This window comes from Enterococcus sp. AMC1157, from assembly GCF_058216555.1.
Map to the genome: position 1 here is coordinate 1,062,843 of NZ_CM177099.1, position 57,671 is coordinate 1,120,513.

The 57,671-nt window shown below is 35.9% G+C and carries 60 protein-coding genes, 1 tRNA gene, 2 pseudogenes and 2 other annotated features (2 of these 65 cut by a window edge); of the genes and pseudogenes, 9 read left to right on the top strand and 54 right to left on the bottom strand.

Features of this window, described 5'->3' with window-relative positions; all coding sequences use genetic code 11:
* Window positions 1–155, bottom strand: partial view of a M24 family metallopeptidase gene (locus AC4BBX_RS05210; protein WP_490455388.1) — the 5' end (the start) only. Its footprint begins 910 nt before the window's first position; only the first 155 of its 1,065 coding nucleotides appear in the window; its start codon is at window positions 153–155; the stop codon falls past the left edge of the window.
* A gap of 817 nt (window positions 156–972) precedes the next feature.
* Here AC4BBX_RS05210 and AC4BBX_RS05215 point away from each other — a divergent pair.
* Window positions 973–1,716, top strand: coding sequence for a hypothetical protein (locus AC4BBX_RS05215; protein ID WP_490455389.1), 744 nt, complete (start codon window positions 973–975; stop codon window positions 1,714–1,716).
* Between the two features lie 137 nt (window positions 1,717–1,853).
* Here the strand turns inward: AC4BBX_RS05215 and AC4BBX_RS05220 are convergent, their stop codons facing one another.
* From AC4BBX_RS05220 to AC4BBX_RS05310, 19 genes are all read right to left on the bottom strand, one after another.
* Window positions 1,854–2,093: a GlsB/YeaQ/YmgE family stress response membrane protein gene (locus AC4BBX_RS05220; RefSeq protein ID WP_490455390.1), complete on the bottom strand. Its 240-nt coding sequence runs from the start codon at window positions 2,091–2,093 to the stop codon at window positions 1,854–1,856.
* Window positions 2,094–2,177: 84 nt separating this feature from the next.
* Complete coding sequence (locus tag AC4BBX_RS05225; RefSeq protein WP_490455391.1) at window positions 2,178–2,549, bottom strand: DUF956 family protein; 372 nt, start codon at window positions 2,547–2,549, stop codon at window positions 2,178–2,180.
* 119 nt (window positions 2,550–2,668) lie between these two features.
* A complete protein-coding gene (locus tag AC4BBX_RS05230) occupies window positions 2,669–3,583 on the bottom strand; it encodes a PTS system mannose/fructose/sorbose family transporter subunit IID (RefSeq protein WP_490455392.1) in 915 nt (304 codons plus the stop codon).
* A 23-nt stretch (window positions 3,584–3,606) separates the two neighbouring features.
* Complete coding sequence (locus AC4BBX_RS05235; protein ID WP_490455393.1) at window positions 3,607–4,416, bottom strand: PTS mannose/fructose/sorbose transporter subunit IIC; 810 nt, start codon at window positions 4,414–4,416, stop codon at window positions 3,607–3,609.
* A 33-nt stretch (window positions 4,417–4,449) separates the two neighbouring features.
* On the bottom strand, window positions 4,450–5,430 hold the full coding sequence (locus AC4BBX_RS05240; protein ID WP_490455394.1) for a mannose/fructose/sorbose PTS transporter subunit IIA: 981 nt from the start codon (window positions 5,428–5,430) through the stop codon (window positions 4,450–4,452).
* 48 nt (window positions 5,431–5,478) lie between these two features.
* The gene (locus AC4BBX_RS05245; RefSeq protein WP_490455395.1) at window positions 5,479–5,958 is read right to left on the bottom strand and encodes a mannose/fructose/sorbose PTS transporter subunit IIB; all 480 of its coding nucleotides are present in this window, start codon (window positions 5,956–5,958) and stop codon (window positions 5,479–5,481) included.
* A 201-nt stretch (window positions 5,959–6,159) separates the two neighbouring features.
* On the bottom strand, window positions 6,160–8,970 hold the full coding sequence (locus tag AC4BBX_RS05250) for a sigma-54-dependent transcriptional regulator (RefSeq protein ID WP_490455396.1): 2,811 nt from the start codon (window positions 8,968–8,970) through the stop codon (window positions 6,160–6,162).
* Between the two features lie 127 nt (window positions 8,971–9,097).
* Window positions 9,098–9,994 carry a diacylglycerol/lipid kinase family protein gene (locus AC4BBX_RS05255; RefSeq protein WP_490455397.1) on the bottom strand — a complete coding sequence of 299 codons (897 nt, stop codon included), beginning with the start codon at window positions 9,992–9,994 and terminating at the stop codon, window positions 9,098–9,100.
* Between the two features lie 14 nt (window positions 9,995–10,008).
* Window positions 10,009–10,647, bottom strand: a complete 639-nt coding sequence (locus AC4BBX_RS05260; RefSeq protein ID WP_490455398.1) for an SIMPL domain-containing protein — start codon at window positions 10,645–10,647, stop codon at window positions 10,009–10,011.
* A gap of 138 nt (window positions 10,648–10,785) precedes the next feature.
* Window positions 10,786–11,079, bottom strand: coding sequence for a 50S ribosomal protein L27 (gene rpmA, locus AC4BBX_RS05265; protein WP_490455399.1), 294 nt, complete (start codon window positions 11,077–11,079; stop codon window positions 10,786–10,788).
* 12 nt (window positions 11,080–11,091) lie between these two features.
* On the bottom strand, window positions 11,092–11,436 hold the full coding sequence (locus AC4BBX_RS05270; protein WP_490455400.1) for a ribosomal-processing cysteine protease Prp: 345 nt from the start codon (window positions 11,434–11,436) through the stop codon (window positions 11,092–11,094).
* Window positions 11,437–11,459: 23 nt separating this feature from the next.
* Window positions 11,460–11,768, bottom strand: a complete 309-nt coding sequence (gene rplU, locus AC4BBX_RS05275) for a 50S ribosomal protein L21 (RefSeq protein ID WP_490455401.1) — start codon at window positions 11,766–11,768, stop codon at window positions 11,460–11,462.
* A gap of 19 nt (window positions 11,769–11,787) precedes the next feature.
* Window positions 11,788–11,860 (bottom strand) — a sequence feature (ribosomal protein L21 leader region).
* 28 nt (window positions 11,861–11,888) lie between these two features.
* Window positions 11,889–12,230, bottom strand: a complete 342-nt coding sequence (locus AC4BBX_RS05280; protein ID WP_490455402.1) for a hypothetical protein — start codon at window positions 12,228–12,230, stop codon at window positions 11,889–11,891.
* Between the two features lie 29 nt (window positions 12,231–12,259).
* A complete protein-coding gene (locus AC4BBX_RS05285; RefSeq protein WP_490455403.1) occupies window positions 12,260–13,255 on the bottom strand; it encodes a nuclease-related domain-containing protein in 996 nt (331 codons plus the stop codon).
* A gap of 106 nt (window positions 13,256–13,361) precedes the next feature.
* Window positions 13,362–13,949: a 3-isopropylmalate dehydratase small subunit gene (gene leuD, locus AC4BBX_RS05290; RefSeq protein WP_490455404.1), complete on the bottom strand. Its 588-nt coding sequence runs from the start codon at window positions 13,947–13,949 to the stop codon at window positions 13,362–13,364.
* Complete coding sequence (gene leuC, locus AC4BBX_RS05295) at window positions 13,949–15,337, bottom strand: 3-isopropylmalate dehydratase large subunit (protein ID WP_490455405.1); 1,389 nt, start codon at window positions 15,335–15,337, stop codon at window positions 13,949–13,951. The genes leuD and leuC overlap by 1 nt, the downstream gene beginning before the upstream one ends.
* A gap of 15 nt (window positions 15,338–15,352) precedes the next feature.
* The gene (gene leuB / locus AC4BBX_RS05300; RefSeq protein WP_490455406.1) at window positions 15,353–16,396 is read right to left on the bottom strand and encodes a 3-isopropylmalate dehydrogenase; all 1,044 of its coding nucleotides are present in this window, start codon (window positions 16,394–16,396) and stop codon (window positions 15,353–15,355) included.
* Entirely contained in the window at window positions 16,397–17,917 is a 1,521-nt protein-coding gene (locus AC4BBX_RS05305) for a 2-isopropylmalate synthase (RefSeq protein ID WP_490455407.1), read from the bottom strand. It lies immediately after the preceding gene.
* A 433-nt stretch (window positions 17,918–18,350) separates the two neighbouring features.
* Window positions 18,351–18,635 (bottom strand): hypothetical protein, encoded by a 285-nt coding sequence (locus tag AC4BBX_RS05310; protein ID WP_490455408.1) that lies wholly within the window; start codon window positions 18,633–18,635, stop codon window positions 18,351–18,353.
* A 547-nt stretch (window positions 18,636–19,182) separates the two neighbouring features.
* Here AC4BBX_RS05310 and AC4BBX_RS05315 point away from each other — a divergent pair.
* On the top strand, window positions 19,183–19,434 hold the full coding sequence (locus AC4BBX_RS05315; RefSeq protein WP_490455409.1) for a hypothetical protein: 252 nt from the start codon (window positions 19,183–19,185) through the stop codon (window positions 19,432–19,434).
* Between the two features lie 36 nt (window positions 19,435–19,470).
* Here the strand turns inward: AC4BBX_RS05315 and AC4BBX_RS05320 are convergent, their stop codons facing one another.
* From AC4BBX_RS05320 to AC4BBX_RS05385, 14 genes and pseudogenes are all read right to left on the bottom strand, one after another.
* Window positions 19,471–19,878: a GFA family protein gene (locus AC4BBX_RS05320; protein WP_490455410.1), complete on the bottom strand. Its 408-nt coding sequence runs from the start codon at window positions 19,876–19,878 to the stop codon at window positions 19,471–19,473.
* Between the two features lie 21 nt (window positions 19,879–19,899).
* Window positions 19,900–20,390, bottom strand: a pseudogene (locus AC4BBX_RS05325) (isochorismatase family protein).
* Between the two features lie 113 nt (window positions 20,391–20,503).
* Window positions 20,504–20,938 (bottom strand): VOC family protein, encoded by a 435-nt coding sequence (locus tag AC4BBX_RS05330; protein ID WP_490455767.1) that lies wholly within the window; start codon window positions 20,936–20,938, stop codon window positions 20,504–20,506.
* A gap of 144 nt (window positions 20,939–21,082) precedes the next feature.
* A pseudogene (locus AC4BBX_RS05335) lies at window positions 21,083–21,283 on the bottom strand (MerR family transcriptional regulator); the annotation flags it as partial.
* A gap of 195 nt (window positions 21,284–21,478) precedes the next feature.
* Window positions 21,479–21,775 carry a hypothetical protein gene (locus tag AC4BBX_RS05340; protein WP_490455411.1) on the bottom strand — a complete coding sequence of 99 codons (297 nt, stop codon included), beginning with the start codon at window positions 21,773–21,775 and terminating at the stop codon, window positions 21,479–21,481.
* 248 nt (window positions 21,776–22,023) lie between these two features.
* Window positions 22,024–22,383 carry a DUF1304 domain-containing protein gene (locus AC4BBX_RS05345; RefSeq protein ID WP_490455412.1) on the bottom strand — a complete coding sequence of 120 codons (360 nt, stop codon included), beginning with the start codon at window positions 22,381–22,383 and terminating at the stop codon, window positions 22,024–22,026.
* 2 nt (window positions 22,384–22,385) lie between these two features.
* Complete coding sequence (locus AC4BBX_RS05350) at window positions 22,386–22,673, bottom strand: putative quinol monooxygenase (protein ID WP_490455413.1); 288 nt, start codon at window positions 22,671–22,673, stop codon at window positions 22,386–22,388.
* A 12-nt stretch (window positions 22,674–22,685) separates the two neighbouring features.
* Window positions 22,686–23,324, bottom strand: coding sequence for a nitroreductase family protein (locus tag AC4BBX_RS05355; RefSeq protein WP_490455414.1), 639 nt, complete (start codon window positions 23,322–23,324; stop codon window positions 22,686–22,688).
* A 77-nt stretch (window positions 23,325–23,401) separates the two neighbouring features.
* Window positions 23,402–24,415, bottom strand: coding sequence for an NADP-dependent oxidoreductase (locus AC4BBX_RS05360; RefSeq protein ID WP_490455415.1), 1,014 nt, complete (start codon window positions 24,413–24,415; stop codon window positions 23,402–23,404).
* 38 nt (window positions 24,416–24,453) lie between these two features.
* Entirely contained in the window at window positions 24,454–24,861 is a 408-nt protein-coding gene (locus AC4BBX_RS05365) for a MarR family winged helix-turn-helix transcriptional regulator (protein WP_490455416.1), read from the bottom strand.
* Between the two features lie 425 nt (window positions 24,862–25,286).
* Entirely contained in the window at window positions 25,287–25,796 is a 510-nt protein-coding gene (locus tag AC4BBX_RS05370; RefSeq protein WP_490455417.1) for a hypothetical protein, read from the bottom strand.
* Between the two features lie 218 nt (window positions 25,797–26,014).
* Window positions 26,015–26,088 (bottom strand) — tRNA-Arg (locus AC4BBX_RS05375).
* 169 nt (window positions 26,089–26,257) lie between these two features.
* On the bottom strand, window positions 26,258–26,509 hold the full coding sequence (locus AC4BBX_RS05380) for a hypothetical protein (RefSeq protein ID WP_490455418.1): 252 nt from the start codon (window positions 26,507–26,509) through the stop codon (window positions 26,258–26,260).
* Between the two features lie 145 nt (window positions 26,510–26,654).
* Window positions 26,655–27,350, bottom strand: a complete 696-nt coding sequence (locus AC4BBX_RS05385) for an O-methyltransferase (RefSeq protein WP_490455419.1) — start codon at window positions 27,348–27,350, stop codon at window positions 26,655–26,657.
* A 121-nt stretch (window positions 27,351–27,471) separates the two neighbouring features.
* Window positions 27,472–27,681, top strand: a binding site (T-box leader).
* 21 nt (window positions 27,682–27,702) lie between these two features.
* On the opposite strand from AC4BBX_RS05385, the gene AC4BBX_RS05390 reads away from it, so the two are divergent.
* The 3 genes from AC4BBX_RS05390 (at window position 27,703) to AC4BBX_RS05400 (ending at window position 31,043) form a co-directional block, all read left to right on the top strand.
* Window positions 27,703–27,960: a helix-hairpin-helix domain-containing protein gene (locus AC4BBX_RS05390; protein WP_490455420.1), complete on the top strand. Its 258-nt coding sequence runs from the start codon at window positions 27,703–27,705 to the stop codon at window positions 27,958–27,960.
* A 12-nt stretch (window positions 27,961–27,972) separates the two neighbouring features.
* Window positions 27,973–29,406, top strand: coding sequence for a proline--tRNA ligase (gene proS, locus AC4BBX_RS05395; protein WP_490455421.1), 1,434 nt, complete (start codon window positions 27,973–27,975; stop codon window positions 29,404–29,406).
* Window positions 29,407–30,263: 857 nt separating this feature from the next.
* Window positions 30,264–31,043, top strand: a complete 780-nt coding sequence (locus AC4BBX_RS05400; protein WP_490455422.1) for an L-threonylcarbamoyladenylate synthase — start codon at window positions 30,264–30,266, stop codon at window positions 31,041–31,043.
* A gap of 41 nt (window positions 31,044–31,084) precedes the next feature.
* Here the strand turns inward: AC4BBX_RS05400 and AC4BBX_RS05405 are convergent, their stop codons facing one another.
* Window positions 31,085–31,318 (bottom strand): hypothetical protein, encoded by a 234-nt coding sequence (locus AC4BBX_RS05405; protein WP_490455423.1) that lies wholly within the window; start codon window positions 31,316–31,318, stop codon window positions 31,085–31,087.
* An 81-nt stretch (window positions 31,319–31,399) separates the two neighbouring features.
* The gene (locus tag AC4BBX_RS05410; protein WP_490455424.1) at window positions 31,400–32,239 is read right to left on the bottom strand and encodes an aldo/keto reductase; all 840 of its coding nucleotides are present in this window, start codon (window positions 32,237–32,239) and stop codon (window positions 31,400–31,402) included.
* A 146-nt stretch (window positions 32,240–32,385) separates the two neighbouring features.
* On the opposite strand from AC4BBX_RS05410, the gene AC4BBX_RS05415 reads away from it, so the two are divergent.
* Both AC4BBX_RS05415 and AC4BBX_RS05420 read left to right on the top strand, forming a co-directional pair.
* Window positions 32,386–32,889, top strand: coding sequence for a sigma-70 family RNA polymerase sigma factor (locus AC4BBX_RS05415; RefSeq protein ID WP_490455425.1), 504 nt, complete (start codon window positions 32,386–32,388; stop codon window positions 32,887–32,889).
* Window positions 32,889–33,950: a DUF4349 domain-containing protein gene (locus AC4BBX_RS05420; protein WP_490455426.1), complete on the top strand. Its 1,062-nt coding sequence runs from the start codon at window positions 32,889–32,891 to the stop codon at window positions 33,948–33,950. Before AC4BBX_RS05415 ends, AC4BBX_RS05420 begins: the two co-directional genes overlap by 1 nt.
* Before the next feature lie 54 nt (window positions 33,951–34,004).
* Here the strand turns inward: AC4BBX_RS05420 and lplA are convergent, their stop codons facing one another.
* The 8 genes from lplA to AC4BBX_RS05460 form a co-directional block, all read right to left on the bottom strand.
* A complete protein-coding gene (gene lplA / locus AC4BBX_RS05425) occupies window positions 34,005–35,009 on the bottom strand; it encodes a lipoate--protein ligase (RefSeq protein WP_490455427.1) in 1,005 nt (334 codons plus the stop codon).
* A gap of 45 nt (window positions 35,010–35,054) precedes the next feature.
* The gene (locus tag AC4BBX_RS05430; protein WP_490455428.1) at window positions 35,055–35,795 is read right to left on the bottom strand and encodes an MBL fold metallo-hydrolase; all 741 of its coding nucleotides are present in this window, start codon (window positions 35,793–35,795) and stop codon (window positions 35,055–35,057) included.
* A 370-nt stretch (window positions 35,796–36,165) separates the two neighbouring features.
* Complete coding sequence (gene ppk1 / locus AC4BBX_RS05435; protein WP_490455429.1) at window positions 36,166–38,283, bottom strand: polyphosphate kinase 1; 2,118 nt, start codon at window positions 38,281–38,283, stop codon at window positions 36,166–36,168.
* Between the two features lie 20 nt (window positions 38,284–38,303).
* Complete coding sequence (locus tag AC4BBX_RS05440; protein ID WP_490455430.1) at window positions 38,304–39,845, bottom strand: Ppx/GppA phosphatase family protein; 1,542 nt, start codon at window positions 39,843–39,845, stop codon at window positions 38,304–38,306.
* Window positions 39,846–40,470: 625 nt separating this feature from the next.
* Window positions 40,471–41,553, bottom strand: a complete 1,083-nt coding sequence (locus AC4BBX_RS05445; RefSeq protein WP_490455431.1) for a M42 family metallopeptidase — start codon at window positions 41,551–41,553, stop codon at window positions 40,471–40,473.
* A gap of 313 nt (window positions 41,554–41,866) precedes the next feature.
* A complete protein-coding gene (locus tag AC4BBX_RS05450) occupies window positions 41,867–43,291 on the bottom strand; it encodes an ISLre2 family transposase (RefSeq protein WP_490453691.1) in 1,425 nt (474 codons plus the stop codon).
* Between the two features lie 113 nt (window positions 43,292–43,404).
* Entirely contained in the window at window positions 43,405–45,462 is a 2,058-nt protein-coding gene (locus AC4BBX_RS05455; protein ID WP_490455432.1) for an FtsX-like permease family protein, read from the bottom strand.
* Window positions 45,452–46,219 (bottom strand): ABC transporter ATP-binding protein, encoded by a 768-nt coding sequence (locus tag AC4BBX_RS05460; protein WP_490455433.1) that lies wholly within the window; start codon window positions 46,217–46,219, stop codon window positions 45,452–45,454. The genes AC4BBX_RS05455 and AC4BBX_RS05460 overlap by 11 nt, the downstream gene beginning before the upstream one ends.
* A 316-nt stretch (window positions 46,220–46,535) precedes the next feature.
* Here AC4BBX_RS05460 and nrdD point away from each other — a divergent pair, with 316 nt between their 5' ends.
* Together nrdD and nrdG are read left to right on the top strand one after the other, a co-directional pair.
* Window positions 46,536–48,725, top strand: a complete 2,190-nt coding sequence (gene nrdD / locus AC4BBX_RS05465; protein WP_490455434.1) for an anaerobic ribonucleoside-triphosphate reductase — start codon at window positions 46,536–46,538, stop codon at window positions 48,723–48,725.
* A gap of 19 nt (window positions 48,726–48,744) precedes the next feature.
* Window positions 48,745–49,347 carry an anaerobic ribonucleoside-triphosphate reductase activating protein gene (gene nrdG, locus AC4BBX_RS05470; RefSeq protein WP_490455435.1) on the top strand — a complete coding sequence of 201 codons (603 nt, stop codon included), beginning with the start codon at window positions 48,745–48,747 and terminating at the stop codon, window positions 49,345–49,347.
* A 207-nt stretch (window positions 49,348–49,554) separates the two neighbouring features.
* Here the strand turns inward: nrdG and dinB are convergent, their stop codons facing one another.
* The 10 genes from dinB to dnaX form a co-directional block, all read right to left on the bottom strand.
* Window positions 49,555–50,688 (bottom strand): DNA polymerase IV, encoded by a 1,134-nt coding sequence (gene dinB / locus AC4BBX_RS05475; protein ID WP_490455436.1) that lies wholly within the window; start codon window positions 50,686–50,688, stop codon window positions 49,555–49,557.
* Between the two features lie 1,316 nt (window positions 50,689–52,004).
* Entirely contained in the window at window positions 52,005–52,868 is an 864-nt protein-coding gene (gene rsmI / locus AC4BBX_RS05480) for a 16S rRNA (cytidine(1402)-2'-O)-methyltransferase (protein ID WP_490455437.1), read from the bottom strand.
* 299 nt (window positions 52,869–53,167) lie between these two features.
* The gene (locus tag AC4BBX_RS05485; RefSeq protein ID WP_490455768.1) at window positions 53,168–53,512 is read right to left on the bottom strand and encodes a DNA replication initiation control protein YabA; all 345 of its coding nucleotides are present in this window, start codon (window positions 53,510–53,512) and stop codon (window positions 53,168–53,170) included.
* A complete protein-coding gene (locus tag AC4BBX_RS05490) occupies window positions 53,505–54,335 on the bottom strand; it encodes a PSP1 domain-containing protein (RefSeq protein WP_490455438.1) in 831 nt (276 codons plus the stop codon). Before AC4BBX_RS05490 ends, AC4BBX_RS05485 begins: the two co-directional genes overlap by 8 nt.
* Window positions 54,336–54,359: 24 nt before the next feature.
* Complete coding sequence (holB, locus tag AC4BBX_RS05495) at window positions 54,360–55,295, bottom strand: DNA polymerase III subunit delta' (protein WP_490455439.1); 936 nt, start codon at window positions 55,293–55,295, stop codon at window positions 54,360–54,362.
* 319 nt (window positions 55,296–55,614) lie between these two features.
* Window positions 55,615–55,944, bottom strand: a complete 330-nt coding sequence (gene darA, locus AC4BBX_RS05500; protein WP_490455440.1) for a cyclic di-AMP receptor DarA — start codon at window positions 55,942–55,944, stop codon at window positions 55,615–55,617.
* A gap of 39 nt (window positions 55,945–55,983) precedes the next feature.
* Window positions 55,984–56,622 carry a dTMP kinase gene (tmk, locus tag AC4BBX_RS05505; RefSeq protein WP_490455441.1) on the bottom strand — a complete coding sequence of 213 codons (639 nt, stop codon included), beginning with the start codon at window positions 56,620–56,622 and terminating at the stop codon, window positions 55,984–55,986.
* A gap of 28 nt (window positions 56,623–56,650) precedes the next feature.
* Entirely contained in the window at window positions 56,651–57,247 is a 597-nt protein-coding gene (recR, locus tag AC4BBX_RS05510) for a recombination mediator RecR (RefSeq protein ID WP_490455442.1), read from the bottom strand.
* A 51-nt stretch (window positions 57,248–57,298) separates the two neighbouring features.
* Complete coding sequence (locus tag AC4BBX_RS05515; RefSeq protein ID WP_490455769.1) at window positions 57,299–57,613, bottom strand: YbaB/EbfC family nucleoid-associated protein; 315 nt, start codon at window positions 57,611–57,613, stop codon at window positions 57,299–57,301.
* 16 nt (window positions 57,614–57,629) lie between these two features.
* Window positions 57,630–57,671, bottom strand: the 3' end of a protein-coding gene (gene dnaX / locus AC4BBX_RS05520) for a DNA polymerase III subunit gamma/tau (RefSeq protein WP_490455443.1). 1,692 nt of this gene lie beyond the right edge of the window; only the last 42 of its 1,734 coding nucleotides appear in the window; its start codon lies off the right edge, out of view; the stop codon is at window positions 57,630–57,632.

Genomic DNA, 57,671 nt, shown 5'->3' on the forward strand with positions numbered 1-57,671 from the left:
TCCGTAACAAAGAAGGCTTTATTTAGTGTAATAATTGCTAATCCAGAAGTTCCAGTGAAGTTCGTTAAGTAACGCAGGTTATAAGAACTAGTTACTAAAAAACCATCAACTGTTTCTTTTTCCATTAATTCTCTTAGTTTCTCTACTCGTAACATATAATAGATTCCTTCTTTCGATTTAATTTCACTTTCTATTATAACAAACTTCTAGTTTAAGCGAAAAGAGAACAAACTAAAATGTTTTTTTCTTTTCATTAAATCTTTATTTACATTAAATTAGATGGATATGGATGTTGAAACTCCTTTAATATAAATTTCAAAAAGCTGGAAGTTTTCATGTTAGATGGTAAACAAAAGGATTGAAAAAACTAGTACTATTCACATTAAACTTGACGTTTCACTACGAGAAAGGCTTGCTTAAGTCAGCCTGGAACCGCTCCAAGCCTGTAGTCTCGGAGCTTTCAAGCTTCACACGCACGGTAAGCCAATCAATTGGCAACTGTGCGTTGTTCACATTGAATTCTTAACGCGGCTACAACGCAAGCCTCTCTCTTCGTTACGCTGAAAGATGATTGATTAGTGTGATACCTAACGAACTCATTTTTACAATTATTCTGTACTTAATTGCTTCATTGTTTAACTTGCAGAAATTTGAAATCTATCTAGCGTAATGGAATAACGAAAACCTGCGCTGTTCCCCTGAAAATAAGCCACTATGAACTATTGTCATTTAGCATAGTGATTAGTTACAGTTAAAAACTTGGCAGGCTTTAGACTACAGATTTCAGTTGGTTCTAAGATCGACAAAAGCAGACTTCGTTGTGTACTCAAGTGAATGTATTCAAAAGATAACTGTGAACAATAACAAAACTAGCCCTACGCAAAAGAACCTCTCTAGAAACTTGACAGAATTAAAAGAGTTTTAGAAAATATAATAGATTGTCCCCTAAAACGAAAGGAGTGTCTACCTAATATGTCTATTTTACAAGATCAATTATTCCATTTTTTGATAGTGATTGGTTTTATGCTTATATACTTTTTTTCAAAATATCTTGAATTAGCAAAATTAAACACTCGGAAAATGATGTCATTTGCAGCAGGCGTGGGAATATCTTATGTCATCATTCATATGCTGCCTCTACTTGAATATTCACAGAAACAACTAAACAAGTATTTTGATTGGCAATCAGGAATACACTCTACTCACTTAGTATATGGAATGGTATTGATAGGATTAATAATGACATACGTTGTATACAAAATTGATCAAGACTCATACGAAGAAACGGCAAAAGAAAATCCAGTCGAAGCAAAAGCTATCGTATTCTGGTCAGATATCTATTTCTTTGCTGTATATAACGCCATGATAGGCTACCTAGTAATGGCAAAAGCCTTCTCAGGCAATATTCATATGATTACCTATTTTATTGCTTTCGGTCTACACTTTTTGATGAATGATTGGGGCTTGCGACATCATCACAATGAAAAATATGATAGCATCGGAAGAAAAGTTTTGGCAATCAGTATATTGTTCGGAGGCGTAGTCTCTCTGTTTTTAAGTCTCCCCTACTATGTCGTAGTTGCATTTGAAGCATTCATAACTGGAGGATTACTTTTAAACGGAATCAAGTTCGAGCTCCCTAACGACAATAACGGAGATTTGAAAAGCTTTGTTTTAGGAGCTGTTGGATCAGGTATCTTATTCTTGTTTGTTTAAACTATAGAAAAAAGACACATAAGGCTGGGCAAAAATATCTAATCAAACATAAAAAAACCCGGTAAGTAAAGCACGAGCATTCGCGATTTACTTACCGGATTTTCTTTATCTAGAGACTTTTTCCAGTCTCTTTTTTGTTATTTACTTTTACCGAAAAAGAATGATACAACTGCCACGAAAATGACCCCACCTAAAATGGATGGTAGGATGTGCATATCCGCCACAACTGGTCCCCAATTGCCAAATAAACTTTCACCAATTGATGAACCAATAATTCCTGCAATAATATTAAAAATACAGCCACGCTTTTCGCCAGTAATCGCGCCAGCAATTGAACCAATAACGGCTCCCACAATAATTACCCATAACCAATGCATATGAAGCACCTCCTTGTACTTGTTAATATTATTTTATCATAAGTACAAAACTCCACAAAACAATAGCCATCGATTAAATAACGTTTACTTTTTACCGATTGACCGAACACCACGTTTGATTACATCAAAGAAACTTAATGAGTGTACCATTCTCTCTGGATCAACATGTTTTTTCATTTCTTTTAAAACAACTTTTGGTTTTCTCGAAGAAAAAGTAAACGTCCCATTACGTTTTGTTTGAATCGCATAACGAGGAATCCATTTACCTTTGAAAAAGACAGAAGCTAACACATAATCTACTTCTTCCCACGGTATTTGAATATATTTACGTTTATCTCGAGCATGATAAAATTCAAAGCCTTTATCACCAATCATAATTTCTCCATAATCAGTTAAGCCCATGAATGAGGTACCATCTATTACCAAATCTACTTGTGTATTTAATGATTGAACCATATGAATCTCCCATCTCTTTTCTTTAAGTATAACGTTTATTGATCAAACAATAAAGCTATGTAAAAAGGTTGCGGTAGAAGTGTTAGCTTCTTCCACAACCTCAATAGTTGATTCTAAAATTAGAATACTCCAACAACGTGGCCGACAACACCGACAACGAATAGACCTAAAATAATTACGATTGGAGAAACTTTTTTGTTTAATAACCACATACATAAGAAAGTTAATAACAATCCAGCTAAACCAGGAATTAATTGATCTAAGTTTTGTTGTAACGTAGTGACATTAAATTCAGTTAAAGATTTTCCAGAAGCAACTTCTTGGAAGACGTTTTGTAAGCCTTGACCTGTCATTTCAACTTGATCCCACTCAATATAAGCGCCCTCTTGTAACTCAACTGTCGATACAACTGGAGCAAAACTAATATTTACCCATCGTTGAACCAGAGCTGCCAGTACAAACATCCCTAAGATAGATGCACCTTTAGTAATATCTTGTAACAAACCACCTGTTAAATCATCTGTAATTGCAGAACCCGCACGGTAACCAAATTCTTGTGTATACCACATGAAGCCCCAACGGATTAAGTTCCATAAAACGAAGAACAAGATTGGACCTAAGATGTTGCCACCCATTGCAAGTGAAGCACCTAAAGCTCCTAACATCGGACGAACTGTGAACCAGAAAACTGGATCTCCGATACCAGCTAAAGGTCCCATCATTCCGACTTTAACCCCTTGAATTGCTACATCATCAACTGCTGAACCATTTGCACGTTCTTCTTCTAGCGCTAAGGTTACCCCTAGAATTGGTGAAGCAATATATGGATGTGTATTAAAGAATTCCAAATGACGTTTTAGTGCTAAACTACGGTCTTCTTTATTTGGATATAATTTCTTAATTGCAGGAATCATTGAAAATGCGAAACCGCCATTTTGCATACGTTCATAGTTCCAAGAACCTTGAATAAATGTTGAACGCCAAGCAACAGCTAGTCGGTCTCTTTTCGTTAATTGAATTTTTTCTTCAGCCATTTTTTCTTTTCCTCCTTTGATTATTAATAGTCGTCCAGAATTTCGCCTAGAGGATCACCTGAGGTACCTCCGCCGCCTGTAGCAGAACCACCCATTTTAGATAAACGCAAGTAGATTAAGGCTAATGCCACACCAATTGCACCTAAACCGATTAGCGTAATTTCTGAAATAGCAGCTACAACGAATCCAAGGATAAAGAACGGCCATACTTCTCTACTTGCCATCATATTGATAACTAGTGCATAACCTACGGCAACTACCATTCCACCACCGATAGCCATACCATTTGTTAACCATTCTGGCATAGATTCTAAGGCACCTTGAACAGTAGAAGCTGGGATAAATAGTAACAAACCAGCTGGAATAGCAATACGGATACCTTGCATCGCAATTGCTAAAACTTGTACAACTTCAATTTTTCTAATGTTACCTTCTTCTGCAGCGGCATCCATCACGTGAACCAATGGTACTGCTAATGTACGAACGATCATTGTTAAGAACAAACCAGCTACCGCTAAAGGAATCGCAACAGCGATTGCTGTAGGAATACCTGCTGAACCTTGTCCACCTAAAACTAAAATAATTGCTGCGGCTACTGATGCTAACGCTGCATCGGGTGCTACGGCAGCTCCGATATTCGCCCATCCAAGAGCCAACATTTGTAGAGAACCACCTAACATAATTCCAACACTTAAGTTACCAGTAACTAACCCAATCAAGGTACATGCCACTAGTGGTTGATGGAATTGGAATTCATCTAAGATACCTTCCATACCAGCTAAAAAGGCTACTAAAATAACCAATATGATTTGGATAAAATTTAAATCTGTCATGATAAACCTCCTAGTTCATTTTTTAGTCAATTGTTACTTCAATCCTGCTTTGGCTTTTCGTAATAATTCGTCCATGTTTCCACGAGAATCATTTGGTACTTTACGTACATCAAATTTTAAGCCTAATTGTTTTAATTTTTCATAAGCAGCAACATCTTCTGTTCCCATTGACAACACATTATTTACTACTACTTTTCCAGTTGAATGGGCCATTGATCCCACGTTTACTTCTGAAAGTTCAACGCCACCTTCTACTGCACGCACAACATCTTGTGGGTTTTCAAATAGCAATAAGGCTTTTGTATCTCCGAAGCGAGGATCTTTGGCAACTTCGATAATTTTATCAATTGGTACAACATGAGCTTTTACTCCAGGAGGAGATGCTTGTTGAATCAAGTTTTTACGAAGTTCATCTTTCGCTACGGCATCAGATACAACTATAATTCGACTTGGTTGTGTTGCTTTCGTCCAAGCTGTTGCAACTTGACCATGCAATAAACGAGAGTCAATACGTGCTAACACATATTTAATTTTGCCATCACCAAGAACTGTTCCTGGAGGAATCGCCCCTTGTGGTGTAGTCACTTCTGCAACTGTAGTAGTCACTTCTGGTTCTAATTCTTCTGGTTTCACTTTCACTCCATCGCGTGCAGTGTTCAAAATCGCTGTCGCAATTTCTTGTGCAGTGTTCATAGAAAAACGAGAAGCATACGCTTCAATTACCATTGGTAAATTCATACCTGAAACAATCGCCCATTTGTCCTTGTGATCTTCAAGAAGACTGTTGGCTTGGTTGAAAGGTGTGCCACCCCATAGGTCAACTAAGAAAAGCACTTCTTCTTGATCATCAAATGAATTGACTGCTTCTTGCATTTTTGCTTTGATATCATCCGGACCTTCGCTTGGCTCTAATACACAAGCAGCAACATTCTCTTGTTCTCCAAAAATCATTGCTCCTGATTGTAAAATACCTTTGGCGAAATCTCCATGACTTGCTAGGATAATTCCTACCATCTTCTTACCTCCTATTTACTAAATTTTCTTCCATTTCCTTAAAAGTAATCATTTTTCTAATAAATCCATTAAGTGGACTTTACGATCTGTAGGGACTTTTCGTACTTCCAATTCAATCCCTTGACTATGGATATACCTGAAAGCTTCTACATCTTTATCGTCAATCGAAACAAAATTTGTAATCATTCGTTTTCCCGCTGTAAAACGCATACCACCAATGTTTAATGAGTGTAACTTCAATCCGCCTCGAAGTAAAATTTCTACATCTTGAGGATTTGTGAATAAGAGCATAATTTTTTGATTTTGTAACAATCCTTGATCAAACACTTCCAAAAATTTGGCTGTAGGAATGACATTAGATATGATACCTGGTGGAGCGGCTTCAAGCAGTAAAAATTTTCTTAATTGATCTCTCGCTGCTTCATCACTGACAACAATAATTCGGTTAATACCAGTTTGCTTGGCCCACGTTGTTGCCACTTGCCCGTGAATTAGGCGATCGTCAATTCGAGCTAATCGAATGTCCAATTTTCTCTCGCCTCCTATCTTAATCGCTTTATTAGGACACACTCCCCCTTTCACTATAATAAAAGCAAGAAGCGTGCCAACTTAAAATCAATACACTAGTGATTTTTAAAGTTTTTCTTAAATAAAACACAATACACTAAAACGATACACTAAAACGATACACTGCTTTGTGCATCGTTTTAGTGTATTTATTCAACTTTATTAGTGTATTTTTTCTACTTTGCGATGAATCATCGCCCATAAGTAATATTCTTCAATCACAGGAATAGTTAAATTCAAAGTTCTTCCTAAAGACAACACATGAACATGCAATTGTTCGTATAATTCATCCGTCATCATATCTGCTTCTTCAGTTCCAGTTAACGGCTGTTGCAACAAGATTCGTTCCAACATACCTGCTGAATGAAGTAAAAAATTAATTCTAAATCCTGCTTCTTTTTGAGGAATTTGCCAAGTCGTCATAACATCTTCAGTAAACTGCCAAAGTGGTTCAATCATTTTCTTAGGATTTAAGAAAGTGAAATTCGTTTCTAAATAATCTAAACAAATTTCTTTAGTTTCCTGTAGATTTAACTCTTTCGCATCAAAGACAATTTGGGAATTTTTTAATAGTTTATCCAGTAAATCATCTGTATCTTGCGTAATAAAAGCTTCCAAAGAAACAAACGGCACTGGCAATTTTGGATCAAGCACACCTGTTGCTGCAATTAATTCATAGCTTTTTTGAATTTTAGGAAGTCTTTCTTGTAAATTCACAATAGATAAAGTTAAAATTTCAATATCTTCCACATTTTTTCTAATCAATCCCTGTTGAATCGTTTCTTTGATTTGTTGTGCAGTTCCTTCTCCTGAGGCACATATTGCTAGGATCGCCTTTGGTAAATGACGATGATCAAAACCACGAGGGAATTCTTCCATTCGACTGTATCCTCTAAAGTTTTCTAGAGATTCATAAATTTCATCCAAACTTGTCCCTAATACAGACGCTTTACGAACAGCCTCCAGAACAATAGGTGTTGTAACCATATCAATTGTGCGAACAAAGACACCCGTCTCTTGTTGTATTTCACCATTAAAAGTAACTAGCGAACCCATATCTACCAACAACAAGACACCCGAACCTTCATCCACAGCTAATACAGCTTGTTTCATTTTTTCTAAAGCAATTTTAGGAGGCATATCTAATGGCATATCAACTGCTGCGACTTGTTCTACTCCAAGTAATTGTTTGACTACATCCACCATACTTGTCGCCGTGCTATTTCCATGAGCTGCAACTACAACACCAATTTTCCCTTCTGATGTGCTATTTTTAAGAGAAATCAACAATACTGCTAAATAAAACTCTTCACTCTTGGGAATCTCTACATTAAACCAGTCACCAATAAACTGACGAACCTCTTGAGCAACGGCAAACTCTTCTGGAAAAGCAGTCACCATTTCTTTGATATTGTCATTAATTTCACGGGTTTCCCCTAGTTGAATTTTTTTTAGAAAAGAACTGATATGTAAGCTCATTGCATAAACAAAATTCTGTTGAAACTCATAGTTAAGCTGCTCTTGTACCATTGTGTAAATGCGATTTGTTAGTTCAATAATTTTCTGATCAACAAACTCACTCAACTTATTATCCGCTTGGAAAGAGAAACCATGATCTTTATAAAAAGATTTCAAATGAACATTAATATCTGTAGAAATAAAACGATTAATCGCTTCTTGGTCCACTCCATCAGCTTTCAATAAAGCCGCTTTGTCTCCAATGATGTCATATAAATTGTAAGGAAGTTCATAAGAATCTGTTTGGATTTCCAGTAGACTCTCATTCGGCTGAATAACCAATTTTGATTCTAAATTTTGAGAAAGTTCCATTAACGTTGCCCGTTTATTAGCCAGCATTACTAAGCCAGAACGAATTCCTTCAGGTAAATCATCTAGAGTAATATCAATCTGAGCTTGGTGCATATGATTTAAAAACCCTCTCGCACAAACTAATTGAACGTTTGATTTCAACTGGCCGATATTCCCAAAACTAACACTACCAATTAAGGCTTTTACCACATCTTCCGTTAAAGAAATGGTTCGTTGAATTCTTTGCGCTTCCCTAGATACCATAATTTTGACTAAATCTAATTTTTCAATCGCTGGACGTTTCTCAAAGGATGGCATCTGAATATTAATCGGAATTCGTCTTAAGAAAGTATCCAATAATGCTGAGTTAGGATCTTCTGTCGTAGCTCCTACAATTCGAACATCCGCAAAATGATGCTTGCCAGTTTCTCCCAAACGACTATAAGAACCATGATCCATAAAATAGAAAATCATTTCTTGACCCTCTGGCGGTAAACGATGAATTTCATCTAGAAAAAGCATGCTGCCATCTGCTTGGTCAATCACACCTAATTTTTCATTATCCGCACCGGTAAACGCTCCTTTTGCATAACCAAACAAATGGCTCATTAATAATTCTGGATTGTTCGCATAATCCGCACAATTAAAAACAATCAATTCTTTTTCAGCTTCAATTGCTTTATTTTCCTTAGCGAATTGAAACATCGCATGGGCAAAAAAGGTTTTTCCCGAACCTGTAGGACCTGTAATCAAACAGTTTAATCCTTTAGGTGGATACAAAATAGCTGCTTTTGCTTGTTCTCCTGCATTTTTCATACTGCCATTGATACCAACGATACTAGAAAAAATATCCTGACTTCCACTCAAATGCGCCACACGTTGAGGTTTCCTTTTTTCTCTAGGCTGACGATTTTCCATATAACTTGGCACATATTTTTCTTGAACATTACGAATATCGGCTGCCAACATATACCCCACTGGTCGGCCATCTGTTTTGATTAATCGCCCTTCACGAACAAGTTGATTCAAATCCTTACTCGCATTACTTCGCTGAATTTGAAGGTTGTCTGCAATTTCTTTTGTCGTAAAAATATTGGTATCCTTTGGTGAAAGATTTTCTCGGTCGATAATATACTGATAAATTCTTTCCATACGCTTACTCAAAACTCTCACCTCTTCATCAAACTATTACATTTATTATAAACGCTCTCAACAGTAATTACCAACTACTTTACAGACAAAAAAGCTAAAGAAGTTAAATAACCTCTCTAGCTTTTTATAAAATGACCAATTATTTGTCAGGAGTTCCTTGATAGACTTCCAAGTGGGCCGGTAAAATTTCCAATTGTATCGGTAGCTCTGGCCCTTCATCTCCATCAACGTTTGTTCCTAACGAACCTTCAATTAATGCAATATTTCCTTTTGTAAATGTTATATACTCAACATTTTCTGTTGATTTATCCATTCCTGTAAGTAAATCCGGTAAACTTTTGACAGTATCTAACAACGTTTCGTCTTTTAAATACAGTAAATGCATTTTACCATCATTGACTTCTGCCTTGTTTAATAACTCTTCAAAGCCACCAATCGAACGAGTCATACCAACAATAATCGTACTACTTGTAATTAACCTTTTTTCGCCTTCGATTGTTAGTTCAAATTTATAGGACTCATTTCCAACAACATTTTTAATACCGGAAATAAAATAGGCTAATTTTCCAAGTCGGGTCTTTTCTTCGACTTCCACATCATTAATTGATTCAGGAATGGTTCCAATCGCTACTACATTCATAAAGTATTGATCATTAATTTTCCCAACATCTAAGGTTGTCGTATTGTTAACGTCCAGTTGTTTAATCGCTTCTTTGGGATCCATTGGTAAGTTTAGTGAACGAGCCAAATCATTAACCGTACCTAAAGGAAAAAAACCGAATTTCGGACGAAACACTTCTTCTGCAAGACCACTAATTGCTTCATTAACCGTACCGTCTCCACCCATAGCAAATACGCTGTCAATTTTTTCTCTAGCAGCCTCTTGAGCAAATTTTTCGGCATCGCCACCTTTTTCGGTGTGTTTCACGATGACCTCATCAAAAAGTTCATTTAGCTTAGAGGTCGCATCATGTTCATAATCTTTTGCTTCTTCCCCACCCGCACTGGGATTTACTATTAATAAAACTTTTGCCATTTTCTTCTCGCCTCCTATTTAATTTTCCAAACAACAGTTATTGTTGTACTTTCCTCAATTAATTTAGGGTACATCACAGGTGTTTGTTGAAAAACATTTGATCTTGCTTGAAAATTCATCGGTGCAATCCAGGAACCGTTTGATACTTCATTCTTCAATTCCACAATTTCGCCAAGGTCAACTCCACTTACTGTAGCCAGAGCCTCTGCTTGAAAACGAGCATCTTCAAAAGCTTTTTGAAGTAATTCCTTTTCATGTTTTTCTGGATTACCAATAGTGAACTCCAGTGCAATCGTCGGTGAAATTTTTGATTCCGCCACTGCTTTTAAAATACTTGCCAAACGATTTTGCTCCAAGGGGAATTGGATTTCCAGCGACTGAACCACTTCATAACCAAGTAATTCAGCTTCCCAAACATCGTCAATCATTTCTGTTTTCTCTTTCGTTTCAACAGAAAAATGCTGCGTTTTTAAGTCTTCTTCAGAAAAATCATAATTCTTCAATAAATCATGTAAGTGACTTATCTTTTTTTCGGATTCTAATAACACTTGTCCGTAATCTTGATTAAATGTAACCAGTCGAAAACCAACCATCACTTGATCTGGTTGAACAAAAATTTTGCCTATACCCTTGATTGTCATTATTTTTTCCATCGACTCATTCCCTTCTTAATTTTATTTTACATGAGGGAACAGTCTTTTGTCATTTTTGAAGGGAGCATACTTAGAAAATTTGAGTAAACAAAAAGCCCTACCTCTTTAAAAAGAGATAGAGCTATATGTTTATCATTATTAAGCTTCAACAGCCACAGGATAGACAGATACTTGTTTTTTGTCGCGACCTTTACGTTCGAAACGTACCACGCCGTCAACTTTAGCAAATAAAGTATCATCTCCACCGATACCTACGTTTACTCCAGGGTAAATTTTAGTACCACGTTGGCGATAAAGGATAGAACCACCTGTAACAGCTTGACCGTCAGCACGTTTAGCGCCTAAACGTTTAGATTCAGAATCACGTCCGTTAGATGTAGAACCTCCACCTTTTTTGTGGGCGAATAATTGTAAATTCATATTCAACAACATGAGATGCACCTCCTAAGATTTTTGTCGTGTTTCAATTTGGATATACTCGCTATTTTCTTCTTGAACTGCTTGGAGTCCTAGCAATAAGTTTTCTAATAAAACTTGTATGATATTCATTTGTTCTTGCGTCGTCTCATTAGGTATCGCTACATATAAGTAGCCACCTTCTTCTTGATTCACATCGATAATCGGTTGGATACCCGCTAAGGCATCAATTCCGTTAACCGTGCTAATCGCCAAAGCTGAAACTGCGGCACAAACAATATCGCGACCATATTCTCCAGCATTTGCATGTCCTGTCAGTTCGTAAGATACGATTCTTCCAGAGGCATTGCGTGTAAATGTTCCTTTAATCATAGCTCATCACTCTTTTACAAGAATTATGCGTTAATTGCATCGATAACAACTTTAGTGTAAGGTTGACGATGACCTTGTTTACGGTGAGTGTGTTTTTTAGGTTTGTATTTATAAGTAACAACTTTCTTTTGTTTTCCGTGTTTTTCAACAGTTCCTTCAACAGTTGCACCTGCTACAGTCGGAGTACCAACTTTTGTTGATTCGCCACCTACTAAGATTACTTCACCAAAAGTTACTTTTTGTCCAGCTTCAACGTCTAATTTTTCAATGTAGACTGCTTGACCAACCTCAACTTTTACTTGTTTACCACCAGTTTTGATAATTGCGTACATGCTATAAAGCACCTCCTTAAAATATACTTAGACTCGCCATCCCAAGTGACATTACGTACTTAAAAACTTGTTCTGTGCGGTTGTAGCTGTGGAGCCCACAATTACAACACTATTACTTTATCAGAAAGTAAATGCTTCGTCAATGAAAAGTTGTTGAAAATTTTTCTTTTTTTCGAAATAGGGCTTTATCGAGTACGGAATGATTATTTGATTTCCTTTTGGAGCCGTATTTCGATTGTTTTTACTTTTTTCTGGATTTTGATGCATTCTTTTCGGTTTTTGCACCTTTTTCCTTGGATTTTGGTGCATACTTTCCAACTTTGCACTTTTTTCCACGCATTTTGGTGCATACTTTCCAACTTTGCACTTTTTTCCACGCATTTTGGTGCATACTTTCCAACTTTGCACTTTTTTCCACGCATTTTGGTGCATACTTTCTAACTTTGTACCTTTTCGCTCCAATTTTGGTGCAAAACTTCTTCAACGGTCACTTACTTCAACTCAGGGTAATCATCTACACTAAATGAGATTTTTTTATTAAGATAATTGGTGCTTCTCCCATTACCTACCTTGTCGAAATATTTAGTCAAGATCCTTCTCAAAACGTTACGATGAATTTGATGATTAAAAAATTCTAGCAGTGCTCCCATAGTCAGATGTTGGTTATGTGTTAAAACGCCGTACTCGTGAATAGTTCTCAAGACTGTTTTCTCTTTTGTTTCTATAAAACCGCAATGACGACAGCTTACTGTATGTGTTTGAATAACTAAATCAAAACTCTGACAAGAGTCACAACACATACCTCTCCTCAACTGATTGATTTCTTTTGGATTCAGCGGCTGTGGGGTAAACGGATTTTCAATGTTATATTGTTGGCAAGCGTACAATAACGACGATATTATATTTCGTTGACCTAAAGCTGCTTTATTATTCTTAACGATATCCTTCAGAAAAATTTGGAATTGGTTTCTCATCAAAATCTGTAAATTTTTCACTTCAGAATTAATTTCTATCCAATTGTCGGCACTAATAAAAACTAATACACCAGTTACTCGAATATCCGGAGAAATTTTACGACAGATAGCTTGTAAATAGACTTGGGCTTTTTTTGCTTGTTCAACACAATTACTGGTAATAACTCGACCGTTTACTTTACACTCTCCTTCTTCATAAGAAAATGTCCCAGAGTAATTTTTCACTTCAAAAACATAGATTTGATTACCTTCTGTGACTAAAATCAAATCGAACTCGCATAGTCCCTGATAATTCACCCACAAATTTCTAATGATACTCCATTCCTCAGGTACATTGCGTTTGATATAATCCAGAGCCATATTTTCACCCGTTACTCCATTTTCTAGCGATTTTAGTTTCAATTCTCTTTGATGATTGCTTTCCCCAGTCGTCATACGACTACAAAACAGTTTTTCGAATTCGTATAATGTTGGAATTCTACTTTCTCCCAAATTCCCCTCATAGATCTTCATAAATTTTCCTCGCTTTCTATACTCAGTTTCATTACTAAATACGCAATTTTTTGGAAAATCCATAAAAAAACATCAAACCAAGAAGAGTTTGATGTTCTTTACTATTTTATTGCCAATAAGATGGAATGGTTTTTTCGTAGGCTTCAATGGCATCGATTTCTTTTAAGGTAATGCCAATTTCATCTAAACCGTTAACTAGTTTGTGTTTCCAAGAAGCTTCAATCTCAAAAGGATAGCTCTGATTGCCAGAAACAACAACCTGATTGGGTAAATCAATCGTGATTTCTGCTTGAGGATCTAGTTTTGCTAACTCGTCTAAGGCTTCTCGTGGTAAAGAAATCGGTAATAAACCGTTTTTTAAGGCATTCATATAAAAGATATCCCCAAAGCCACCTGCAATTACTGCTTTAAAACCATAGTTAGCAATTGCCCAGACGGCATGCTCTCGTGAGGAACCTAAACCAAAGTTGTCTCCAGAAACTAATACACTGGCATCTTGATATTGTGGAAAATTTAGGACAAAATCTGGATTGGGTTTACGACCTTTAATGTAGCGCCAATCATCAAATAAAAACTCGCCGAATCCAGTTTTTTCAATCAATTTTAAATAGGTTTTTGGTAAAATTTGATCGGTATCAATATTGTCATTCATAAAAGGAACAGTTTTTCCTGTGTAGACGGTAAATGGCTCCATTAGCTAACCCCTCCTATCACTTCTCGTACATCAACAAAACGTCCGTAAACTGCCGCTGCTGCTGCCATCGCAGGACTACACAAATGAGTGCGAGAATTCTTTCCTTGGCGACCGACAAAGTTTCGATTAGATGTTGATGCACAATGAACAAACTCAGGAACCTTATCAGGATTCATTCCTAAACACATCGAACATCCAGGTTCACGCCATTCAAAACCAGCTTCAATAAATATTTGGTCTAAACCAAGATTTTCAGCTGCTTTGCGGACAGGTCTAGAACCAGGCACTACAATCCCAGTTACACCTTCTTTAATTTTTTTCCCTTTGATAAATCTAGCGGCTTCTTGTAAATCTGACAAACGACCATTCGTACAAGAACCAATAAAGACATACTCAATTTGAATATCTGAAGCTGTTTGACCTGGATGCAAATCCATATATTCATAGGCTTGTTGATCATTGTGGTCGCTAATTTCAGGGAATGGCTCATTAAAGGACACTGACATTTCAGGATTTGTTCCCCAAGTCACATAAGGTTCCAAAGTCGCCGCATCTAGTTCTAACACTAAATCATATTCTGCATCCTCATCCGTATAAAGATTTTTCCAATCAGCAATGGCTTCTTCAAAAGCTTCTCCTTGAGGGGCGTATTCTTTGCCACGAACAAATTCAAAGGTTTTTTCATCCGGAGCCATCATACTCATTTTAGTACCGCCCTCAACTGACATGTTACAAATCGTCATACGTTCTTCCATCGAAAGATTACGAATTGTATCTCCGTAAAATTCAGCTGCATAACCCACAGCAAAATCTACACCAAATTGAGCAATTAACGCCATAATAATATCTTTGGCATACACACCTGGCTGTAATTCTCCAGTCACATGAATCCCCAAGCTTTTTGGTTTCTTTTGCCAAATTGTCTGAGTGGCCAAAACATGTTCTACTTCACTGGTTCCAATCCCAAAAGCAATCGCTCCAAAAGCACCATGTGTTGCCGTATGAGAATCACCACAAACAATTGTTTTACCTGGTTGTGTCAATCCCACTTCCGGTCCAATAACATGAACGATTCCTTGACGGTCTGAGCCATTGTCACATAGAGTCACGCCAAAATCTTCGCAATTTTTACGCAAAGTATCCATTTGTTTTTTTGAAATCAAATCAGAAATATTATGAATATCTTTCGTAGGTACATTATGATCCATCGTTCCAAAGGTTTTTTCAGGGCAACGGACAGGCCGACCTGCTTCTCTTAGCCCTTCAAAGGCTTGCGGAGTGGTTACTTCATGTATCATATGCAAGTCGATGTATAGTAGTTGAGCTTCTCCTTCTTCTCCACTAATCACATGTCGTTCCCATAATTTATCAAATAATGTTTTTCCCATATGAATGTCCCCTTTTTAATCCAATTTACCTAAAACTGCCGCTGTAAATTCTGTTGTTGAAGCACTGCCACCTAAATCCATTGTTAATACGCCTTCAGCCATCACATCAAAACAGGATTGCTCGATTCTATCCGCTATTTCATCTAATTCAAAAGATTCTCGTAACATCAAACTAGCAGAAAGAATCATCGAAACTGGATTGGCGATATTTTTTCCTGCAATATCTGGAGCCGAACCGTGAATTGGTTCATACAAGGAAACTCCCTCTTCACCATAACTAGCACTTGGTAAAACGCCTAAACTACCTGGCAAAACTGAAGCTTCATCGCTTAAAATATCACCAAATAAATTCTCGGTCACAAGGACATCAAATTCTGTCGGGTGTTGCACAATACGCATCGCTGCTGAATCAACATATTGATGTTCCAAAGTACAATCAGCAAATTCTTGTGCTACCTCTTCAGCCACTCTCCGCCACAATTGACTACTAGCTAAAACATTTGCTTTGTCTACTGATAATACATGTTTTCGTCTAGTCTGGGCAATTTCAAAAGCTTTTCTAACGATTCGACGAATTTCTTCTGCATGATAGCGATTGGTATCATATGCTTCTTCTTCTCCCAAATAACGAGGTTCTCCAAAATAAATACCACTGGTTAATTCTCGTACCACAACCAAATCTGTTCCGCGTACAATTTCTTCTTTAATAGGAGACAAAGGTAGCAAAGCATCTGGAACAGTAATTGGTCGAATATTAGCAAATAGATTCAAAGCTTTGCGCAAAGCTAACAATCCTTTTTCTGGAGTGACAAGGGCATGTTGCCATTTAGGTCCTCCAATGGCTCCTAATAAAATGGCATCTGCAGATTGACAAGCACTCAACGTTTCTTCTGGTAAAGGACTGCCTGTTGCATCAATACCAGCACCACCGAAAGGATGCTCTTCAAAAGTAAATTGAATGTCTGAATCTTTCATTGCTTTTTCTAAGACGGCGATTCCGCTCGTCATAATCTCAGGTCCAATTCCATCACCTGCTAACACAACAATTTTTTTCTTCATTCATTTTTCTCCCTTTTCTTTCAATATAGCACTCGCTTGCGTGTAAGCTTTGGCTGATGCTTGTAACACATCAAAATCAACCCCAATACCATTGATTAGATTTTTAGTCGTTTCACATTCAATCGAAACATGAACTTCTGCCTGGGCATCTTCTCCGCTTGTTAATGCGGTAATGTCATAATTAACTAGGCGAGGATGCTGATCAAAAATTTGATCAATAGAATTGTAAATCGCTTGAATACTTCCTGAACCAATCGCAGAAGCTGTGTGCACTTCTTCCGTTTCATCAGCAATTGAAACAATCGCTCCTTGATAACCGTTTGAGACATATTGTAGTTGCACTGTTTTTAGCTTGTATTTTTCTTCGCTACGACGAACTACATCAGCTTGCAAAGCGATTAAATCTTCATCGGTAATTTGTTTTTTCTTATCCGCCAACTCTTTAAATTTCTTGAAGAGTTTTTTGACTTCGTCGTCGCTCAGCGTATAACCTAGCTCTGCCATTTTGGTTGTAAAAGCATGGCGACCAGAGAGTTTTCCTAGTGGCAAAGAATTGGTGTGAACACCAACTAATTGTGGAGTAATAATTTCATAGGTTTCTGGATTTTTTAACACACCATCTTGATGAATTCCTGACTCATGTGCGTATGCATTGCCACCAACAACCGCTTTATTCTTCGGTACAGCATAGCCTGAAAGTCTAGCAACAATATCACTAGTGCGTTTAGTTTCATTTAGAACAATATTGGCTTCACATTGATAATGGTCTTTACGAATATGCAGTGCTACTGCCACTTCTTCTAGGGCTGTATTTCCTGCACGTTCACCGATTCCGTTGACCGCACCTTCCACACGATTAGCACCGTTCTCAATGGCTGCCAATGAATTAGCTGTAGCCATCCCCAAATCATCATGGCAATGAGAAGAATAGATAATTTCTTCTTCACTTTGAATATTTTCAATTAGATAGGCAAACAAAGCACCATATTCTTGTGGATTAGAATAACCAACCGTATCTGGTACGTTAATGATAGTTGCTCCAGCATCTACCGCTGTTTGGACTGCTTCCAAAAGAAAGGCTTTTTCTGTTCGAGTTGCATCTTCTGGTGAAAATTGAACAACTTCAAATTTTTCTTTTGCATAAGAGACATGCTCCTTAATTGAAGCCAAAACTTCTTCTCGAGTCATTTTTAATTTGAATTTCATATGAACATCACTAGTTGCCAAAAATACATGGATTTGTGGGAACTTTGCTGGCTTCAATGCATCATAGGCACGATCGATATCTTTTTTCTGGCAACGAGCCAAAGCCGCCACCGTCATTGTTGTCATTTTTTCAGCAATTGCTTCCACCGCCTCAAAATCACCTTGAGAAGCGATTGGGAAACCCGCTTCAATCGTATCTACGCCCCATTTTTCTAATTGCAAGGCAATTTGAACTTTTTCATTGGTATTAAAATTTACTCCGGGTGTTTGTTCTCCATCTCTAAGTGTGGTGTCAAAAAATTGAATTTTTCTCATTTTATTCTTACCTCTCTTTTTTTCAGATGATTAATAAGTATAAAAAAAGCACTCCACGAAGTTTTTACTTCATGCAATGCGAATAGGACTCCTCTTGTTATTTCTTTAAGAGAGTCCTCGGCTATAATAATAAAAATGTAAATGTCGTAAATATTGAGTTTGTCATAATAATCACCTGATTTATAAGTCTTGCTAAAAAGATACCGAAATTTGACGGTTAAGTCAATAGTTTTATTTAAATTTTCTGAATATTCGGTCATAATTAGTCATTATTTCTTGTTACGATTAAAAGAAGGTCGAAATTTCCATAACAAAGCTCCGAAATCTGCTGATCAAGCATCTCTTTTCAAGCAAAGACGGTTCTAGACTATTTTGTATTTAAGATACAAAAAAACAGGGTTCTCCATTTCCTAATGAGAATCCCTGGTTCCACTTATTTTTCAACAATGCCTTCTTTAGTCCACTCATACTCAGTTGTTAAACCAAAATATTGAACAAAAGTTGTTACTGCGTTTGCTTCAAATCGATTGCTAATATCTATAGACTCTACATAACCTTGTTGGTACCATGTGATGACTAACTTACAAATTTCTTTTCCTTTTGAATAAAGTGAGACAATATTGTCTTCCCGCTTCAATTCATAATTTTTATTTTTTGCATAACCACTTTCATAACCATCTAAACAAAGTGTCTCAATTGCTTTAACCTTTTTAAACAATTCAATACCCCCTTTTTGTAAAATTATACACAAAATCAATTATTTAGCAAATTCTCAGAGAAATCCCTTTCTTAAAAGCTCAACAAAAATTTTTTACTCAAAAGAAATCTGTGTTAACCTATATATAGCAGGAATGTAAAGTGAAGCATTGGTATCTTTCATTGTCCGAAAAATATAAAGCGCTGGTTCAACAACTATGTTTTCTTTTGCTTATCTGGGGATTTTTCTTCCTTACATATGTTTTTAAAGGCTCTCTTCCCGAGGCACTATTTTATTTGATTATAACAACGATAATTGGCTTAGTTACATGGTTGCTAAAATATCAGTTTAAAACTATTTTTTTATTCGATTCCTTAGTTATTTTGTTTTGATTTCCCTGTTTTTTATCATCGGTACTTGGGGAGCTATGCTTGATTGGACTTTCTTTATATTATTTGGAGCTATTAGCGTAGCAATTGGTTTGGCACTTACCGCCATTTCCTATGTCGACTAAAAATAGTCAAACGGTGTCACTCTTGTTTTATTCCTACACAAAGGAGTGGATAAAATGTTAGGCAATTTTAAATACATACCAAAAAAATTCAGAGTCGTCTATGGATTTTTTTTAGCAGGTTTATTTGCAACTTTTATTACCTTAGTCATTACGCGACCTTCGAAAATTCTATCGATTGGTATCTTACTAGTGCTATATCTAGTAGATATCTTTTTTCTTACTCGTTCAAAAGAAAAAATCTATCTTCCTCTACTAGGAGATAGTTTACTTTTCTTCTCATGGATGCTCTTATTATATGTGTATTGATAACCAAAAGAGTGACTGAAAGTGTAGAGCTTTCAGTCACTCTTTTTCTGATTGCATTTGTTTTTCTGTAATTTTTAGCGTGTCTTCCTGATAATTTAAGTAGCTTGGCTTGTATTCAGTGTAGAATTCTGTCGTCAGTTGAACATTTTCCAAATCATCAAACAACCCAACTGGGAAACAGACATGATGACTTTTTTTATCCCAATAAAAAAGGCTTGACCCACAATTTTTACAAAACCCACGTTCAATATTCTCCGATGATGCATATCTTTTTATCCATTGTTCACCGGTTATTTCAAAATTACCGATCTTTTTTCCAATAAAAATAAAGGAACTACTAAAAAATTTTTGACACATCTGACAATGACAAATCGCTACTTCTGAGGAAACATTTGGTAAATCGATTTTTACCTTTCCGCAAAGACAAGAACCATGAATATTCATAAAACCCTCCATTATTTACCATCAATCTAAAAAAGTAACAAAGCGATTACTCCAAATCATTTCATAAAAGGCAATTAACTCTTTTGCCGTTAGAAACTGATTGTCATGAGTCGTAGTAGAATCATGGAACATATTGATTGTGTATCCAAAACTATGAACAACTTTGATCGTTGTATATGCACAAAATTCAGTTTGTGCACCACAAATTTCAAGCGTTTTGACATTTAAAGAGTCTAGAAGTTCCTTCAAGTTTGTTTGTAAAAAGAACTCGCATACTCTTTTGAGACATAGTAGCCATTTTTCGGTTGTGTTAATTCAGAGACAATTTGCCATAATTCTTGATTAGGAATCAATTCTTCATCCGAATGTTGAACAAAAATAACAGGTAAATCTTGGTATGCAGCTACTCGCTGATTGACATGCCTCATTACTTCGTCAAAATTATCTGTCTTAGGTTGTTTACAAACGCCATTTTGTAAATCAATAATCAATAACGCCTCACTCATAATCATGGGCTCTTCCTACTTTCTTGTTTATCTCATCATATCAGAAAGTCTTTCATTAAAGTATGATTCCGAAAAAAACTCTCTGACGATTCACTTCATCAGAGAGTTTGTCTTTATCTTTACATCATTTCATCTTCAATAATTTGAATACGTTCTTCGAAACTTAATTCTTTATACACTTGATGCAACATCCACATATAACCAAAGGGATCTACAAACAATGAGTTACTGATGGAATTCTCCATCATTTTAGTCACTCCTTGAATTTCAGTACAGCCATTGTCTAGAGCTATTTGATGTGTTTTTTCAATATCTTCTACCGTAACATTGAACCAGATTGTGTTAGGATGTTCTGGATCAGGAGCGTTTAATTGGTATTCTGGGTTGGCATCTAACATATGAAATCTTGTGCCATATAAATTAAATACCGCTTCATTTAATCCTTCCGAATAATTGGTCGCTTCTACCACTTCAACATCAAAAATTTCTTTATATAAATCCAAAGCCTGTAAACTATTTTTTACTACAAAATCAATTTCTGTTCCTTTAATCATTTGTTGCTCCTCCTTTAGCGAACGTAATTGCTCTTCTATTCGAGTCACACGTTCTTTTTCAACTTCTATTATTTGTTTCGATTGCTCCAATTTTCTTTCAAGAATAGCTGCTAAATATTCAGAGTCCTGCACTTGAGCCAATGTGTCATTAATTTCCTCCACTTTAAATCCAGAATCTCTTAACTTTATAATTTGATTCAAGTGAGGAATTTGATGGGGGCTATACATCCGATAGCCACTCTCATCATCCACATAAGCCGGCTTAAAAACTCCAGTTTGGTCATAATAACGTAACATACGAGTGGAAACTTTTACTAATTTAGAAAATTGGCCAATTCTGTACATCACAAGTCCCCATTTCTTTTTCAGTTACAACCTTATCATAAACGTTGACACAGTGTGAAGGTCAATCAAATAGCTTAATATTGATTAATTATTTGACTAGTCACTTATAATTCTATTCATAGAATCCTCTGTAATTTCATATAGTTCAATCTCTTCTCCAAATAAATAACTGTAATGTCTAAAGTATTCTTGTGCTTAAGTTAATCCTAAATTATTTAGTTCCTCTGTTTTATTTATACAAATAATTTTTCTTTTATCTTTATCCAATAACATTAGGTGAAGGATATCTTCATTTATCGATTTTCTTGAGCCGCTACTAACTTTTTTTATTTCCCCACCACTCCAAGAGCGATATTTACACTCAATAAATACTGTTTCATCCACACTAACTAGATCAAATGAATGATTTTTCTTTGGATTTCCAACTAGATACTTGTATTCGGGAACTAATGTTATATTCAAATTTTTTTCCAATATTGCTTTGGCTTTCATTTGATGATTCTTACCTATTTTGGTATTCATCAAAGAAAATGGATTGAAGTAAATTCTTTTTCATGTCTCTATTTTACCGAGATTTTGGACAAATGATAGGGGATAGAAAATCTATCCTACTAGGCTTTTTATCCCTTTGAAAACTTAAACTTCCATTAACGTTAAATAAGGAAAAGTATAATACTGTTCACTTAAAGAGAGACAAACAAAAACCACAATCTTAATCGACTGTGGTTTTGCTTTTCTCTTTAAAAAAAGGTTGAAATTAGTGCTAAAATAGCTAAACCACCTTGTGTAAAAATAATCTTTTTATTACTCGTTAAACTACCATATAAAGCAACTAAAATGATATATACTAGCAATAATCGACTAATTTCAAGTGAAGCCGTTGATAAAAATACACTATACAGCAATCCTACACCAATTAAACCATTATATATCCCTTGATTTTTAAATAATGTACTTACAGAACTTCTTTTCAATTCTTCTTTTGCCATATTGAACACTCTACTCGTTGCATCTGATGTATTTGCAAAAGTCTCTAAGTACATGATGTAAAAGAATTCCAAAGCAACTAATACGATTAAAACAGTTGAAATTATAGACATCTCTATTCCTCCTTTTCTGTGATAATTAATTCTGTTTTCTTTTCAGCATATTCGGACATTTTTCCAAATAAATTTATTAATAGTGGATTTTGATTATGTTTATCAATTGATTCTTGGTTTTTCCAATGCTCAATCATCACAAATTGACTTTTCTTTTCCACAGATTCGTATAAATCATACCGCAAACAGCCTTCTTCTAATCGTGCAGAAGCGATTAGCGGAACTATCTCCGCTAAAAACTCTTCTCTTTTATCATTTTTTATATAAAAATTTGCTTGTATAATTTTCATCTTTCTACCCCATCATTTAAATTCAGTGATTTTTTCAGCAGGTAATCGAACAGAAGTATAGCCAGCTTCTTTCTCTTTTCCGATAGATAAAATCATTACTGGTACATATCTCTCTTTATCTAACCCGAAAGCTTCCGCTAACTGGTCAGCTTCAAAGCCTCCAATTGGATTTGTTTCATATCCATGAGCCCGAGCAATGAGCATGAATTGCATCGCAGCTAAACTTGAATCAATTTTTACTACATCATTCATTTGATCTTTAGAGAAATTCTTGTAATATGGAATAATTGCAGCCAATTGTTGGTCTCTTACTTCAGCTGGCATTTTCCCTTCTTCAACTGCTTGGTTGTAAATATCTTCCCCTAATTCATAGCATTGCATATCACCAAAAATCAAAACCATTGCTGAGGAAGTATCGTTTTGCTTTGTATTGAAACGAATTAATGGTTTTAGTTTTGCCTTTTGTTCGTCACTTTCTACGACCACAAAACGCCATGGTTGCATATTTACTGAAGATGGTGCAGTCGTTGCTTCTTGAATCATTTCAAGCATTTCTTCATGAGAGATTTTATATGTTTCGTCATATCCACGAACAGACTTTCTACCGAATGTAATTTCTGAAAAATCATTGTTTACTAAATGTTTTGACATGTTCTTTCCTCTTCCATTTCATATTTATAATTTTTAAAAACCAATTTATACTATTACGCTTTTAATAAGTCTTCACTCTACTCAATTTTCTCTTTATTCATAAAATCAACTACAATTTTCCCTTTCACACGTCCGCTACTTATTTCTTTCATAGCAGTATTAATCTCTGAACTAGGGTAAATCTTTTGAATAGAAATAGTCAATTTTTCCGACTCGACAAGCTCTGTAATTTTTTCAAGTTCTTGTCGATTAGACTGCGTTAAAAAAGAATGAAAAACAATATTCTTTTTTCTTGATAAATGACGCATTTTTGCAGTGAATAGTCGCAAAATCATTTGATAAAACCAATTCATGTTTGCTGATTTGGCATACGATGGCGTAGGAATACTCGTGATAGAGGCAATTTTTCCTCCAGTTTTCACAATATCAAATGAATGTGTTAGTTCATATCCGCCTCTCATGTCAAACACAGCATCTACTTGAGGCAACACTTCATAAAATTTTTCTTTATGATAGTCAATAAATTCAATATGTCCAAATTGTTGCAAAAACGCTTTTCCTTCTTTACTTGCCGTGGTATAAACCTTTGCATTAGCTAGAAGAGCGAGTTGAATAGCAATGTGCCCAACACCACCTGAACCGCCAAGAATTAAAATAGATTGTTTTTCCTTTAGTTGAAGCCAATCAAACAATCCTTGGTAGGCAGTTAATCCCGCAAGTGGAACTGAAGCTGATTCAACAAGAGTAAGGTTTTTCGGTGTTTTTGCTATATCATTTTCACCGACAACAACGTATTCTTGGAACGACCCTGTCATCGGTGTTCTTCCATATACAGAATCACCTACTCTAAACCGTGTGATTTTTGAACCAACAGCTTCAATAACGCCTGAAAAGTCATGACCTAGTGTCAAGGGCATTGAATAACGCAAAACATATTTTGCATCACCATTGCGAATTCTGTAATCAACTGGATTCAAACTTGCTGCATGGACTTTGATTATTATACTATTATCAGACAATACATTTTTTTGTATTTCATTCAAAAAAAGTTGTTCTTGCTTTCCGTATTGCTTTATTTGATACGCAAACATCTGCCCTCTCCTCTATTCGCCAATCTAATTTTTTGTGTTTATTTCACTAATTTTGTTAATAAATTTAGAAGAGTATTTTCTTCTTCCTCATTCAATGGCGATATCATCGGTTTATTTGAATGCTCAAATTCTCTCTCACAATGTTCCAGTTCTTTTGTTGCATTCTCTGTAATTCTAACAACAACTTCTCGGTTATTATTCTTGTTTCTTTCACGTATAACGTAATTTTTTTCTTCTAAAATCTTTAAGTGTCTAGTGACCGCAGCACTATCTATTTTCAACTCATTTTGCAAAATTGTTTGCGAACACTGTCCATTCTCTTTCAGAAACAACATTAATTCATAACGTGTGATACTAAATCCTGTTTCTTTTTCAAATTTAGTGGTCATTTCTTGATTGGCAAGTTTAAGTTGATAAAATAGTTTGCTAAGTTGTCTCAAATTCATCTATTATTCCTTTCATATTTGATTAATCAATAGTTGACTAATCAAATATAACTCATTTCTAATACTTTGAAAAGTAGTTTGCTTCAATTAATTCTAAAAATTTATTCGTATTATCAAATAACACCGCTAGTAAAATTAAGGTAGACAACTAAATAAGTCATTTGTGCTACACTCAAAATAGTTCCTACCAAAGTATTAGGTGAATTAAAAGGCAATAATAAAAATAGCATAATCTGTGTAAGCACATTTGACTACTTGCCTAATCTAAAAAATTATGGACATTATTTTTCTCCTATAGTTAGAATTAAAATGAATGAAAAATCTCTTGATTCCTCAGAATATAGGTCTCGTTTAGAAATAAAAGAATATTCTTTTGATTCATTCAAAACCTAATCTATCAAATTCATAACAGCCACCTAGAAAAACTAAGTGGCTGTTTCAGATAGATCGATACCTTTTGTTCCAAAATCAATTATATTGTCTATTTTACTCCCTATTTGATTCAAACATTTTCTTAAATCCGCATTAACAATATATGGACTATCCATCACAATATAGATTTGTTTTCTTAATTGAGATATTTTTTCATCTGACAAGTCTAAATTATCTAGATGAGATAAGAACTCACCTTCTTTTTTCTCTCTTCTTAATCTTACTTTTCTACCAGATAAATAACTAGGTTCTTTTTCATATAGATGAATAATCAGTTTTTTATTTTTAGCTTTTAACAAAACATCAGCAATCTTTTCCCACCAATGTTTATCTATTGAACCCATCGACATTCCAAAAATTACAATAATATCACTATTCTCAATAGTATTTTCAGCATTTCTACGTCTATACTCTCTGCTATTCGCAAGTGAGTCAGGTTTAAGTAAATCAATTAAATCATCTTTATCAAAAAAATCTGATGCTAATTGTGTCTCATCATTCAATCATAATGTTAAAAATCGGTCAATTACTCCATGAACATTGATTACTTCTTTATTAAGGATTTGTTGTAAGTTTGAACTATTAAAACTATTATTTTTTGTGGAATACTTTTGCCAGTTCGAATCTCAGTTCGTCTACGTCATAACAAAAAAATATAAAAAAACCTGATGAAATGCTTATTTAAAAGCTTTTCCATCAGGAATAAATAACTTAACTTTTACGTCACAGGAGGGATTCGAACCCCCGACCGTCCGCTTAGAAGGCGGATGCTCTATCCAGCTGAGCTACTATGACAAATTATCATATGTGGCGATTGCTGTAAATCACCAACGAAAATGAGTTTATCATATTTAAAAAAACAATACAATAGTTTTGAGTAAAATAGTCCAAATGTATGTTTTTTTAGTATCATTAATAATTTTCATTACTATCCATTTGCTATACTAGTTAGATTTCAAAATTTCTATAAGCTATCGGTAATTGGCAAGTCTTTTAAGCGATTCATATTCCCTAAATATTGTGTACTTTCATCAATCAGCTCTTTATCTTTGATCGGTATCGTACCATCCGCCAAAATTCTTCTATCTTCCAACATATCATTTTCTAGAACTTGTTCTAAGCGAGTGATTTGACTATTGATTCCTATCGTCGGTGCATCAATAAAGGGTATAATCGAAATAGCTGATTGGTCTTGAGTTTGCGAAATAAATTTCATTGATACTCCCTCCAATTTTCAGATTTTTCTTTATTTTACCATATTCCCTAAGAAGAACTGATTTTCAACATTGATTCAATCCTGCTATCAAAAAAAAATCCTCATTTTTCACCTATTTCTATCAGGTAAAAAACAAGGATTATTTCTATACTTCTGTGTCGATGACTACTTCATCAGCTTCTTTCGTAATTAAGGCAATTCCATCTCCTAAAGGAACTAGACTTGTCGTCAAGTCTGGATGACTATTAATTACATCCAAGAAACGTTTTAATTTACGGTGAATTGTACGACGATTACGAGGAACTTCTTCAATTGGATCTAAGACTGTTCCTCCTTGAAATACATCATCCACCATCAAAACGCCCCCTTTTTTTAGCAGACGTAAACATTCAGGTAAAAATTCAATATATTTTGATTTCGCACTGTCCATAAAAATAAAATCATACGGACCTGTTAATTCTGGTAAAATATCTGCTGCTTGTCCCTCTAGTAAAGTTACTTTATCTTCCAAACCCAGACGTTCATAAGTTGCTTTGGCTTTACGAATCATAACATCAAAACGATCGATTGTCGTAACATGACCTTCATCACCTACGTATTGAGCCATTAAACTTGAAGAAAAACCAAGTGCTGTCCCAATCTCTAAAACTTCTTTCGGTTTAATTTGTCCTAATAAGAATTGCATGAAGACGACTGTCTCATGGGGAATAATCGGCACTTCATTTTCATTGGCTTCCTTTTCGACTTTCCCTAACTCACCGGATAATTGTTTTTGCTCTGTTCGTAAAAAATCGACAAGCTCTGGTTGGACAACAGGTCGATACATCATTTCATTTCTCATTTTTTTGCTCCTTATATAATAGTCATAGTTTCCTTATCGTGTTCACTGTTGTTCATTATACTAAAGTTTAAAGCCAATTCACAAGTAAAAATAGCTTGCCTTTTTTTGAATTTCAGATTAGTATAGAAGCAAGATTTGGATTAGTAGCGAAAATATGATTCGAGAGAGTGAAACCTTGGCTGGAAGTTTTATATCCCCTATTTTTGTGAACCTACCAATAAATTAGATTGTGAAAACAATCGGGTTAGAACCCTTATCTTCGTTGCGAGTGGAATAGAGACCTCTATTCAATAAAGGTGGTACCGCGAATGTTCAGCATTTCGTCCTTTTTAATGGGATGAGAATGCTTTTTTTGTTGCTAAAAATCGGCAAACCTTTCATTGGCAACAAAAAAATTTCGATAGGAGCAACTATGACTTACGAAGAATTTTTACAGACCCTTTCTAAACCAGCTCGTGGTGCTTTAGAGTTCGAAACCATTGATAGCTTTGAAAAACTAGCAGACTTAACAGAAAAGCAAGTCTTAGCGATTCATGGTATAGGTCCTAAATCACTCCCCACCATGCGAGCCGCATTAGAGAAAGAAAACTTACAATTCAAACAAAAATAAGGAGCTTACAACATGGCACAAAAAAATGATTTTACAGAATGGTACTTACAAACTGTTCAACAAGCAGAATTAATGTCTTATTCACCTGTCCGTGGATCAATTATCTTCCGTCCAGATGGTTACGAATTATGGGAACACATTCAAGAAGAATTTAACAGCTTTTTACGCAGTGAAGGGATTCGCAATGCCTATTTCCCAATGCTTATTCCAAAAAGCTTTTTCATGAAGGAAGCCGATCATATCGAAGGATTCGCACCAGAACTTCCTTGGGTAACTGAAGTTGGCGATGAAAAATTAGAAGAACCTTTGGCATTACGTCCAACTTCTGAAACGATGATTGGTACAGCTTTTTCGGATTGGATTAACTCTTATCGTGACCTACCTTATGAAATCAATCAATGGGCAAACGTCTTCCGTTGGGAAAAGAAAACTTTACCTTTCCTACGTACTTCAGAATTTTTATGGCAAGAAGGTCATACGGCCCATATTGATGCTGAAGATGCTCGTAAACGTACCCTACGCATTTTAGATGAATACGCACGTTTGTGTGAGGAATTTTTAGCTATTCCTGTCTACAAAGGAGAAAAAACACCATCAGAACGTTTTGCTGGAGCTGTCGAAACCTACTCAATTGAAGCAATGATGAAAGATGGTAAAGCTGTTCAAGCGGGGACTTCTCATTATATGGGAACAAAATTTGCTGAAGCGTTTGATATTACTTATCTAAACAAAGAAAACAAACACGTACATGCCCATACTACTTCATGGGGTGTTTCTACTCGTTTGTTAGGTTCATTGATTATGACTCATGGAGATGAAAATGGTTTAGTCTTTCCTCCAACAATTGCTCCAACTCAAATCGTTTTAATGCCTGTTGGTCCTTGGAAGAAAAATCCTGCCATCATGGAAAAACTAGATGAAATCTTTGCTGGTTTTAAAGCGGCTGGTTTCCGTGTTCGCTTGGATGACAGCGATAATTCCCCAGGTTATAAATTTAACGAATGGGAATTAAAAGGCGCTTGTGTTCGTATCGAATGTGGACCTCGTGATTTAGAAAATGGTCATGCAATGGTGAAAGTTCGTGATATCGAAGGAAAAGAAAAAATTAGTTTTGATGATTTGCAAACCTATGTGGAAGAACAATTAGCAATTATGCCAAAACGCTTATTAGAAGCTGCTCGTGCCCGTAATAAAGAAAATGAACACTATGATATTGAAACTTTAGATGATTTAAAAGTTCACATCGAAAAATGCAAAGCTGAGGACAAAGTTACTGGTTTTGTTTTAATCGGTTGGGATGGTTCTGAAGAAACAGAAGCCAAAATCAAAGAAGAAACAGGATTTACTACTCGAAATATTCCATTTGATGTTCCTTTGGAAAAAACCGTCGATATCGTCAGCGGTAAACCAGCCAAGCATACCCTATGGATTGCTAGAGCTTATTAATATTCATCAAAAAAAGAAAGTTTCCTTGCAAAAGGAACTTTCTTTTTTGTTTAGCCTACACTTACAGCTAAAACAACATGATACTTGAAACTTCCAGAACAAAATTCCGAAAGCTCATTAATCGTGTAAGAACGCCACGAGCCTCTTTACAGAGTCTCTTTGGCTGCTGACGTTCAAACTCTGACTAACTGCTAATCGCACTAATTCAGAGTAATTCATTCAGCTCTTTAGAACACTACCAATGAATTTCTCCATTTTGCTCTTCCAGTTTCTAACCATAAATTTTGCTTCCAACTAATTTATTTATTATTTGCAAATATAATGACAACAAAAGCTTCTCTTTTCCTTATACTGAAGCTTGATTGACATTTAACTCATTTCTGTAATTATTTTATCCTGCATCATCATTTTATTAGTTATCATACAGAAATATTGAAAACTATCTAGCGTAACGGAACAACGAAAACTGCGCTGTCACCGTGAAAAGGAGCCAATGTGAATTACTGTCACTTAGCGCAGCGATTAGTGACAGTTTGAAGCTTGGCAGACTGGAGACTACAGGCTCCAGTTGGTCCCTCGGTCGACAAAAGCAGAATTCGTTGTGTAGTGTAGCGAAGGGATTAGAAAGATAACTGCAAATAATAACAAGTTTTTTGAGTGAATCGTAACCTCTGGCTTCAGAAGGGTTGACTAACAGGAAAAGTTATATTAATATCAAACATAATCAATAAAAAGTCTGAATTTTCCCACAAAAGTTTACAAATAAACTTTTACGTCAAAATTCGCTTTTTTTATTAGTTTAACATTCAAAAAAATTATGAATATGGGAGTATTTTACTAAGAAGGGGACGACATGTATGACTGATAAACACATTAAATGGAGTGGCGAACTACAACAAGAGGCTGTAGAATTGCTAAATTCTGAAGGAAAGATGGTTGTTTGTCCAACAAAAGTTGGTTACATAATTACCGCATCCGATAAAGGCGGCTTGGAACGTAAATTTTCCGCCAAAAATCGTAAAAGAAATAAACCAGGAGTTGTTTTATGTGGTTCATTAGAACAACTATTTGAATTAGCTGACATGACCCCAGCGATGGCTGCTGTCTATGAAAAATGTTGGGAAGAAGATATTTTATTTGGAGCAATTTTACCTTGGAAAGAATCTGGTAGACAGTATATTCCAAACGACGGCTCTGACGAATTGATGACAGATGTTCGTGGAACAAGCTGTTTTGTACTAAAATTCGGTGTTCCAGGCGAACAAATTGCACAGTCATTGTGGGCTTCTGATAAAAAACTATTATTTGCAAGTTCTGCAAATCCATCAGGAAAAGGAAACCGTGGTTTGGTTTCTGGTATCGGTGAACAAATCGAAAATGAAGCAGACTTGGTAATTGATGGCGACGATTACGTTGCACAAATTCAACCAGATAAAACCATTGATACTCGTTATGAACAAGGTGTAATGGTATCGTTTGTTGATAAAGATGGGAAATTAGTTCCTGAACAAGGCGATCAACGTTCAATTTCTCCAGCACCTGTTTTAATTCGTAAAGGTCTATCTGTGGATCGTATCATGATGATCTTAGCAGATCAATTCAATTCATGGGATTACCGTCACGGCGAATATTATTAAGCAAAAAAACCAGCGAAATTTAGATTTCGCTGGTTTTTTGATTACTTCTCTCCCACCGTATTTTTATATTCTTGAACGGTATAAGCTTTCGTATCCACTTCGTATTTCTTGTTTTTAGTCATTCCTGTAGCATTTGCGCCACCTGTATCAACCATCTTCCCCCAACCTTTTAGAGGATCTTTGCCTTGTGCTCTCAGTTTTGCATTTTTAATCCGCAGTTTTTCGATTTTCTGTAATTTGCGTTCTTTTCTTTTTTCAACCAACTGTTCAAACATATGATCATTCCTCCTATAAAAGTTATTCTCATTCTATCGTAACAAGAAAACAGAAGCTTTACATCAGACTTTTGGAGGAATTTATAGCATCGCTAAGGATTGTTTACTAGTAGGAGCTGGATACAACTGATCAATCATCGCCAATTCTTCTTTGGTTAAGCGAATGTTTGCTGCTTGAATATTGCTGAGTGTATGCTTTAAATTACTGGATTGTGGAATGGCCAACGTTGCACCATCACGAATACACCAAGCCAATAAAATTTGAAAAATACCTGCTTGATGCTGATTCGCAATCTCTTGTAGAATTTTTTGTTTGGTTAAACCATCTCCTAAGCTATCTCCCTGAGCAATTGGTGAATAAGCCATCATCGGTATCTTTCGCGCCTGCATATAAGGTAAGAGATCAAATTCAATCCCTCGTTCACCCAAATTGTACAGAACTTGATTACTTTGGCAATTTTCTCCATTAGGAACCGCCAACAATTCTTCCATGTCGGCTACATCTAAATTAGAAACACCCCAAGAACGAATCTTACCGGCTGCTTTGGCTTTTTCCATCGCTTCAACCGTTTCAGCTAAAGGAATATTTCCTGTCCAATGTAGCAGATACATATCTAAATAATCTGTTCCTAAACGTTGTAAACTTTTATCTAAACTAATCGGCAGTTGTGTAAGAGATGCATTCCAAGGATAAACTTTAGAAACTAAAAACAACTCCTCGCGGGAAAATGGCTGAATCGCCTCTCCCACTAATCGTTCAGAGTTTCCTTCTCCGTACATCTCCGCAGTATCAATTACCTGAACGCCAGCTTCAATGCCACCACGTAAAGCGGTAATTTCTTGTTCTCGCTTGTGTTCATCATCTCCCATATGCCAAGTTCCTAAACCAATCGGCAAGACTTCACGTTGATTAAACTGCATTTGTTCTTCCCTTCTTTCTTGAATTAATTCTCTATGTAGTATACGTTAATACAAAATGAAGGGATTTGCAAAAATTGAAAAAAATTCCAACCTTTTCCCAACCTCCGTCGTCTAATAGATAGAAACACAGAAAGAAGGGATGCGCCGTGAAAATTGTTCGTGCACAAACAAAAAAACAAGCCTCTTTTTTAGAAGAACAGCTGAAGGATAGTTATGCGCAATTATACAAAACAGCTTTTCTCTACGTAAAAAATGAAGCCGATGCTCTAGACATCGTCCAAGAATCTATCGTAAAAATTTTGAATAAGATATCCACTTTGAAACAACCGGAATACTTCACGACTTGGGCAGTGCGCATCGTGATTTGGACCGCTATTGATTACTTAAGAAGTAATCAACGTATTATTCCTGTGGAAGATTTCCCAGAAACTAGTTCTTTGCAGCCTCTATCAGCAGAGGATCATTTAGATATCCACACGGCGATTCAGCTACTTCCACAGCATTTACAAGAAATCACTATTTTGCATTATTTTTATGGCAAAAAATTAAAAGAAATCAGTGACGTGTTTAATGAACCACTTGGCACAGTCAAGTATAAACTACGGGAAGCTCGGCTCCTTTTAAAAGACTATCTAGAGGAGGAAAAATAATGAAATTGAATAAAACTTGGCAAGAGGAATGGGAAAACATCGAGGTACCAAAAGAGAAAGTTCTTCAACGAATTGAAGAAACCTTTAAACAAGAAAAAAAGGCAACTAAAATCAACCATAAAGTAAAACAAGCATTTAAACGACCACTGTATCGGAATAGCCTACTTGTTGCAGCAGCAATTCTACTAGTCTTTGGTGCCAATCAACTCTTATCCAGTCGTTACCGCAATGATTTCTCAGGTACGTCTAGTCAATCAAAAACAGAATGGATTGGAGAAAATGCCACTGACCAAGATGCAGCTGTCGAACAAGATTGGGAAGAGGAAGCAGAAATTTCTAATCCAATTGAACAGCCCTCAGTAGATCAACCTGCCCTTCAAGGAGATAAGATTGCTTACTTTTATAATCTTATCAAGGAAACCACTACTTTTGATGAAGATACACAAAAGATTCAACAAGTGACTGATCAATTAGGTGGTTATATCGAAAGTTCTTCAATTGAAACTCGCAGCTATTCTGTTAACAATGAACGGTCAGGATTTTTTACTCTTCGTATTCCGACAAATGAAATCATCAATTTTGCAAAAGAATTGGATGCTTTAGGAGTGACCGTCAATGAAAGTATGTCGTCACAAAATTATTCGTTGGAATACGCTGATAATGAAAGTCGTATCTCTGCCTTACAAGCTGAAGAAGACGCCCTCCTTTCCATGTTAGAAAAGAGCGAAAGAATCGAGGATGCTTTACAGATTCAATCACAGCTCTCAGAAATTCGTGGTGAAAGAGAAATTCTTACCAAATCCAATCGTGTGATTGATAACAGAGTTGATTTTTCAACTTACTCTATTCAAATCAATGAGATCACTACTATTCAACAAAATGAAAAAAGCGATTCCGCTTTTACTAAAATTAGAAATAACTGGCGCAAACAATTACTCGCATGGCAAGAATTTTTCGTCAACACTGGAATTTTTCTAGCAAGTAACGTTGTCTATCTAATTGCAGGTATCGCTGTAGTTGCCTTCATTTTCTATCGTAGAAAAAAACGAGCATCAAAATAAAACATCTGAACGAGTCACTGATTGTTCCTGACTCGTTCAGATGTTTTTATGTGTTTAATAAATCAATTCAAATAAATCTTCGTTTTCAATATTTCCGAAGTATTTCTTCACCTCAATCGCATCAACGACTTCTTTCAAAGCAGTTCTTTCATACTTTGTCCCTACTAAAGCATCTTCAACATCTTTGATTTCACCTAAACCAAAGAAATCTCCATAAATTTTAGCATCGGTAATTTTTCCTTCTGCCACATTTAAACGCACTTCAATCGAACCAATCGGGAATCGCTTGCGACGTTCAATATCAAAAGCAGGTGATTTTCCATAATTCCAATCCCAGTTTGCATAATAGTTTTCTGAGATTTCTTTGACTTTGTCCCAATCTTGATCTGTTAACGTATAGGTTTCAATTTCATCTACAGAATCCACACCAAAAATTTTCAACAAAATTTCTTGGCTAAATTCAACTGTCGTCATATCTTGATTTTCAGCTGGTAAAAATGGTTTGATGTTCGTTACACGAGAACGAATCGATTTAATTCCTTTTGACTCAATTTTATCTTTACGAACTTTTAATGAATTCACGACCTCGTTGACATCACTGTCAAACATGATTGTTCCATGAGCAAACATTCGTCCATTTGTTGCATACATCGCATTGCCTGAGAATTTCATGTCATCAATCACTAAGTCATTGCGACCTTTTAATTGCGCACCCTCTACTCCCAAATCATGTAAAGCTTGGACAATTGGTTTAGTTACTTTTTCAAAATCACGGAAAGAATCTCCATCGTCTGGCATGATAAAGCTAAAATTTAAGTTTCCTTCGTCATGGTAAACAGCACCACCACCACTAAAGCGACGAACGACATGGATTCCCTTTTCATCTACATACTCTTTATTGATTTCTTCAATAGTATTTTGATTACGACCAATGATAATTGATGGTTCATTAATATAGAAAAGTAAGATGGGTTCATCTACCTTCATTTCTTGTAATAAAAATGTTTCAATAGCTAAGTTCACTCGTGGGTCTCTTAAATCATTGGGTACAAAAATCATGGAAAGCATCCTCCTATATATTGGTATCTATTCTTTATAACCGAACTAAATGTCGAACGTTTTACCAATTGCGGCTAGCTCGACTGGCAATTCATCTTGCGCAGCTTGACTAGCTTCTAGGCGCAATTTTTCTAAATCTCCCTGTTGCGGTAAATGAGTTAGCACCAGTTTTTTTACTCCTGCTTCACGAGAAATTTCACCAGCTTCTTTAGAAGTAAAGTGGGCAATATGTTTTTCATTTCCTGCAAATAAATAAGTATCCGCTAAAAATAAATCTGCATCTTTAGCAAAATCAACAAAACTTTCTAAATAGCCAGAGTCTCCAGTGAATACAAATATTTTACCTGTACTATTTTCTACAAACCGCATTGCATAACAAACAACAGGATGAATCGTCTTCATAAATGTAACAGAAAACGGACCCAAATTCAACTGTTCTACTTTCAAATAATCATGACCTTCAGAAACATTTGGTAGACTTAAACGAGCCAAATTTTCTTGATCTTCTCCATGACCATAGATCGGTAAAACTGGACGTTCTTCCGTTTTCGGAAATAATTGCCAATAATGTTGTAATACACCAACATCCGCAATATGATCTGGATGATAGTGGCTCAAAATAACCGCATCTAATTCTAATGGACTAATTTCTTTTTCCAATTGAATTAAACTGCCACTACCAGCATCCAATAGTAAATTAAATCCTTCTGATTGTAACAAAAAACTTGTTGTTCCTTGACCTTTGTAAGGGTAGCCTCCCAAACACCCAATGACTGTTAATTTCATAAAACATTCCTCCTTGTTCGATTTCTGCAAAAATTCAATTTTGTACGAATTACTACTTCTAGTGTATAGCTTTAGATGCTCATTTGGCAAATAAAGTTAAGCTGATTCAAAAAAATTCGTGGACTGTTCTCAGAAATATTCGGCATAGGTGAAAGTGAGTTACAACAAATTAGGATACACACATTGAATATATAATTTAGGAGTATATTTTAGAAAAAATGAGTTCGTTCTTTGATTTTGATTCTTTTTTGAAGAATGCAAAATTGAATTCATACTTTCTCAAAGATACATTAATTCAGGGAAGATAAAAACAGTTCCAACATACACAAAGTACATTGGAACTGTTTGCTGATTCTAATTGAAACCAAACTTAATTATGTTGCCATAAATGGCGGATTTTGGATAAAAAACCTTCTTTAGAAGATTCTTTAACAATCGTGGTAACAAAAGCACTATTTTCCATAAAAATATCTTGAGCTGAAAAATCATTTCTTTCCGTTGCTCGTCTATAGAGTCCATCATTTTCTAAAATATATGCTTTTTTCTGATCTTTTTTAAAGGTCTCCAAGATGTTCAATAGCTCGTTTCTAGCTGCTCCTGTTACTGGTGTAGCAATTTCAATTCGCTGCAACATATTTCTTGTCATCGCATCGGCAGAAGAAATCCAAACACTGGCTTCTTTAGATTTACCAAAAGTAAAGGCATAAATACGACTATGCTCTAAAAATCGTCCCACAACACTTGTCACTTGAATATTTTCACTTAAATCAGTCACTCCTGGTCGCAAACAACAAGCACCCCGAACAATCAAATCGATTGGCACACCAACCTGACTAGCTTCATAGAGTTTGGTTATGATTGCCGTATCGGTCAACGAATTAATTTTAAAGCAAATATTTCCAGTACCTGTTTCTTGAAAATGAGTCATCACTGCTTGGATATTTTCAAGCAACATATCTTGAATACCATTCGGCGACACTGCAATTTGTTGATAATCTGGAACCGAACGATAACCACTCAAATAATTGAAAAAAGAGGTAATATCTTCAACGTAGACTTTTTTAGCTGTGAAGAAACTAATATCTGTATATAGTTTCGCAGATTTTTCATTGTAATTTCCTGTTCCAAAATGAGCGTATTGTTTAATATTGTTCTTCTCTTTTTTAACAATTAGTAAGGCTTTACAATGGGTTTTTAGATGCTGTAAACCGTAGCTGACATAACAACCCGCTTGCTCCAATTCTTGGACCCAATATAAATTGTTTTCCTCGTCAAAACGTGCCTTTAATTCTACTAACACAGTAACTTGTTTGCCATTCATTGCTGCTTTTTTCAGTGCGGCAATAACTCTAGAATTAGGTGCCACACGATACAAAGTTTGTTTAATCGCAATCGTGTTTGGATCTTCAGCTGCCTGTTCTAAAAACCTAAGAACAACTTCAAAAGAATCATAGGGGTGATGAAGCAATAAATCTTCTTTTTCAATCTTACGATAAAGGGCAACTCCCTTTAGTTCCTTATGAGCATTGCCCGAATACCTAGGAAAAGCAAGTTCTGGTAGTCTTTCAGCAAATTCATCAATCACCGGAAACAAGAAGGTTAAATCCAATGGTCCTGGAACCCAATACAAATCATAAGATTCCAATTGTAATTTTTCTGCCAAATAAAGAACACTTTCCTCAATACTTGGCGACCATTCTCCACTGATTTCTAAACGAGAAGGCAATCCTTTATTCCGTTCAATGACATATTCTTCCATTTGCAAATATAGTTCTTCATCTGTATCTTCTTGAAACTCTAAGTCCTTGTCATAAGTAATTCTGAAAAAGAATGAATGCTCAATCTCCCAACCGACAAAAATTTCCGATAAATAGTAGGCAATAATTTCTTCTAAATAAACATACGTATTTTTATTCGATAGCCGATGTAGTCGCTTAAACAAAGGAGGCAAAGGAACAATCGCTTGTCGAACCGTGTCTACTAAACGTAATTTAACAAAGAGATGGATACTTTTTTCAACAATTTTTGGGAAAGCATGATACACATCTAATCCAATTGGGGTAATCGCTGGGATCAATAATTCATGGAAAAAGTCTTCTACTTCTTGTCGTTCCTCACTTGGAAGATCTTTAACAGCTTGAATAAAATACTGTTGCTCTTCTAATTTTGCTATAAGTTCACTGTAATATTGATATTGCAGACGAGTATTGTTCAAATTGACTTCATATAGTTTTAACAGAACTTCTCTTTTGGTCCAACCTGTTCGGCGATCCTTTGATTCTGGTTTCAAACGAGCCATACTTTGAATACTTGGAACACGGACCATAAAAAATTCGTCTAAGTTACTACTGGCAATCGCCAAAAACCTCAATTGTTCGAGTAATGGATTGCTAGAGTCCCTCGCCTCTTGAATAACTCTCCGATTGAATAATAACCAACTTAAGTCTCGGTGATAAAAGTTTAAACTAGTTAAATCTGATGATCCCATATAAATGACCCCTTATTTTTTTACTTTATTTTGAAATCTAACACTACTTTTTTCTGTAAGACATTTTCCAAATGTTTCTTTTGACGATTTCCGCGATACGTTTCGGCTAAAGGATCAAAGGACCATTCAATGGCTAAAACATATTTATTTGCTTTTTCTGTCAATGAAAATGAACGAACATCATTCACACTAGTGACATTTAAAGCTTCCACAAATTTCGTTAATCCTCCCGCTCGTCGTAACAAACCTAACTCTTCTTCTGTGAACCACTTTTTAAAAGGTTTAGACAACAATTTGAAAAAAGATTTATTTTTGTAACTTGCTAATAAAGCCAAGGCAATTCTTTGCTTATGAGTAAAACCATTTAAATTACTATTGGCCAATAAATAAAATGAGTGGAACGGACTATCATCTTCTTCAATGGCAGAACCAATAAGATAAAGTTGGGCACCAAATGCAAGATAAGAAATCAATTTTTCTTTGTCTGCTGTTAAGATTTGTTTATCTGATAACTCTTTGACAAACAAATTCATCATCTCAATTCGCTTGTTTGAACGAGAGACATCCATTTGGTAGGTTTCAACAAAACGTTGCACACTGGTTTCTGCAATGTTTGTCGTAGTAAAGGCTTCAGGAAAATCACGATTGATTTCTTCCATCAACAAGCCCTCACGCAAGCCATTGTTACAGAAAATGAATTTTTTAGAATCCACTTGCTCCATTAAAGAAATAAACGTCAGATTCGCTGGAATAATAATATCTGCTCGATCCTTGCTTAACCCATCTAACGACTGTAATTCATCTAACGATAGTGAGGTAAATAAATCCAAAGTTTCCTTCATATCCTTTTGTTTCATCTCATATTGATGAATACCCACTACTGGATAATCCGTCATCTGTTCATGAACACTAGCGATATTTCGTGAACTTCCTCCGATGGCAATAATCGGAATCTCTTTTTTGACTAGCCAAGGTAAAGTCTCAAATTGCTCTTTTAAAAAATTTTTTACTTTTTTTAATGTGCCTTCTTCTCCAGGAAGATCGTCTTTAAAAAATTTATTTTTTAAAGTTACTACACCAAAAGGAAAACTATGACTGTCTACAATTTCATTGTCTTTGAAATAGGTGATCTCAGTACTTCCACCACCCATATCTACGGTATAACCTTCAGAAAAAGCAGTCGTTCTGGCGATGGCATATTGTCCATAAAAAGCTTCCTCTTCTTCCGATAGCAATCTCAAGGAAATTCCCGTCACTCTTTTGACGGTAGAAAGAACTTCTTCGCTATTTTTTGATTGGCGGATTACCGCAGTTGCAGTGGCAATTAATTTTTCCAACGGATAATGGGCTGTGATTTGGTTATAAACTTCCATCACTTCAATTAGCTTATCAATTCCTTCTTGAGTCAGTTCATTCTTATCATTTAAGTATTGATACAATCGAACAGGTAATTTTACATTTTGGACTTCGTTATACACCATTTGCGGTTGGATTTGATAGACCACCAAGCGTACTGTGTTAGAACCAATATCGATAATGCCGTAATAGGTATTTTTTTTCATTTTAATTCCTCCAAACTGTCTCAGTAAGCACAATCATTTTTATTATAGTATAGTTTTTTACGTTATTATAGAAATCCAAAGGTGAATATCGTAACGTTTCTGTAAATATTATGTTAACACAATTTACAACCCTTTTTCTTCAATGAACCACTACACTCTTACAACTTAAGGGAAAATCATTTGTAAAATAAAGGGAAATTCAACCCATCTCTCACTGTGTAATTCAGCCCCATTTTTGGCTTACGATATATCTTCCCTCTCAGTTGAACAAGGTATTTTTATTTTTCTATCTGACTAAAGAAACAATTTTTATCAAAAACCAGAAGAATAAAATGGAGAATATTCCCTTGTCGTGAGCTAAAGAGCTGAACGAATTACTCTGAGTTAGTGCGGTTAGCACACTTAATCAGTGTTTGAACGTCAGCAGACGAAGAGACTCCTCCGAGGCTCTCGTCGGTCTCTCACAACAAGGGAGTTTTCGGAAGTTTATTCTGGAGGTTTTATACCAAACTCAAATCAACTATCTAACAACTTCTAAAACAAAAAAAGCCTAATGAAAGATGTCTTAAAACATAACTTTCATCAGGCTATTTATCGCAATTAAAGAAAACTCATTTGAATTTTCTTAGTAACTTTTTAGTTCTTTGACTTTTTCATCGTCCAAACGGCGAACGACTTCTGTCACTAATTTTACAGTATTAAAGTAATCATCTTCATGAATAATTGATGTATGTGAATGCAGATAACGCACTGGCACAGTAATCGCTACAGACGGCACCCCATCACGAGTTAAATGCATTTGTCCAGCATCTGTCCCCCCACCAGTAATCACTGTATATTGGAAAGGAATCTCTAACTCTTCCGCCACTTGAATGACAAAGTTTAATAATTTTTTATGAGGAATCATCGACGCATCAAAGATTAACACTTGCGGTCCTTTTCCTAATACTGAATCTGCTTCTTTCGGTGTCATTCCTGGTGTATCTCCAGCGGTACCTGTATCCAATGCAATTGCAATATCTGGATTAACCAAATGCGTACTTGTTCTAGCACCACGCAAGCCAACTTCTTCCATAACATCACTTCCTGCAAACAAACAGTTCGGATGACCTTCTTTAGACAAGTTCTCTAATACGCGTAAAGAAACAGCTGTCCCAATACGGTTATCCCAAGCTTTAGCTAAAAGGAATTTGCTATCGTTCATGCGTTTATATTCAATATAAGGAGTTACCATATCACCAGGACGAATGCCCCAAGATTTCGCTTCTTCTTCACTAGAAGCACCAATATCAATAAACATATCTTTCACATCATATGGTTTTTTACGAGCTTCCATACTCAAAACATGTGGTGGTTTTGAACCAATTACCCCGTGGATAATTTTGCCAGCTTGGGTTTTGATTTCTACTTGTTGGGCCAACATAACTTGACCCCACCAGCCACCTAGTGTTTGAAATTCGATAAATCCTTTTTCAGTAATTTTAGTTACCATAAAACCAACTTCATCCATATGACCAGAAATAAAGACTTTTGGTCCGCCACCACTACCGGAATGTTTGGCAATCACGCTGCCTAAACCATCAAAAAAGATATCTTCGGCATATTCTTTGGCATATTCTTTAAATACTTCTCGGACTTCCTCTTCGTTTCCTGGAACTCCTCTAGCAGAAGTTAAATCAATTAACAATTGTTCTTCTTTTTTTAACATCTAAAAAACGCTCCTCGTCGTAATAAGTAGTTACCAAATAATTATACCATTCTACTTCCTGTATGGAAAAAGTATTTTTTTGATGTATGTGTCAATAGTTTTGCGGTAGAAATCTTTTACCATTATTGTTGTTAGATAGTTTAACCTTATTTTTGATTTTATTCTTTTGTCCGGTGCACTTGACAACGAGCCTCCGTCTTTGGATGGCCTGCCGTAAAAAACGCTTCACCATAGATGCGCCAGGCGAATCATTGTCATCCAAAGACGCTCATTATCAAGTGTTCGCAAGCCACCTCACTCTTTTACCCTTTGTTTAGTCTCGTCCTGAAAAAGCTCGTGCTAGTTTACTCATTCCTGTAGAAGATTTTTCGCTCCCAACAATTTTTACCTGATAGGCACCTATATGAGTTTCTCCTTTATTCCATTTTTTAGAAGTCGCTACTCGTACAGCTACTTGTTCTCGTTTTCTTTTTTCAGGTAAGGAAGGACTTGGCGACAAATCTGAAAGAAACCATTCATCTAACTCTTGATTCTTCAAGCTGGCAATGATTCGAAGCATTCCTTCGGCACCTTCGTTTGTCCAATATTTCCCTTGTCCTTTCATTCGGTAGGTATACTGTCTGTGATTGCTTTCGCAGGTACCGATGGTTTTACTTATTCCCTCAGGCAAATTTCGTTGATAGAATGGGCATATCGCTTCCCAATGGCGATCAAGATAGTTTCTTAACTTTCGAACGTGCTCTTGATTTTTAACTGTATCCAATTCGTCCACTAAGCAGCTTTCTGCCGTATCCATGATGACGTGCATTTTATCGTCATCATATTCCTTCCAAATTGCGTCCATCAAAGGCGCTTGGAGTCCTTTCAACCAACCTAAACGTTCTTTCACTTTTCGATTCACATGATACGCATCCAAGAAAAATTCATGTCGTTTACATACGCCTATCAATTCCTCGAACACTGCTTTTTCATAACCTGAACCACCATCACTATTGCTTAATACGACCGTTTCTGATAAATCATACATATTGCCTAGATACTCCATCATTTCCTTTAACGCGGTGAGACGATCCAATGAAACAAAATCTTTTGCATAGATTCTCTGTTTTCGATTCTTTCCGATTTCCACACTGCCTTCGCATACTTGGAAACGATGTCCTTCTAATCTTTTGTTATGTTTTCCTTTGAATATAAACCCATCTCCTTCGATGTATAATACTTTAGGCGTGCGTTTCAGTTGTTTCAATTCAATGTATCGTTCATCTGAAGTTTGTTGCTTTTTTAATTCTTGTCCTGCTTGATTCACCAGTTGGTTCAACTTCTGATGACTAATGGTAAACGGCGCAAATAAGTGAATCGCTAATTCGCCTGTACGGTAGGGAACTTTTGTCGCAAATTCACTTAGATTGCGAACAAGAAGAAGGCTATAACGACCATATTTCTGCCATCCCATGGTTTCATCAAGAGGATAGATTGGTGCTTGATTAGGTTGGATATACCGACGTCGAGTCAGTGAAACTTCTCCAAATGTTGTCACAATGGTACGTGGTAATTTCTTTTCGATTTGATAGCCTTTTTCTTTCATGATTGGAATCAACGACTCATCATATCTTTCAAATGCTTCTCCAACTATTGTTTTAACTGTTTTTTGAATATAAGCACCTAATTGTTTTTCTTTTGAAATATTGTCCATGTCATCCTTTAAAATAGCGACTAAATCATTTATAATTGTATCCATGAAGACCATCCTCTTTTTGTTATAGGCCGCGAAACCTAACATTAAGAATAATGGTCTTCTTTCTTTTTTTCTAGTCCTACCGCAATATATTTTACACTTAGTTTTTTGATTACCTACTCTTTTTCTTCAAGGATACGCAAACTAATAACCGTCGTTAAAAGATAGGCAGTCGTATAAATAAAGAACGTCATAAAACAAAATAGATAGGCAACCAAGTAATTCGCTTCTTGAACTAATTTAGTTAGCATATTAATTGCAAAACTCCCATGACTAATCGCTACAATCATCGTTGGAAAGAAAACCCATGCGTTTTGTCGATACATAGACTTGTGCAAGTCTTTTTTGGGAATTCCCAATTGAAGCATCAACTGATAATTTACTTTTTCCCTACTTATTTCAAAAAATTGTCTTACCATCAAAGTACCTGTCGTTGTCACTAGCACAATCATTCCTACAAACAAGGCAACATACAAGAAGATCCCTCCTTGTCTTCTGGCGGAACGAATATCTGGATACCGACTAACGTAATTTAAACGACTCATGCGATTAACAGAAGGCACGTATACTCCGCCTAAGGCTAATTTAATTTCCCCCGTTAACTCTCCATCTTGATACGTATACTGATAGCTGACATCATTTCCCCAATCACGAGGCAACTCTCTTAATAACAACTGATTAAAACGTTCTTCATCGTATCCCTCTGCGGACAGATAATTGATCCAATAGGTCAAACCATCCAGTTGTTGGTATAGTTCATCTTTCACAATTAATGTTTGATAGCCGTATCGTAACAAACTATTTCCCAAAAAATTAGGAAAACTATGTTCAACATAAACTTCTTGTTGATTAGGTAAGGCAATTCTTTTTTCAGTTTCTGTTAGTTCTCGATTAAGATTTAAATTCGATTGAACCAAAATCGCTCCATGACTCGTTTGAATATCAATATCCGGAAACTCTAAAAAAGATTCCTGCAAACGACGATAATCTGATTCAGAAACCACATCAATCAATCTGACTTGTTCAAAGGTATCTGTATCTAAAAAATCATTTTCTTCAATGGAAAAATAGCCAGTGACTTTCAAAGGTAAAACAAAACGGTTAGTTATTGTTCCTCCACTTTGTTGTAACAACTGCTCCAAATGAGTTGTTCGTTCACTTGTTACTTGAAATTCGCTGGGATGATTCAAATCTGTTATTCGATAACTGACAGCAAATAAACCAATGGCACCACCAATCATTGAAATTGCCACAGCTAAAATAATCGTAATTAATGAGAAGTTACGCCAATTTTTATAAACTAATTGACGAGTATTATTTAAGACAAAAAATCGTAATTGTCGATAACTGAATTTATGCCATTTTGTTGATAAATAAAGAATCACTTGAATACCATATCCAAAAAATAAATACGTTCCAAAAACACAAGCAGACAAAATAAACAAAGGAATCCATAAAAAAGCATACATATCATCCGTTTGTTGAATATAACGCATCGTAACCTCTTGGTAATTCATGGCGATATAATAACCTATACCGATTAAAATCAAACTGATACTACCAATCAAATAGTTACTCCAAGTAATTTGCATGCGATGACTGGAAAATGAATTTTTTTGTTGAAAATAATCAATTAATTGTTTTTTCCAAAGTAACCAAGTATTTTGAATTGAAATTAACAACACTGCCAACAAAAATATCAGAGCGGTTGTCGCAATAGATGGCCACGAAATAAAGAAACGACTCGTAATATTCAAATCCATCGCCTTTATCAAAATCATCGCAAAAAATTTAGAAAAAACGACACCCATGACGATACCGACAACAAGAGAAATCACATTTAGAACTGTCGTTTCCACGGCTAACTGAGATAGCATGCGGGATTTTCTTACTCCAAACAACTGATACAAACCAATTTCTTTTTGACGCTGTTGAATAAAAAAACGATTGGCACTCAACATAAAAAATAGTACCACAATTGCTACGACAACATTTCCTAAGGTCAACACACCTTCAATTTGAATATCTTGCTGAGCTCTGTGAGTCAGTGGCTGGTCATAAGCCATCGCACTAAATGAATAAAAAATCATAACGGAAAGCATCATACATAAAAAATAAACGACATAGTTTCTTCTTTGACGCAAAAAACTGCGCCAAATGATTTTAAAAAGCATTTCTTCGACCACCTCCGCCAATTGTTGCTTGCATATCGATCACTTGCTCAAAAAATTCTTTACGAGAACCACGACGCACGACTTCTGAAAAGAATACACCGTCTTTAATGAACAATATTCGATTACAATAGCTGGCAGTAAAGGGATCATGTGTAACCATCAGCACTGTGGTGTCTTGATGTAAATTAACTTCACTTAAATAACGTAACAATTCTGTGGCTGATTTAGAGTCTAACGAGCCGGTGGGTTCATCTGCAAATATTACTTGCGGTTCAGCCACCATCGCACGAGCTGCTGTCACTCGTTGTTTTTGCCCAATCGATAATTCATCTGGATAACGGTTTAACAAATGATCGATGCCCAGTAAACTTGCCACTTTTTTCACTCGTCGATCCATCTCATCAATTGATAAGTGATCAATAGCTAATGGAAGCAAAATATTATCTTTAGACGTTAATGTTTCTAATAAATTAAAATCCTGAAAAATAAAACCAATCTTTTGACGTCTAAAGTCACTCAGTTCTGTTTCTTTCATTCGAGTAATATCTTTGCCATCAATATAAACCGACCCCATCGTGGGAGAATTTAATGAAGATAAGATATTCATTAAAGTTGTTTTTCCAGCACCACTTGGTCCCATGATTCCTACAAATTCGCCTTGATCTACAGTAAAAGATAAATTATCTAGCACCTTCGTCTGATTTAAACGACTACCAAAAGTTTTTGTCAGATGTTTGACATCAATCATTATTTTCATCGAACTCTTCCTCATTTAACTTATATTTTAAAAGTGCCATTTTTTCATTAAAAAACTGTGTATGACTCTTTAGTATCTTAGCATATTTTTGAACTCTTCGTAAAAAACAGATACCTATTAAAAATATTTTTGTCGTATTTTTGTGCAAAATAAAACAATCACAAACACTGTTCTTACACGCTTTTTGACAGAGTAACCACAATGTACATAAACACTATATATTGTATATAATTAAAAATATTTGTCTATATGTAGTTGAAAAAGTCCTTCATTTGATTTATGATAATAAAGAAATAAACAAAGGGAGTTGGTAGTCATGATGGAGATAAAGATATCTGATGAGCAATCTTTTTCTACCTTACATTTAGCAAATATCAAAGTTATCAAGCGGGACGGTCGTTTAGTTGAATTCGACGATCAAAAAATCTATGATGCCTTAGCAAAAGCCAAAGAAAAAATTCATGGAACCCTTTCACCATTAGATCAGCGTCATCTACTAGATATTGTTGAAAAAGTAGACCAAGAAATTAGCGAACGTTTTATTGACAATATTAAAATCTACGAAATACAAAATATTGTGGAACATACTCTTTTGCAATACCATGAATACGAATTAGCAGAGGAATACATTCATTACCGTACTCGCCGAGATTTTCAGCGAAGTCAAGCGACAGATATTAACTTTACAATTGAAAAATTGATGAATAAAGATCAAACAGTCGTCAATGAAAATGCCAACAAAGACAGCAATGTATTTAATACCCAACGTGATTTAACTGCGGGAATTGTTGGTAAATCAATTGGTTTAAAAATGTTACCTCCCCATGTGGCGAACGCCCATCAAAAAGGCGACATTCACTATCATGATTTGGATTATCATCCTTATGCACCAATGACTAATTGTTGTTTAATTGATTTTGAAAAGATGTTAAACGAAGGTTTCAAAATGGGCAATGCCGAAGTTGAAGCACCCAAATCCATTCAAACAGCTACTGCACAAATTTCCCAAATTATCGCCAATGTGGCTTCCAGCCAATACGGCGGTTGTTCTGCGGATCGGGTGGATGAACTATTGGCTCCTTTTGCGGAAAAAAATTATCAAAAACATTTAACCGAGGCCCAAGAGTGGATTGACGGCACTGAACGTCAAGAAGCTTTTGCTCGCAAAAAAACCAAAAAAGATATTTTTGATGCTATGCAAAGCTTGGAATATGAAATCAATACTTTATTTACTTCTAACGGACAAACACCTTTTACTTCTTTAGGATTTGGTCTGGGAGCTAACTGGTTTGAACGAGAAATTCAAAAAGCAATCTTACAAAATCGCATCAACGGATTAGGTAGTGAGCATCGGACAGCTATTTTTCCTAAGTTGATTTTTTCAATCAAACGCGGCTTAAATTCTCTTCCGGAAGATCCAAACTACGATATTAAAGAATTAGCTTTAGAATGTGCGACCAAACGGATGTATCCAGATATTCTAAATTACGACAAAGTAGTGGAATTAACTGGTAGCTTTAAAGTACCCATGGGATGTCGCTCTTTCTTACAAGGCTGGAAGGATGCCAATGGGCAAGAAGTCAATGCAGGACGGATGAATTTAGGCGTTGTAACCTTGAATCTTCCACGGATTGCTCTTGAAGCCAATGGGGACAAAGAAAAATTCTGGTCTTTATTCGAAGAACGTTTAGAAATTACTAAAGATGCCCTTGTTTACCGTGTAGAACGCTGTAAAGAAGCAACCCCTGCCAATGCTCCTATTTTGTATATGTATGGTGCTTTTGGGAAACGATTGTCACCAAAAGATGCAGTGGATGAATTATTTAGAAATCGTCGAGCAACCATTTCTCTAGGTTACATCGGTTTATACGAAGTTGCTTCTGCCTTTTATGGTGGTGAATGGGAAAACAATGTAGAGGCCAAAGAATTTACTTTAGAAATCCTTCGTTTAATGAAAAGAAGGGTTGATCAATGGGCTAACCAATATGACTATCATTTTAGTGTCTATTCAACACCTAGTGAAAGTTTAACCGATCGTTTCTGTCGCTTGGATACTGAAAAATTTGGTCTTGTAGAAAACATTACCGATAAAGATTATTATACTAACAGTTTCCACTACGACGTCAGAAAAAATCCGACACCTTTTGAAAAACTAGATTTTGAAAAAGATTATCCACAATATTGTAGTGGTGGTTTTATCCACTATTGTGAATATCCAATGTTGCAACAAAACCCTAAAGCCTTGGAAGCTGTTTGGGATTATTCCTATGATCGAGTTGGGTATTTAGGTACAAATACTCCAATCGATCACTGCTACGAATGTGGTTTTGAAGGTGATTTTCATCCAACTGAAAGAGGTTTTGAATGCCCAGAATGTGGTAATCACGATCCCAAAACCTGTGATGTCGTAAAAAGAACATGTGGTTATCTAGGAAATCCTCAAGCACGTCCCATGGTCCATGGCCGTCACAAAGAAATTTCTGCCCGTGTTAAACATATGAAATAATCGTTAGGAGATGACTCCTGTGAGGAATCCGAGCCCAAAAGAATGGCGTAGTGAAGAGTACAGTCAAAAAAGAATTGCTGACTATAAACCCTTTATGTTTGTAGATGGTGAAGGAGTACGTAATAGCATTTACGTCAGTGGTTGTTTATTCGCTTGCGAAGGTTGTTTTAATAAAGCTATTCAAAATTTTCGTTATGGTACACCTTATACCAACGAATTAGAAAATCAAATTATTGAAGATTTATCCCATGATTACGTTCAAGGACTTACCCTGTTAGGAGGAGAACCCTTTCTTAATACAGAAGTTTGCTTGCAATTAGTTCATCGTGTAAGGAAAACTTTTGGAGCTAGCAAAGATATTTGGAGCTGGTCTGGTTATACTTTTGAAGAATTGTTACAAGAAACCGAAGACAAACTTGAACTACTCTCCATGATTGATATTTTAGTCGATGGTCGCTTTGTATTAGCAAAACGAGACCTAAATCTTCAATTTCGTGGCAGCAGCAATCAACGAATTATCGATGTGCAACAATCATTAAAAGCCAAAAAAGTTATTTTATGGGAAAAATGTATTGATGCTGATGAGCAATTTGAGCAAATAGATAAGCAAGCGTTGATTTAGTGACTAACATTTAATAATATTTAGGAACTGTGATATAAGTAAAAACAAAAATATTCGAACGAAATTGCGACGATAATCCTTGGACCACGAGAGCAACCTTCTATTGTTTGGATACTTGTTAAACTATGTTGCAGTTCCACTTTTTTAATCAATAACGCAGTTTTATGAACAAAAGAATACATAAAAAAAATCATTGATTCAGTCGTTTTACTCTTCTGGGTAAGGATCTCCTTTTTCCCATAAAGGCAACACAATGTTCTCATAAGTCAGTGGGTCCAGATTAGTCACCGTCACACCCAACAATCGAATCCCTTTTTCCACACCCATGATATCTTCCCAAATTAAACTTGCTTGAGAAAAGATATCTTCTTTTTTATGCACATACTCTCTTAAAGTGGTACGTTTTGTAATTGTTGAATAGTCCGTGTAACGAACTTTTAAAACCACTGTTTTGCCATGTTTTTGTGTTCGTTTTAAACTATTTTCTACTTCTTCAGATAGTTTTCTAAGTTGTGTTAGGCAGGCATCATCTGTGTGTAATGGTTGTCCATAAGTATGTTCTTTTCCAACTGATTTTCGTTCTCTTACCATACTGACAGGAGAATTGTGAATTCCTCGAACCTTGCGATACAAAGAATACCCCATCTTTCCAAAATGTGTCATCAAATCTTCTTCTGATTTATTGTACAAATCTTCTCCAGTAAAAATTCCTAACTCATGCATACGAGGAACGGTTTTTTTCCCTACTCCATGAAATTTTTCGATTGGCAGTTTTTTCAAAAAATCTACAGCTGTCTCTGGTGTAACAACGGTTAAGCCTCTAGGTTTTTCAAAATCAGAGGCTAATTTTGCTAAAAACTTATTGTAACTCACACCTGCTGAACAAGTCAGATTTAATTCATGCCACACATCATACTGGATTAATTTAGCAATTTTCATCGCAGACTTACTATCAATTTTATTTTCAGTCACATCTAAATACGCCTCATCAATCGAAACCACTTCCATAGTATCCGTATAACGAGCAAAAATCTCTCGAACTTGAGTGGAAACTTCACGGTATTTTTGATGGTTTCCAGGAACAAATATTGCTTTTGGACATAATTCATATGCTTTTTGTGCGCTCATTGCGGAATGAATCCCATATTGACGAGCCAAATAATTCGCTGTTGTCACCACTCCTCGTCCACCAGTATCGCTAGGGTGGCGTGCAATGACCAATGGATGTTTGGCTAATTCCGGATTATCTCGTTCTTCCACCGAAGCAAAAAAGGCATCCATATCAATATGAATAATTTTTCTGGAAGTATCATTTTTTAAAGGGAATTGTAAGCCCGTCATCTTGTCTGCACCTGATTTCCTATAATTTAGAGACGCTTCTCATTCATTATAATACAAACAAACGTTCTCTTTCAAGTTTAGGAAATGAATGGTATAAAAATGTTACCATTCACAGTTATCTTTCTAATCCATTCGCTATACTCCACAACGAATTCTACTTTTGTCGACCGTGGGACCAACTGGAGCCCGTAGTCTCCAGTCTGCCAAGCTTCAAACTGTAACTAATCGCTTAAGCGCTAAGTTACAATAGTTCACATTGGCTCCCTTTTCACGGTGACTGCGCAGCTTTCGTTGTTCCGTTACGCTAGATAGCTTTTAACATTTCTGTAGGTTAACTAATCAAGTGCTGACATACAGTAAAAATAATGATAGCAATGAGTGTAATAGATTACTGTCAATCAAGATTCAGCGTAAACGTTGAGAGAGGCTTGCGTTGTCGCCACGTCAAGAATTCAATGTGAACTACGCACAGTTGCCAATTGATTGGTTACTGGGCGTGTGAAACTTGAAAGCTCCAAGACTAATGGCTTGGAGCGGTTCCGGGCTGACCTAAGCATGAATCTCTCGTAGTGGAGCGTCAGATCTGCCGTGAATAGTAACAGAAAAATAAATTTACACTGTTTATAGACACACCCTCATCTTGAACTTATTTGATAAACTTGCTATAATACAAGTGCAGGCAAGACAGTGTTGGTATCACTTCTTGCTCATATTGCTTCGGCAATGGTATGGGGTAGACTTAAAGGATTATTCCTTTAAGTCTTTTATTTTGCTCGCAATCCCTAGCATTAGATTAACTAGTGTCAGAATCACTATAATATTTTGCAACATTATATTTAAGAATGTAACCTTTCCCGTTACCATTGTTTTTCATTGGCACTCCCTCCTCGACCAACGATTTCTAGAATTCGCGATCTGGTGGTGGCGGTAGTACCAAAGCCTCACAACATCTGCACTTGAATGACAGTAAATCTTATATTTTTTCTCCTCAATAATAATTACGCAAAAAAATCCAAATCCATTGAAAAAACTCATGTTTATTTTAGAAATTTTAATTAATCTATTTCATATTTTTTTATATAAATTCTTTGGCTCATCCTCTATTGGTCAAGTTTGGTTAACATTCTCTATGAAAAAAACTTCCCTCGATTGAATGATAACAATCGAGAGAAGCGGTCTAAATATTTTTAGTTTACCACTTACAAAAACAAGCTGTCATCTTTTTAACGACAGCTTGTTTTTTGATTTTAGGAATTAACGGCTACGTTTTTTTGAAACATATCCATATCCTACAAGGGCAATCATTGCTAAACCAATTACTGAATTCCATGAAATTCGTTGTAGACAACTTGTTTTTTTAAGCCATTTCTTTTGGCTACTTCTTTAATAGCAGTATTAGGTTTTTCGCCACTAGCAATTAGCGATTCAACTTGTTCCAACAAAGTTCCTAGTTCTTCTTCTATAGGAGCTTCTTCACTTGTCCCCTCTACCATTAAACAACACTCCCCTTTAACAACTGTTTCTTCTAAATAATCGCGAAGTTCTGCCAACGTTCCTCTAAGATATTCTTCATGAATTTTTGTCAGCTCTCGACAAATAACGGCTTGTCGTTTATCGCCAAAAACTTCCATCATATTTTCAATTGTTGCTTTTAATCGATAGGGTGATTCATAAAAAATCATCGTCGCTTTTTGGTAGGCCAAATCCGTTAATTCTTCCATTTGATTTTTCTTTTTTCGCTGTAAAAATCCATAAAAATAATTGGGTTGCGGGACCAAACCAGAAGCAATTAGTGCCGTTAATCCTGCGGTCGGACCCGGAAGTGCAACAACAGAAATTTCTTCTTCAATACAAGCAACTACTAACTCATGCCCTGGATCACTAATCGATGGCATTCCTGCATCACTTACTTGAGCAATATTTTTTCCCTCTTTTAACAAGTTAATCAGCTGCGGAATTCGTTCTTTGTAATTGTGCTCGTGTAAACTACGCTGAGGAACGGAAATCTCAAAATGATTGAGCAATTTTTGGGTATTTCTAGTGTCTTCACTGGCAATAATGTCCGCTTCTTGCAATGTTTTTACACTCCGAAAAGTCATATCTTCCAAATTTCCAATTGGTGTGGGAACCAAGTACAAAGTTCCAAACACTTGATCTTTATAGCTTCGTTGTTTTTGCATATTGTGTTCCTCCTTTCTTCCATAAACTTATATTTTAGAGTAAAGATGGACTTCTGTTCGATTTTTTACTCTTTTTCGAACAGTGGAGCTCGCCATCATTCGATTTTTCGTTTTTTTCGAACAGTGGAGCTCGCCACCGTTTGATTTTTCGCTTTTTTCAAACAGTGGAGCTCGCCACCGTTTGATTTTTCGCTTTTTTCGAACAGTGGGCTGCTCTTGAGTTCCATTTTCCCAAATTGAGACCTCAAACAATCGGTTAAGTAAAAAAAGACTGGATCAAAGTCGACCAGTCTTTTTGCTTAATTGTCACTTCCACGGTAGATAACTTCTAAGCAAAAGGCACATTCTTCATCAAACTCTCTTCTAGAGCCGTATGAATCATAGCAAACGTGAAATCCTTCAACATAGATTTTTTCTAAATTAATCCGTGATTGGGATAGTTCTTGTTTGACTTTCCCTGACGGTGTTGCATCTTGATTTAGTTCACGAATATGATCTCGTAAGCGTTGATTTTCTAGCTCTAAAGTGGCATTCTTCTCAACCATTTCTTGTAAAGAAGTTTTCATTTCTGCTAGATTATCTAGTAATTGTTTTAAATCACTTTCAAAATCATTTAAACCATCGTATAAAGAACGTTTATCCATTGGCATTCGCATCACCTGCTTTAGCAGCTTCTTGTAATTCTTCCTGATCATATTCAACTGGTGTTTCTTTACCGAATAACCGTACTTTAATAATACGACTCAACATATTCAACCCGATAACGCGACCTTTACCATCTGGGGTAACTACTTCAGTGCCGAAATCAGGCAACTCGCGTTTGGCTGCTTCGTATTCATCGTTTTCATAGTTTAAGCAACACATCAAACGACCACATAAACCAGAAATTTTGGTTGGATTTAATGACAATCCTTGATCTTTAGCCATTTTGATTGATACAGGCACAAAGTCTCCTAAGAAAGTGGAGCAACATAATTGTCGTCCACAAGGGCCAATTCCTCCCAAAATTTTAGCTTCGTCTCTAACACCAATTTGACGTAACTCAATTCGTGTGCGGAAAATTCCTGCCAAATCTTTAACTAATTCACGAAAATCAATCCGTCCATCAGCAGTAAATTGAAAAATCATTTTACTGCGATCAAAAGTATACTCTACATCGACCACTTTCATTTCCAAATTGTGTTCACGGATTTTTTGTTTTCCAATACGTAGTGCTTCTTTGGCATCTTGCTTATTTTTTTCATCTTGTTGCAATTCTGCCGTAGTCGCCTTATGTAGAATTGGTTTCAAATCATCTGGCACATCTTCTGCAGCCATTTCTTTGTTTGGAATGGCGACAGTTGCTATATATTTGGCTTGTTGGGATTCCACCAAGACCTTATCATTATATAAAAGTTCAGTTTCACCGGGAGAAAAATAATAGATTCGCCCTGCTTGACGGTAACGAATACCCACTACTTTAACCATGTGTCTCCTCCTTTCTGCTGGATTTCATTTATGAATGATTCGTAAGACAAACTGTTCCGCAACTCCTTGAAAAGCAACATTTGCATCTAGCTTTTGCTGGGCTTGCAAAATAAGTTCTAATTCTCGATTGATCTCTGTCACATTTTGATGTTGCAACACTTCTCGATTTCGTTCTCTTTGAAAATAAAATAAGAGTATAGCAAAAATCTGACGTTGCTGTGTTTTTTCTTTAGCAATTGCTAAGAGACTCTTTTGAACAAAAACAAAGCTTTGTGGATCTTTTTTTTGTAGAGATTCAAACCATTTCAAAACGATATCCTTAGCACCATTAAACCATTCATCTTGTGAGATTTCAACTGCTTTATCATAACTATTTGTTAGACTAGAAAGAAGTTCTGCTGTTTGCTTTGAAATCCCTTCATTTTGCAGTCGTTCTTGTAATTTTTCTTTAGATAATGGCGTAAAATGAATGACCTGACATCGCGATTGAATCGTTGGCAAAATTCGTCCCAACGCATCGGTTTCCAAAATAGCTAAAAAACTACCTGCAGGCTCTTCCAAAAATTTCAACAAACTATTGGCAGCGCTGACGTTCATCTTTTCTGCTTGTTGAATGATAAACACCTGTTGACGAGTTTCAAAACCACTTTTTGAAAATTCTGCTTGCAATTGGCGAATTTGATCGACCTTAATCGTCTGTCCATCAGGAGCGATTCTTCTTACGTTGGGATGCTCATCCATATCAATTCGTAGACAGTTAATACAGTGGTCACATGGACTTCCATTTTCTGGAGCTTCACAAAAAAGAGACTTAGCTAACCAAGTACTCATTTCATATTTGCCTGTCCCACTATCTCCTTCAAAAAGATAAGCATGAGCTAAACGCTCATGCTCAACATTTTTTTTCATTTGAGAGTAGACAAGAGGTTGGTATTCAATTAGAAATTTTCCTTCCTCCATAACGCTCCTCCTTATTTCTAATAAAGTATAAGCTACTTCGAATTAATGTAATTAAATTTTCTAAAAACCGAAAATTTAAATTCTATTCTCTTCACGCATACCATCCTACTAGCTTGGTGTTCCTGGTAAGTAGGACTGGCAAATTCTAGGTCTATTGAAATGCCGTATACCATTCCACTAGCTTGGAGTTCCAGGTGCTACTTCGTTTTAATGTGATCAAATTTTCAAAGTCCGAAAATTTGAATCTTATTCTCAGTGCGCATACCATACCGCTAGTTTGAAGTTCCTAGTAAGCGGAACTGGCATAGTGAGTCTGTCATTAGTATTGATGAAACCCTTCAACTGGTAGCACAAACACTGTTGAACCACCTACTTCAACTTCTAATGGATAAGGAACTTGTCCATCGATGGAAACATCCAATGTCATTGGAGTTGAAACATATTGTTTTCTGGATTGGCAAGTTTTTTTGATTAATCCCAATGCTTCTTCCACACGCTCATCCTCGATACCGATAATGAATGTACTGTTCCCCGCTTTCAGAAAACCACCTGTAGAAGAAAGTTTTGTTGCACGAATATTCGCATCAATAAACTCATTTGCTAATCGGTTACTATCTTTGTCTTGAACAATTGCCATAATAAGTTTCATGTTTTCCAGCTCCTTAATTTTTTTAAGTTCTTGTATATTTTAAAAGTACTGAGGATAAGCTTCTACAATGGCAGAATAACTTGCCTCCACCACATCTTGCAAACTCATCCGAGCATCCACTCGATGAATACGAAGGGGATGTTCTTCTGCTAGTTTTAGATAAGCGTGGCGTACCCTTTGATGAAATTCTAACCCTTCAGAGTCCAATCGGTCAACCTGATTGGTCCGATTTTGTTGAATTCTTCGTAATCCTGTATCTGAATCCACATCTAAGTATAACGTAAAATCAGGTGTGGTCCCTTCTGTTGCAAATTCGTTAATCTCAGCAATATCTTTCATACCGATGCGACGACCTGCTCCTTGGTAAGCTAAAGAACTATCCACGAATCGATCACAGATTACAATTTTACCAGCATTTAATGCAGGTAAAATAACTTCTACTAAATGTTGACGACGTGCGGCAGCATACAATAATGCTTCTGTTCGTTCATCCATTTCAGTATGGCTAGGATCTAGAATAATTGAACGAATTTTCTCAGAAATTCTCACCCCACCAGGTTCTCTTGTTTTAATAATGCCTTTTTGGGCAATTAATTGTAGACGGGGATACAGTTCATTAATGACACTTGTTTTTCCAGCTCCATCCGGTCCCTCTATTGTTATGAAAATTCCACTCACTTGAATTTCCTCCATTGCTTTCTAAATTTTACAATTCTCGTCGGCCTTCGACTGCTTTTAAAAGTGTAATTTCATCGGCATATTCAATATCACTGCCGACAGATAAGCCATGGGCTAGTCGAGTGACTTTGATTCCGGCTGGTTTAATCAATCGTGAAAGATACATTGCGGTAGCTTCCCCTTCTGTTGTTGCATTAGTTGCTAAAATTACTTCTTGTACTTCGGCATCGTGCAAACGTTGAATTAAACTTGGGATATTAATATCTTCTGGCCCCGTACCTTCCATTGGAGAAAGTACACCGTGTAACACATGATACAAACCATGATATTCTCGCATTTTTTCTAGTGCCATTACATCTTTAGGTTCTTCCACCACTAAGATGGTCCCGCGATCACGTGTCGTATCCGAACAAATATCACAAGGATCATTTTCAGTAATGTTACCACAGACACTGCAAAAAGTTAAATCTCGCTTAACACTTAGCAAGGATTTGGCAAACTCATTAACAACTTCATCTTTCATATCAATCGTATGAAAAGCTAAACGAGTCGCTGTCTTTTGACCAATTCCCGGTAAGGTCATATAACTTGCAATCAATCTTGCAATCGGTTCTGGATATTGCACTCTACAAGACTCCTTTTCTTCCATCACACCACTTTTTCAGTGGAGTAGGTATTAGAATCCTGGTAAGCCTTTAGTATATTTTCCTAAAGAAGCTTCCGATTCTTTTTCTACTTTTGTTAACACATCATTAACAGCCATTAAGACTAAGTCTTGCAACATTTCTGGATCTTCTGGGTCAATAATATCTGGTGCAATCACTACATCTTTGATTTTACGGTCTCCTGTAGCAGTTACTTTCACATAACCGTTTGTAGATTCACCCACAAATTCTGTTACATTTAATGCCTCTTGGGCTTTTGTCATATCTTTTTGCATCTTTTGCATTTGTTTCATCATGCCTTGCATATTTCCCATGCCTCGCATCATATCAAATCGCTCCATTCTAATTTTCTTCTATTTTAATTAATTCGCCAAACAACTCTTG

Coding starts and splice junctions, on each gene's coding strand:
- lplA (WP_490455427.1), bottom strand. CDS start 35,009: ATGATTTTTGTACCCAATGATTTAAGAGACCCACGAGTGAACTTAGCT.
- AC4BBX_RS05305 (WP_490455407.1), bottom strand. CDS start 17,917: ATGAGAAAAATTCAATTTTTTGACACCACACTTAGAGATGGAGAACAA.
- AC4BBX_RS05460 (WP_490455433.1), bottom strand. CDS start 46,219: ATGAAAATAATGATTGATGTCAAACATCTGACAAAAACTTTTGGTAGT.
- AC4BBX_RS05385 (WP_490455419.1), bottom strand. CDS start 27,350: ATGAGAAATGAAATGATGTATCGACCTGTTGTCCAACCAGAGCTTGTC.
- AC4BBX_RS05315 (WP_490455409.1), top strand. CDS start 19,183: ATGTTAGGCAATTTTAAATACATACCAAAAAAATTCAGAGTCGTCTAT.
- AC4BBX_RS05240 (WP_490455394.1), bottom strand. CDS start 5,430: ATGGTAGGAATTATCCTAGCAAGTCATGGAGATTTCGCCAAAGGTATT.
- AC4BBX_RS05420 (WP_490455426.1), top strand. CDS start 32,889: ATGAAATTGAATAAAACTTGGCAAGAGGAATGGGAAAACATCGAGGTA.
- AC4BBX_RS05400 (WP_490455422.1), top strand. CDS start 30,264: ATGACTGATAAACACATTAAATGGAGTGGCGAACTACAACAAGAGGCT.
- AC4BBX_RS05235 (WP_490455393.1), bottom strand. CDS start 4,416: ATGACAGATTTAAATTTTATCCAAATCATATTGGTTATTTTAGTAGCC.
- AC4BBX_RS05285 (WP_490455403.1), bottom strand. CDS start 13,255: ATGAAGATCTATGAGGGGAATTTGGGAGAAAGTAGAATTCCAACATTA.
- AC4BBX_RS05330 (WP_490455767.1), bottom strand. CDS start 20,938: ATGATTAAAGGAACAGAAATTGATTTTGTAGTAAAAAATAGTTTACAG.
- AC4BBX_RS05380 (WP_490455418.1), bottom strand. CDS start 26,509: ATGAAATTTATTTCGCAAACTCAAGACCAATCAGCTATTTCGATTATA.
- holB (WP_490455439.1), bottom strand. CDS start 55,295: ATGGAGGAAGGAAAATTTCTAATTGAATACCAACCTCTTGTCTACTCT.
- AC4BBX_RS05450 (WP_490453691.1), bottom strand. CDS start 43,291: ATGGATACAATTATAAATGATTTAGTCGCTATTTTAAAGGATGACATG.
- AC4BBX_RS05410 (WP_490455424.1), bottom strand. CDS start 32,239: ATGCAGTTTAATCAACGTGAAGTCTTGCCGATTGGTTTAGGAACTTGG.
- AC4BBX_RS05320 (WP_490455410.1), bottom strand. CDS start 19,878: ATGAATATTCATGGTTCTTGTCTTTGCGGAAAGGTAAAAATCGATTTA.
- AC4BBX_RS05445 (WP_490455431.1), bottom strand. CDS start 41,553: ATGTTAAAAAAAGAAGAACAATTGTTAATTGATTTAACTTCTGCTAGA.
- AC4BBX_RS05350 (WP_490455413.1), bottom strand. CDS start 22,673: ATGAAAATTATACAAGCAAATTTTTATATAAAAAATGATAAAAGAGAA.
- rsmI (WP_490455437.1), bottom strand. CDS start 52,868: ATGCAAAAACAACGAAGCTATAAAGATCAAGTGTTTGGAACTTTGTAC.
- AC4BBX_RS05515 (WP_490455769.1), bottom strand. CDS start 57,613: ATGATGCGAGGCATGGGAAATATGCAAGGCATGATGAAACAAATGCAA.
- AC4BBX_RS05355 (WP_490455414.1), bottom strand. CDS start 23,324: ATGTCAAAACATTTAGTAAACAATGATTTTTCAGAAATTACATTCGGT.
- AC4BBX_RS05225 (WP_490455391.1), bottom strand. CDS start 2,549: ATGGTTCAATCATTAAATACACAAGTAGATTTGGTAATAGATGGTACC.
- proS (WP_490455421.1), top strand. CDS start 27,973: ATGGCACAAAAAAATGATTTTACAGAATGGTACTTACAAACTGTTCAA.
- AC4BBX_RS05490 (WP_490455438.1), bottom strand. CDS start 54,335: ATGGTTAAAGTAGTGGGTATTCGTTACCGTCAAGCAGGGCGAATCTAT.
- AC4BBX_RS05270 (WP_490455400.1), bottom strand. CDS start 11,436: ATGATTAAAGGAACATTTACACGCAATGCCTCTGGAAGAATCGTATCT.
- rplU (WP_490455401.1), bottom strand. CDS start 11,768: ATGTACGCAATTATCAAAACTGGTGGTAAACAAGTAAAAGTTGAGGTT.
- leuB (WP_490455406.1), bottom strand. CDS start 16,396: ATGAAGAAAAAAATTGTTGTGTTAGCAGGTGATGGAATTGGACCTGAG.
- AC4BBX_RS05360 (WP_490455415.1), bottom strand. CDS start 24,415: ATGTTTGCGTATCAAATAAAGCAATACGGAAAGCAAGAACAACTTTTT.
- leuD (WP_490455404.1), bottom strand. CDS start 13,949: ATGGAGCCATTTACCGTCTACACAGGAAAAACTGTTCCTTTTATGAAT.
- ppk1 (WP_490455429.1), bottom strand. CDS start 38,283: ATGGGATCATCAGATTTAACTAGTTTAAACTTTTATCACCGAGACTTA.
- AC4BBX_RS05220 (WP_490455390.1), bottom strand. CDS start 2,093: ATGCATTGGTTATGGGTAATTATTGTGGGAGCCGTTATTGGTTCAATT.
- AC4BBX_RS05365 (WP_490455416.1), bottom strand. CDS start 24,861: ATGAATTTGAGACAACTTAGCAAACTATTTTATCAACTTAAACTTGCC.
- dinB (WP_490455436.1), bottom strand. CDS start 50,688: ATGACGGGCTTACAATTCCCTTTAAAAAATGATACTTCCAGAAAAATT.
- leuC (WP_490455405.1), bottom strand. CDS start 15,337: ATGGGAAAAACATTATTTGATAAATTATGGGAACGACATGTGATTAGT.
- AC4BBX_RS05260 (WP_490455398.1), bottom strand. CDS start 10,647: ATGGAAAAAATAATGACAATCAAGGGTATAGGCAAAATTTTTGTTCAA.
- AC4BBX_RS05255 (WP_490455397.1), bottom strand. CDS start 9,994: ATGGCAAAAGTTTTATTAATAGTAAATCCCAGTGCGGGTGGGGAAGAA.
- AC4BBX_RS05405 (WP_490455423.1), bottom strand. CDS start 31,318: ATGTTTGAACAGTTGGTTGAAAAAAGAAAAGAACGCAAATTACAGAAA.
- rpmA (WP_490455399.1), bottom strand. CDS start 11,079: ATGTTGTTGAATATGAATTTACAATTATTCGCCCACAAAAAAGGTGGA.
- AC4BBX_RS05440 (WP_490455430.1), bottom strand. CDS start 39,845: ATGAAAAAAAATACCTATTACGGCATTATCGATATTGGTTCTAACACA.
- AC4BBX_RS05215 (WP_490455389.1), top strand. CDS start 973: ATGTCTATTTTACAAGATCAATTATTCCATTTTTTGATAGTGATTGGT.
- AC4BBX_RS05455 (WP_490455432.1), bottom strand. CDS start 45,462: ATGCTTTTTAAAATCATTTGGCGCAGTTTTTTGCGTCAAAGAAGAAAC.
- nrdD (WP_490455434.1), top strand. CDS start 46,536: ATGATGGAGATAAAGATATCTGATGAGCAATCTTTTTCTACCTTACAT.
- AC4BBX_RS05345 (WP_490455412.1), bottom strand. CDS start 22,383: ATGTCTATAATTTCAACTGTTTTAATCGTATTAGTTGCTTTGGAATTC.
- darA (WP_490455440.1), bottom strand. CDS start 55,944: ATGAAACTTATTATGGCAATTGTTCAAGACAAAGATAGTAACCGATTA.
- AC4BBX_RS05485 (WP_490455768.1), bottom strand. CDS start 53,512: ATGGATAAACGTTCTTTATACGATGGTTTAAATGATTTTGAAAGTGAT.
- AC4BBX_RS05340 (WP_490455411.1), bottom strand. CDS start 21,775: ATGAAAGCCAAAGCAATATTGGAAAAAAATTTGAATATAACATTAGTT.
- AC4BBX_RS05430 (WP_490455428.1), bottom strand. CDS start 35,795: ATGAAATTAACAGTCATTGGGTGTTTGGGAGGCTACCCTTACAAAGGT.
- AC4BBX_RS05230 (WP_490455392.1), bottom strand. CDS start 3,583: ATGGCTGAAGAAAAAATTCAATTAACGAAAAGAGACCGACTAGCTGTT.